Below are 57671 nucleotides of genomic sequence, written 5' to 3'. Positions count from 1 at the left end.
TCAGAAGGCGTTTCTTCTTCCACTTCTTCAACTGGTTCCAATTTTGTAAAGGTAGCAACCTTTGACTCATCTTCAAGACGAATCAAACGAACACCTTGTGTTGCACGACCTGTTTGTGACACGTCAGCAATACCGAAACGAATCATCACACCGAGGTTGGTTGTGACCATGATGTCTTCATCACCGTCAACCGTAACCATTCCAGCAAGTGGACCGTTCTTTTCCGTGATTGTAGCGGTCTTAATTCCTTTACCACCACGACCCTTAACAGGGTATTCTTCCGCAGGCGTCTGCTTTCCGTAACCCTTTTCAGTAATGATAAGAACGTTATGGTCGGCTGCTAGAATATCAGCACCAACGACTTCATCGCCTTCACGAAGGTTAATTCCACGTACACCGGCAGCAGCACGTCCCATGAGACGAACAGCATCTTCCGCAAAGGTAACTGAATAGCCATTATAGGTTGCAATAATAACGTTTTGCTCACCGTTAGTCTGCAAGACCTTCAAGATTTCATCGTCTTCGCGAAGGGTGAGGGCCTTCAATCCAGAAGTACGGATATTAGCAAAGTCCTGCACCTTGGTACGCTTAACAACACCCTTACGAGTAACAAAGAAGAGGTTGTCCTGACTTTCACCAGGATTACCGTGAACCGTTAGAAGACTCTGGATAGCTTCGTCTTGGTCAAAGTTCAAGAGGTTAATGACTGGGATTCCCTTAGCCGAACGGCCATATTCAGGAATCTCGTAACCCTTCATACGATAAACCTTTCCCTTATTCGTAAAGAAGAAGAGGGAATCGTGAGTTGAAAGGTTTGCCAATTGCGCAACGAAGTCTTCGTCATTCAAGTTCATACCTTGAACACCACGGCCTCCACGGTTTTGTGCCTTAAATTCAGAGGCAGCAACACGCTTGATGTAGCCGTTGTTTGTCAAAGTGACAATAACGTCTTCTTGTTCAATCAAGTCTTCGTCTTCGATGCTTGTCACATCACCAACCTGCAATTCGGTACGACGTGGGTCACCGAAGCGGTTTTGGATTTCGAGCAATTCATCGTAGATGACTTGATCAATTCGTTCTTGGTGAGCCAAGATATCCTTCAAATCAGCAATCAAAGCCACAAGCTTTTGATACTCATCCTCAATCTTGTCTCGTTCCAAACCGGTCAAACGAACCAAACGCATGTCCAAGATGGCCTGCGACTGCTTGTCCGACAAATCATAGCCATCAATCAAACGGCCCTTAGCTTCATCTGACGTCTTTGATGAACGAATAATATGGATAATTTCATCGATGTGGTCTAAGGCAATTCGCAATCCTTCGAGGATGTGCGCACGTGCTTCGGCCTTCTTTAAATCAAATTCAGTACGACGACGAACAACTGAACGTTGGTGTTCGAGGTAGGCTTCCAAGATTTCCTTCAAAGAAAGGGTCTTTGGAGCACCATGATCGATGGCCAACATGTTGAATGAGAAACCAGTCTGCAAAAGTGTTTGCTTGTAAAGGTTGTTCAAAATAACAGATGCTGAGGCATCACGACGAACATCGATTGACACTCGCAATCCTTCACGGTCAGACTCATCGCGGATGGCAGTAATCCCATCAATCTTCTTATCACGAACCAATTCAGAAATTCGTTCGATCAAACGGGCCTTGTTAACCGCATAGGGTAGTTCGGTCACGATGATTTGTTCGCGACCAGTCTTCGTTTGTTCGATATCGACTTTGGCACGAAGGGTAATGGTTCCACGACCCGTTTCATAGGCCTTTCGGATTCCAGCCTTACCCATAACAATTCCACCAGTAGGGAAGTCAGGTCCAGGCAGTGCTTCCATCAAATCAGCCGTTGTCGCATCTGGGTTTCCCATCAGGATGTGGAGAGCTGAAATCACTTCACCAAGGTTGTGCGTTGGGATGTTGGTCGTCATTCCAACGGCGATACCGGTTGCACCGTTAACCAAAAGGTTTGGGATACGGGCAGGGAGCACGTCTGGCTCACGTTCTTCACCATCGTAGTTGGGAACAAAGTCAACCGTGTTCTTGTTCAGGTCACGAACCATTTCCATGGCAACTTTAGACAAACGCGCTTCGGTATAACGCATGGCGGCAGCTGAATCACCGTCGACAGAACCGAAGTTACCGTGTCCGTCTACCAACATGTAGCGGTATGAAAAGTCCTGGGCCATACGAACCATTGATTCGTAGATAGCTGAATCACCGTGGGGGTGATACTTACCCATAACGTCACCGACGATACGAGCAGACTTCTTGTGTGGCTTATCTGGTGTGTTTCCCTGTTCAATCATCGAATACAAAATTCGACGGTGGACAGGCTTCATTCCATCGCGGACGTCCGGCAAAGCACGGGCAACGATAACTGACATCGCATACGAAAGGAAGGATGTCTTCATCTGCTCCGCTAGATGGGTATTTTTAATACGACTATCTTGTTCTTCTGGCATTTCTTACTCCGAATCAAGCAGTAGCTTAAATATCTAGGTCTTGGACGTAGACCGCGTTATCCTCAATAAACTGACGACGTGGTGGCACATCGCCACCCATCAGCATATCAATAACGGCGTCCGCCTCTTCAGCATCGTGTGGGTCAACACGCAACAAACGGCGGTTTTGTGGATCCATGGTTGTATCGGCCAACTGGTCGTAATCCATTTCTCCAAGACCCTTATAACGCTGAACCTTTGGCTTAGCATTTGATGGCAACTGCGCAAGGTACTCTGTCAATTCTTCATCAGAATCCAAGTAGGTTAAGTGCTTGGAATTACCAAGTGCGACACCATACAAAGGTGGCTGGGCAATGTAGATGTATCCAGCATCAATCATTGGACGCATGTAACGGTAGAAGAGCGTCAACAACAATGTTCGAATGTGGGCACCATCGACATCGGCATCGGTCATGATGATGATTTTGTGGTAGTGGGCCTTTGAAACGTCAAAGTCCTTACCAAATCCAGCACCAAGGGCAGTGAAAAGGGAACGAATTTCTTCGTTTGCCAAAACACGATCCAATGAGGCCTTTCCAACGTTCAAAATCTTTCCACGAATTGGCAAGATGGCCTGTGTCAAACGGTTACGTCCCTGCTTAGCAGAACCACCGGCTGAGTCACCCTCGACAATGAACAATTCAGAAATCTCAGGTTCCTTTGACGTGTTATCCGCCAACTTACCTGGAAGGTTTGAAATTTCGAGTCCAGACTGCTTACGTGTCATTTCACGGGCACGTTTAGCAGACAAACGGGCCTTTTGGGCTAGGGCGCCCTTGGCAACGATTTGCTTGGCAACCGCTGGGTTTTCCATCATGAAACGGGAGAATGTATCCGAGAACATGCGGTCAACGGCCTGACGAGCATCGGAGTTTCCAAGCTTGGTCTTTGTCTGACCTTCGAACTGTGGATCCGGGTGCTTGATGGATACGATGGCAGTCATTCCTTCACGGACGTCTTCACCCGTCAAAGAATCATCGTTTTCCTTCAAAATCTTCTGCTTACGAGCGTAATCGTTAATCACACGGGTCAAAGCGGTCTTGAAACCAGTTTCGTGGGTTCCACCTTCATAGGTGTTGATGTTGTTTGTAAAAGTCTTCAAGTTTTCTTTGACTTCAGTGGTATATTGCAAGGCAACTTCAACGACGATGTCGTTTTCTTCACCTTCAACGTAAACCGGCTCGTCAAAGAGTACTTGCTTGCCTTCGTCCAAGTAGGAAACGTATTCCTTGATTCCACCTTCGAAGTAGAAGGATTCAGAAACGGGTTCATCAGGACGCTTGTCCGTGATTGAAATACGGAGTCCCTTGTTCAAGAAGGCCAATTCACGAACACGTGAAAGCAGGGTCTGGTAGTTGTAAACCGTTGTTTCCTGGAAAATATCAGGATCTGGCTTGAAGTGAACGATGGTTCCACGTTCGATTGGAAGTGGACCGGACTTCTTAGTCATTGGCGTCTTTACACGGCCTGTTTGAAAGTCCATGTAGTAGAGCTGACCGTCACGGACAACCTGCACATCAAGTGAGGTTGAAAGGGCGTTAACAACAGAGGCTCCAACACCGTGAAGACCACCAGAAACCTTATATCCGCCACCGCCGAACTTTCCACCGGCGTGCAAAATGGTGAAGACCGTTTCCAAGGCGGGCTTTCCTGTCTTTGATTGGATATCAACCGGAATACCACGACCATCATCGGTTACCGTAATGGAGTTATCCTTTTCAATTGTCACCGTAATGTGACTAGCAAAACCTGCTAGGGCTTCATCGATTCCGTTATCGACAATTTCCCAAACCAAGTGGTGCAAACCTTGGGCAGTCGTTGTTCCAATGTACATACCAGGACGCTTACGGACGGCTTCCAAACCTTCCAAAACCTGAATCTGATCGGCGTTATAGTCATCAGCATCGGTCTGCATCTTGCTGGCATTTTCGATATCTTCAGCAGAAACTGAGACTGTTTCGATTTCGTTCTTTTCTTCTTCAGCCATGATTCTCCTCTTGCCTCCTACTTCGTCTCCACCTGAATGGTTCCGTCCTTGACCAAAAAGACTTTCGGTTCTTTGATCAACGACCGAGCGACCTCAGAAAGAGAGGGGGCGGTAATAAAGGTTTGTACCTTGTTTTCAATGCTCATTAAGAGATGGGTCTGCCGTGAGGCATCCAACTCTGATAAAACATCATCTAATAGTAAGACCGGATATTCGCCAGTTTCCTGGTGCATCAGGTCAATTTCTCCCAACTTAAGGGCCAGAGCAGCGGTTCGCTGTTGACCTTGTGACCCAAAGTTCGAAACGTCAACACCATTGACCTCAATGGTAAAGTCGTCCCGGTGGGGGCCAACCAAGGTTGTTCCCTGTTTCTTTTCCCGGTCAGACTGCTTCGAAAAAGCAACCCGTAATGCTTCTAAGAGTTCCTCTTCCGTTGAGACTTGCTGCAAATCCACTGCTGTTTTGTAGTGGAGCGTCAGCTCTTCTGTCTGATTAGCCACTTCACGGTGAATCCGAGCCGCTGCTTTTTCCAACTCTTTTAAAAAGCGTTGCTTCAACAGAATCAACTTGACTGATAGTTCAATCAATTGGTCCGTTAAAACTGATAAAAAGACAGCATCTTTTTTCCCACCAAAGGACCAGGCCTTTAAGTAGGCATTACGGTCTTTTAAAACGCGTTTGTATTGGGAAGACAGTTGTAAATAAGTCCGGTTCATTTGCCCGAATTCAATGTCAATAAATCGTCGTCTGATGGCTGGTGGTCCTTTAACAAGGTCCAAATCCTCAGGGGCAAATAAAATAACATTCAATTGACCAATGTAAGTTGACAGGCGGCTCTGATCTAAATGATTCACTCGGGCCTGTTTTCCTTTGTTGGACCAGGAAAGGGAAAGGGGTGTCTTACCAAATCGGTTTTCAATAATACCCGATATTCTAGCCTGGCTCTGGCCCCACTGAATTAAATCTTTATCGATTTTCGTTCGATGGGAACGGGCCAGGGCCAAAGCGTAGATACTTTCCAGCAGGTTTGTTTTTCCCTGGGCGTTTTGTCCAAGAAAAACATTCACTCCTGGTTGAAAAGTCAGCTTCGCATCATCGTAATTACGAAAGTGACTGAGCGATAATTCGGTTAGCTCCACGAAGAAGGTCCCGTTGGCTTATTCTTTGCAACTTTCTTTGAGCCCTTGTCTTGCGACGCTTGAAAACGGGCTAGAATAGCCGCCTTCTCTTCGCGTTCATTTGCTTCAACATCGGACTCGCTGTCAATTTCAAAGACTTGACCAGCAGTTTCGACAGTGTAGCCAGGGTATAACTTCTTTCCCCGGCGGTTTTCTTCTTCACCGTTTACTAAAACTTCCTGCTCTGCTAAATAGGCTTTTGCCATTCCGCCAGTGCGGATTAGGTCAGCGATTTTTAGCAATTGCTGAAGAGTGATGTAATCGGTTGTAATTGCCACGCGCTCAGCCATAAATATCCCCTAATTTTTTATCAGACTTACCCCATTATTATACCATATTTATCTTTATTTGCCCCTAGGAGCCTTTTTTAGCTAATTTAACTAAAAGCAGTCTCTTTAGATAAAAAAGGCAACAAAGTCGCTTTTCGCTTTTATAATAAAAAAAAGACCCCGCGAGGTCTTTTTTATTTTTTAACTTAGAAGGTACGAACAGGTGTAACCAACTGTAGTTGCTTATTATCTGTTTCCCCTTCAGGAATAATGATAAATGGACGAAGGTTTGTCGTGAACTTCAATTCAACCGTCTTACCTTGCAAGACACGGAGAGCATCTCGTACGTAATCAGGGTTAAATGAAATTTCGAGGTCATCACCGGTAATCTTGTTGGCTGCCAAAGCTTCCTTCACTTGACCAACTTCTTGTGAATTACCAGATAGCTCTGCCTGTTGATCCTTGATTGTCAGCAAAACAACGTTATTACGTGATTCGTGTGACAAAAGGGAGGCACGATTAATAGCCCCTGATAGAACACCGGCATCAATTTCCAATTCAGTATTGGCTTCTGATGGAATCAAACGGTCGGTTTCAGGATAGTTTCCTTCGAGCAATCGTGAGTAGAAAGTGGTGTTACCAAAGATAAAGACAGCCTGGTTAGCTGAAAGTTTCACTTCAACAACGTTTTGTCCTTCTAACAGGGATTGGAGTTCATTAAAGGCCTTGGCTGGAATGATAACAGATGCGTCATCAACTGTTTCTGAGCCAACCAAAGTAATAATGCGTTGTGACAAACGGTGCGAATCCGTTGTAACAGCCTTAATTTGGTTACCAGAAAGAGAAAGGTGAATTCCAGTAAGAATTGGGCGACTCTCTTGTGTAGAGGCAGAAATCTTAGTCTGGGCAATCAATTCGATTAATTGAGCAGCAGAAATCTTCAAAGACTTGGTCTCTGATAATTCAGGCAACTTTGGATAGGCAGAACTTGGTTGCCCATTAATCTTAAAGGAAGCAGAGCCAGATGTAATAAGGGCCTGTAATCCTTCAATTGATAGCGTCATGTCCTTAGCAGGCAAGTGCTTCACAATATTAATAAAGAATGTAGCAGGTAATGTGATACCACCAGTTGATTCAATGACCAATTCATTGGCTGTGTCTTCTGCTGTTAAAGTCATTTGAATTGAAATATCAGCATTAGAACCAGTTAGAACTAATTGGTCTTCTTGTAGGTCCAATTTCATATTAGTCAAAATTGGAATCGTTGTTTTAGATGAAATTGCTCGAGCAACGTCATTCAAAGCTTTGATAAATGCTTGACGATTAATCGTAAATTTCATAGCACATGGCCTCCTTTGTGGCAGGTGCGAATAATAAATAAATATAGTAATAAATAACTAATAATAGTAATAAGGGCTGTGGGTTCCGGGGATTAGCTAATGAGCCCCAGAATCATCAGTTTTTGCCTGTGGAAAACTCTGCCGAAAACAACGGCGTGAAAATGGAAGTTATCCACAGGGCCTTACTGCCCATTTCGGATGGCTTCAGCCAAATCCTGAACCATTGCTTTCATTTGACCTTCTTTTTCAACTTGCTCTTCAATTTTTGTGAAGGCGTGTGAAATTGATGAATGGTCTCGGTCCCCGAAGGCCTGGCCGATTTGAGGTAGTGACATATCTGTCATCGTACGGGTGAGATAAATCGCAACGTGCCTAGCCATGACAATGTCTGACTGTCGTCGACTAGATTTCATGTCCTCAACCGTTTGCATGTAATAGTCTGCGACAACCTTTTGAATGCGGTCAACTGTGATTACCGACTTCTTGTTGGCATTGATTTCTTCCAAAATGGTTTTGGCAGTTTCAATGGTAGCTGGCTTATTCATGTAACGAATTTTCGCTTCAAACTTATGAAAGGCGCCTTCAAGCGTTCGGACGTTGTCGTCCACGGATTCTCCAATTAACTGTAAGACATCGTTTGGAATATCCAAATCATTTTGATCTTGGAGGTTTCGCAAAATTGCCACACGTGTTTGTACGTCGGGCTTTTGAATGTCAGATGTAATACCTTGCTCAAATCGTGATTTCAAACGATCCTGTAAATCAGGAATATCATTTGGATAACGGTCGGAGGTCATCACGATTTGCTTATTAGCCTTGGTTAATGCGTTAAAGGTGTTAAAGAATTCTTCTTGCACTTGCGGCTTACCCGCCCAGAACTGGATATCATCGACAAGCAACATATCAAGCGAACGGTATGTCTTCTTAAAGAGCGCCGTGGCGTTGGTATCCCCACCTTTACGAAGAGAGTTGGTGAAATCATTTAGGAAATCTTCAGCCGTGGCATATTTGATGCGGGCATTTGGATTGTCCTGTGCGTATTGATTACCAATCGCTTGCATTAAGTGGGTCTTTCCTAGCCCAACACCTCCATATATAAGGTAAGGGTTATAGACTTTTCCGGGCCCCTCAGCAACCGCTTGAGCAATTGCCCGGGCGTTTTCGTTACCAGAACCAACAACGAATTTTTCGAAGGTATAGTCAGGGTTTAAACCAGCATCCTGAGAAAAGGGAATGTGTTGTTCTGAGTCAGAAGTTAGTCCTGTTGTAACAGGACTGGTAGCTTGTGGAGCAGCGCTTGCAAGGCTTTCGGTTTTTTGAAATTCTGGACGAATAAATTTACCAGTTTCATTGTTGGCATACTCGACGAATTTCATTGAAATTTCGGTATTCCATTGGTTAATGATTTTATCGGCAAAAGTTTCGGGTACCTTAAAAATGAAGCGGTTGTTTTCAATACCAACAGGGGTCAAGGGATCAACAAAGGTGTCGAATGAGATGGCACCAAGGTTTTGGTATAGTGCGAAACTCACCTTATCCCATAATTCAGTTGATGATAGGGTATCTGACATCAAAATCTCCAATTAAAAAAGATGTTAAAAAGGGATGAATACTAAAAATAGTATAGCAAAAAAAAAGAGGAGAGGATAGTTATCCACAGAAAGATCAAAAGGAATGGATAAATCCCCAATTGTGGGAAAGAAAAAAGGAGCTTGTGGAAATAAAAGGGAACAAAAATTCGCTTTATCCACAAAGACAAGGGTTTATCCACAGGAGAAATGTTGATAACATCGTCTTTTGATTCTTTATCAACGTTTTCCACAGTTAAAAACCAACAACCTGTGGAAAAGTGGATAACTTGTGTAAAAGGGCGGTATAACCTTTTCTTTTTGGCAACTTACGCAAGGGCTTTGGATTTCTTGTTTAAAAGAATGTGGATAAGTTTTTTCCTTTATATATAAAAATATTCCGTATCATCTCTTGCTTTGCTTGTCAGGCCGGCCTATCCGTGGTATGATTAATCCCGAATTGCAAAGAAATTTGCAGACAAATTAGTTTAAATGGAGGAAAATCCTAATGAAGCGTACATTCCAACCAAAGAAGCGTCATCGCGCACGCGTACACGGTTTCCGTAAGCGTATGTTAACGAGCAACGGTCGTAAGGTTTTGGCTCGCCGCCGCGCGAAGGGCCGCAAGGTATTATCTGCCTAAACAGGTCGCTGCTTGCAGTGGCCTTTTTATTTTCAATGATTCATGCAGGTTTCCTGCGTACATAACAATTTAGGTGGATACTTATGCGTAAGTCATTTCGTATTAAAAAGCCTGAGGAATTCCAAAGAGTATTCGATCACCATCATTCAGTGGCGAACAAGTACTTCGTGGTTTACCGATTGCAGAAAAAAGATCAAAAACATTTTCGATTAGGTCTTTCCGTTGGGAAGAAAATTGGAAAGGCGCATGACCGAGTTCATGTTAAAAGAAGAATTCGACAGTCGATGCTGGAGTTAAAACCAGTACTCGATCAGAGAAGCGATATACTTGTTATAGCGCGACCAGCAGTTGCTGGAGCCTCTCAGGCTTTTATCAAACAGCAGTTAGTCCATGTACTGGGCTTAGCAAAACTACTAAAGGATGAGCAAGATGACAAAGATTAATAAGTGGGTAAAGACAGTTGGCTTTCTTCCGCTAATTTTAGCGGCCTTGGCCCTTATCGGAATTATTGCAGCGGATCTTTCATACACTGGCTATGTTGCCGGTTCTGGAATCTGGGGAGGTTTTGTTGCCTTCTTTATCCGTTCAATCCTTGGAGTTTCTTCTTGGTTCTCTTCATCTTACGGGTTAGGGATTGTTATCTTTACAATCTTGATTCGTTTCTTCATTCTACCTTTGATGGTTTACCAAATTGACTCAATGAAGAAGATGCAGGTCTTGCAGCCTCAATTAAAGGTTCTACAAGAAAAGTATGCTGGTCGCGATACAGAAACGCGGACACTTCTTGCTCAGGAACAACAGGCACTTTATAAGGAACATGGTGTTTCGCCATTTGCTTCAATGCTGCCATTGCTTGTTCAGATGCCTGTCTTGATTGCTCTTTATCAGGGTATTCATAATTCTCCTGTTCTCCGTTCCGGTTCATTCCTTTGGTTGAACCTTGGTGATCAGGATCCTTACTTCATTTTGCCAGTGTTGGCTGCCTTGTTTACTTTCGGGTCATCTTGGCTTTCAACACAAGCAAACCCTCAGCAAAATACAATGACGAAGATTTTACCATTTATCTTCCCATTCATTATTTTCTTCACTTCTTTGGCTGTTCCAGCTGCCGTTTCTCTATACTGGGTTGTTGGAAATCTCTTCCAAATGGTTCAAACTTTCTTCTTGCAAAACCCATTTAAATTGAAGCAGGAACGAGAAGAAGCACGCGCTAAAGAGAAGGCAAAAGCCCGTAAAATGCGTAAGGCTAAGCGTTCAAAGAAGCGTTAAGGAAAGCTTGTACTTGATGTTTTAAAAGGTGGTACACCATGATTGAAATGTTAAAACAAAACGCAAACTTTCACTGGTACCATGTCACAAACATGTCAGAGGATGATCGAACGGAGCTCCTTTCGAAACATGGGTTAACTGAGCAGATGCTTGGTTATGCGAATGATCGAAATGAATCTGTTCGAATGGAATTTGATCCAGAAGCTGACGAAGCTTTGATTATTCTGGATGTTATTTCCGCTGAACCTGAACCTGTTTTGACTCGTCCCATTGGAATTGTTTTGGTTCATGGTGATTTATTTACCTTTGCGCATCGGCCAACTGATTATATTAAGAAAGAATTTACAGCAGGGAAGATTGACGGGCACTTGCCTGATGATGATCACCTATCGGTCTTTGAATTCTTGGTCACTGGTATTTACCCCTTAATGACGATGTATGGCGAAGAAATTACTGAGATTAATCGTCAGCGTCGTGCCATTCAGGCACAGTTTGGAAACCGTAAACAGTTAACCAAGCAAACCAATGATTTGTTGCATCTTCAAATTCAAATGATTTACCTGCAGAATTCATTGGCAAATAATTTGATTATGCTTGATCAGATTCGTCGGTCATATAAGAGTCACGTATCAGAAGATGATTTAGATTTAATTGACGCTGTTCGCGTTGAAGTTGAACAAGCACGGGACATGGCAGGTTTGGCCATGGAAGTGATTAACGCCGTGACAAAGGCTACTGGAACGCTTGGTAATCGAGACTTGAACTGGACGATGAAGGTGTTGACGGTTTACTCAATTGTCTTTACAATACCAACTGTTGTTTCTGGTTTTTATGGTGAAAACGTTGAGTATCTTCCATTTGCTAACCATCAATCAGGTTGGTGGGTAACCATCATCATTATGATTGGGTTAATGGTGGCAGCTACTTATATTTTCCATCGTTATGGATTCTTAAAGAAATAAAAAAGACGGCGAGAGCCGTTTTTTTTATACTTGTAATTACCACTAACCTTTTTTCTAATTAAAATCTGACGTATAATAGATGAGAACAAAAAATTACTGGAGGCGCCATGTTATTCAAACCTCGAGAAAAGAAAGAATTTATTTACCAAAAGAACCGGCTTATTCAAAAGTCTTCTGAAGGTATGATATCTTTCCGTCGTTTCCTTTTTGCGCCCAATTTACTGACCTTTGTTATTTCAGTTGTTGTGGGTAACGCTTTTGGATCGACTGTTAAAGAATTAGTAACGACGCTCTTTCATTTCTTCTATGCGCTTTGGCGCTGGATAGTAGGGAAAGGGCATCCCGCTAGTTTTGATTCAACTTGGAATGCTCTTTCCGATTTCTTAACTTCTGCTTTAACTCTGCTTGCCATTGCTTTAGCGGTCTTTTACTTTATCCAATTTATTAACAATTGGTTAATTGGTTCTGAGGAAGAAAAGTGGGGTTATGATGAACCTCATCAAGATTCGTTAAATGAACAAGCTTTGCTAAAGAAGAACAACGAATTAATGAAGGAGAATATCGTCTTACAAAAAGAAATTCTTCAATTATTAAAGGATAGTCAAAAGGAGAAGTAAAAATGAAAGTAACTACTGTATACACGGCAATCATCGCCTTGATTCTATTGTTTATTTCTGTTGTAGCATGGGTCTTTAAGTTTGTTGATTTAGCATTGGTAACATCTGACCTTGCGACGATTATGTTATTGGTTGTCTATCTTTGGGATAACCGTAAAGGAAATGATTAAGAAGTCTTTAAGAATATATACATTTTGCTAAGATGATATTCAGTCTTAGCTTTTTCTTTATCATTGTTTCACGTGGAACGATGATAAATGATGTTTCACGTGAAACACAAGGAGTGTTCAGATGCTATTTAAAGATTTAAATGTGAATTTTAATTCAGTTTCTATCCCAGAATCGGTCGGTGAAGTCATAAAGGATCAAGTTTACGGTAACGAAAAGTGGCAGCGATTCGACTTATACCTACCAAAGAAAAGGAAAGGTTCTACTCCTGTTCTTCTCGATTTACAAGGAGGAGGATTAGTTCGAGGAACAAAGTCGACGGAAAAGTTAGAACCCAATTTACGATTAACTCAAGAGGGGTTCGCCGTCGTATCAATGAACTATGAATTAATATCTGAAGAAAACTATGCTTTTCCCAATCAGGTGGCCGAAGTAAGGGCGGTTTTGATTCAACTTAGTAAGAAAGCCGAAGCATGGGGGCTGAATCCAGATGCTTTCTATTTAGCGGGCGAATCATCTGGTGCTCAGTTAGCGATGTTAACAACTGCTTCAGTTACAGCCGGGGTTAAACTAGGCCATGTTGAAGGGTTAGCCGATGACTTAGCGGATATGCCAATAATACAGAAGGTGATTGCTTCTTATGGGCCTTATGAATTTGACCGCTTTTCTGAGCAATTTAAAGAGCTAGGTGTTCAACCAAAGTATGCTGAGTCAGGTGCACCATACTCATTTGAGGGCTTGGCTATAGCCGGCCATCGAGTTGATGAGAACCCAATTGCGATTTCACAAGGTAACCCGGCTAACTACTTTACAACTGAAATGCCTGAAATTTTTGCGATGGCTGGTTCAGCCGATCAAGTCGTGCCTGAACTACAAAGTAAAGAAATGGTTAAGCGCTTTAATAAAATGGTGGGTAAAACAGCCAAAACGTATTGGCTGCCTGGTGGACACCATGGGGTGCATGATTTTGATACTGATGAGGTATACCGTCTAAAAGTCGACTTCTTGAAGTTATAAGAAAAAGTCCTGATGCTTTTGCATCAGGACTTTTTTAATGGAATATTTCGTGAAAATGAGGATGCTTGGTTAATAAGGCAGCAACTAACAATTTTGATTCTTTAAATATCAAAGTGTTGACATAGGGCCTTGGAATAACCGTGTTGAACCAACGTTCCCCCTCAAGTGGAATGCCGGAAATAAAGAAGCCGAAGACAGGCTGGTTATGTTTATCGATGGCCATAAAGTTCTTTGGATTAACTTTAATCGTGTTAGCAAGTAAATCACTTTGGTCACTATTAGGTGTTTGATCGTTTGGCCGAATTAATCCTTGCTTTGCTAGTGAACGAATAAGAGGTGACTTCGCAATTCGAAAATCAATGGTTGAGAGTCGGGCTTCAATTAGGCAAGTTCCTTTGTAAGAATTGCCAAAGTTATCTGTTGCCGTAAAGTATTGATCGTCGTGGCCAGTTTTGTAACCAGGTCCAGCAATCGTAATCACGTTTGCTTGCAGTAATGCGAGCAGCTGACGCATACGAATGAGGGGAGGACCTGCAGAAAGCTGATTATCGAAGTAACGGAAGGAAGTTAGCATTTTTTTATAACCGTCATCCGTGAAGTACCCGTCATTGTAAAGTGTACGAACAATATCTCTTAAATCACGAAGAAGATCGTAAGAACCGGTTAATGGCGACCAATCATTTCCTAACTGGGCAGAAACGATATCCTTCCTTAGGTGGTCTTCCAGGTTTTGCTTATAGTTTTCTTTTGTCCACTTTAGGGCTGGGAAGATTTTATCATCCCAATTGATGGCTGTTTCAAGGTCTAAATCAAAGACATCGTTTATCAGTGGCCAATGTTTTGGATTCTGAATAAAGTGGATGATGTTGGTTTTGTTTGAATCAAAGGGCAAATCGGTTTGCTGAATCTGATTGAATAGGAACTTGTAAGTTAATTCCTGTTTCAGAATGGTCATGAAGTCGTCAAAGGGCAACTTGCCATCGTGCTCTAGGGCAAGTTCCTTTAGTTTTGGAAGAGTAAAGAAACGGGGTTGATAAAGCTGTGAGGCTTCTTTCTGGTTTACGCCTTTCGAACGAGGAGGAAGACCATTGAATGATCCAGCCACAATTTTCGGTTCATGCCCCGATGGACGATAGGTGAGTGACCCATCGCGATTGGTTATAAAGGTACCACCTTTACCAGCTGTTAGTGATAGTAAGACATCAAAGAAGGAAAGACCAAGCCCTTCAATTAAAACAGAATCGCTTTCCTTGATTTTACTGAAGTCATTTTCTGCCGGATGGGAGGCAGGGAAATAAACCAATCCTTCTTTCTTAGCAAAAGTCATGAGGTCGGATTGCTTTTGATTTAGTTGGTTATCGATATGGCCGGGTGCGAGGACTACTCGGTCGTAGCGGCTGGTGCGTCCATCCGCTGTTTTAAGTTTAAATCGTCGAGGACCCTTATGAAGGTCGACTACTTCCGATTTATGGAAGGAAATGTTGATGTTTTTGGGACAAGCATTCTGTAATTCCTCAAAGTACCAAGCGGCATAAATGCCGAATAAACCTCTAGAAGAAAAGGTATTGGCTGAAATTAAGGAAAGTACTTCATCACGGTAGGCGGATGGGTACTCAGGGTGGTCAGAGAGGTAGTCAAAGGCCTTTGTTTGTGCCCATGTTAAGAGATTAGGGCGGGCAATTGGAACTTCATGGTCAAACAGCTCGTAATCGTCAAAGAGGGTAACCTGATTGGCGTAAGTGTTCATTAAAAAGGTATGGTTGTTTTTTAAAAATGGGTCCCAAACGCGACCGCCAATTGTACTGGGGTCAAAAAGGTCAATTACGACCTCTGTTTTTGAATCTATGGTGAATAATAGCCGACCCAAAATAGCTAAGTTACGTGGGCCAGCTCCAATTAATGCAATTCTCATCGGTGCCATACTCCTATTGAAATTCAATAAAAAAAGCTAACATATTTCGTTAGCAGGGCAAACCGAAAATCAACAATCATTGCTGATTTTGCGATATACAGTGTTAATTCTTACCATTCAATTGTAAGTGAATATGGTAATTATGTCAAAAATAACAGAATATACCAATTTGTAACAAAAGGCTGCATAGCCTTACTATTACTGGTATAATAGGGGTATCATTTGTTGCAGAGCGGAGAAGCACTGGTAGTCAGAAAGCCAACGGTTGCTGTGAGTTGGTCTAACTTCTTCAGGTACACAACAAAACACAATGACGTAAAATGCCGCGTTAAGGCAGTCCAAGTGACCTCGAAGAGGTAATTTAGGTGGTACCGCGGTTCAGTCGCCCTAATCAGAAGAGATTAGGGCGACTTTTTTATATCATATAGGAAGAAAAATATTAAAATAGGAGCGTGTTATGAATTTTATTGAAGATTTGAAGTGGCGTGGTGCCTTGAACCAAGTAACGGATGAAGAGGGCTTGTTGAAGGCCATGGAAGACGGTCAAATTGGTGCTTATGTCGGGACCGATCCAACTGCCGATTCTTTGCACCTGGGCCACTTGATTCCCTTTATGGTCTTGAAGCGCTTCCAAAACGCTGGTGGTAAGGCTGTCATTATTGTTGGTGGCGCAACAGGTTCAATTGGAGATCCACGTCCAACCACAGAACGTAAATTGCTTTCTGAAGAACAGTTGAAGGAAAACGAAAAGGGCATTGCTGCCCAGGTTACGAAGCTGTTTGGCCAAAATGGTACAAAAATTGTCAACAATGCCGACTGGTTGAATGTGATGTCATTGCCAACGTTCTTGCGTGACTACGGAAAGCTCTTTTCAATTAACGTGATGTTGAAGAAGGACGTTGTGGCTTCCCGTTTGGAAACAGGAATTTCTTACACGGAATTTACTTACCAGATTTTGCAGGCCATCGACTTCTTGCACCTCTGGCAGGAAGAAAACGTTCGTTTGCAAATTGGTGGATCAGACCAGTGGGGAAACATCACCTCTGGTGTTGATTTGATTCATACAATTGAGGGACCAGAGGCGCCAGCCTTTGGTTTGACGATTCCTTTGATGACGGACTCAACTGGTAAGAAGTTTGGTAAGTCTGAAGGAAACGCCATCTGGTTGAACGCTGAAAAGACATCACCTTATACTTTCTACCAGTTCTGGTTTAACCAACAGGATGCCGATATTGAAAAGTACTTGAAGTACTTTACCTTCTTGGAACCGGAAGAAATTGAAAAGATTGTCGCAGAATCAGCTGAAAACCCCGGTGCTCGTTACGGACAGAAGCGTTTGGCAGAAGAGGTCACAGCCTTTGTTCACGGCCAAGCAGCTGTTGATGAAGCGGAAGCTTTGTCAAAGGCTTTGTTCTCAGGTGATGTTGCAGAACTAAGCGTCCAACAAATTAAGGACGTTTTCTCTGGTGTTCCGGGATTTGATACGACTGCAAATAAGCAAAATATTGTCGATTTCTTAGTTGATGCTGGAATCGAAAAGTCAAAGCGTCAAGCACGTGAAGACGTCACGAACGGGGCGGTCCGTATTAACGGTGAAAAGGTGACGGATGTTGACGCTGAAGTTGATCCAAGTGCTGCTTACGAAGGTCAATTTGTCCTTGTTCGCCGTGGTAAAAAGAAGTATTTCTTAGGAACGGTTAAGTAAGATTAAAGTTGTTAAATGAACCTTTTTGAATGTTTTTTCAAAAGTTATTCTACTTTAACCTTAGTTTAATCTCATCGGCCCATAATAATAGACATGATATAGCAATATATCAAAGGGTCAGGTACCTAGTTCATTATAAATACTTCTCTCTAAACCTAATTTATACCTTCTCTCCCGTACTAGGTATCTGACATTTTGAAATGCTCCCCGCTAGGGGAGCTTTTTTTATGGATTTGTTAAAGATGGGGGACTTTAATGGTTGGTCTTGCTTGCTTTGTTATAATGGAGGAGACTCAAATAAGTTTAAGTCCTTCAATGTTGATTGAAAGAGACGTTTACAAAAGGAGACACCGCATATGTCATTATTAGAACTGCGTCACGTGTCAAAGAAATTTGGCTCATACCAAGCCTTAGATGACGTATCATTTTCAGTAGAACCTGGTCGTATTGTTGGTTTGATTGGCCCAAACGGGGCCGGAAAGTCCACTGCAATGCGTGCCATGACTGGTTTGATGCGTTTTGATTCAGGGGATATTATTTTTGATGGCCAACCTGTTAAGTTCTCAAAGACAAAGGCTTTGTCTAAGATGGGAAACTTGATTGAATACCCATCAATCTATCCAAACTTTACTGCCGAAGACCACATGAAGTACTATGCAATGGATTCAGATGATCCTGAAAACATTCAAGAACTCATGAAGTTGACCGGAATTGATGGTCCGAACTTCGGTAAGCGGAAAGCCAAGCACTTCTCACTTGGGATGAAGCAACGCCTGGGTATTGCCATCGCTTTGATTCGTAAGCCAAAGTTGGTTATCTTAGATGAACCAATGAACGGATTGGATCCACAATCTGTTCGCGAAATCCGTTCACTCATCCAGGAACTTGCACAGAAGGGCATTGCCTTCTTGATTTCTTCCCACCTTTTGGACGAATTGCAACGTCTTGCTGACGATGTGGTTATCATTAACAAGGGTAAGATTATTCGTCGTGCAACGATGAAAGACTTCCTTTCAGAAGATAAGGCCGAGGTTAAGGTTAAGACTTCTGATAACCAGGCCATGTTGAAGGCAGCGGAAGATGCTGGCTGGCATGCTAAGCTTGGTGACAATGATCAAGTGTTGATTACTGTTGAAGAAGGCGTTAACGCCCAGGCCGTATTGGCAAAGGCGACAGAAGCTAAGTTGGATGTCTTAGATATCCAAACGGGAACCGCTAACTTGGAAGAACACCTCTTAGAAGTGCTGTCCGAAAAGGGCACCCGTGCCTAAGACTTTGTTAAAGGAGAGATTATGATTACCTTATTAAAACAAGAATGGATGAAGGCAGTAAAGCAAAATCGTTTTTATGTCTGGGCCATTATTTCCTTCCTATTGCCAGTTGTAACGTTAATCTGGTTTATCCCAGCTGAGTCACAAACCCTTGGTTATGCTGCACTTGGTGGGGCTGGAATCGTTGTAGCAATTGCTGCGTCAGTTCTTTCTGCTTTGACCTTTACACAGGAATTTAACTTTGGAACTATTCGCCCATTGCTCTCCCGTCAGTACTCACGACTCCAAATCTTTATCTCAAAGATAGTAATGATTGTGATTGAATACGTGATTGTATTGGCTTCAGCTGTTTTGGGAACATTGGCCGGCCGCTTGATTTTCCAAACGCTGAATGGAACGACCGGTACGGAAATCGACTGGCAGCCATTCCTTTTCCACCAAGTCATGGACGTTGTGATGACCTTGTTCTTCTTCGCCATCGTTATCTTGGTTTCAAACCTCGTGAAGTCATCGGCAGCCGCCGTTTCATTGGGAATTGTTCTTTCAATTGCTACCTCAATCATCGCGGCCATTACGACATCCTTGGTTCAATTCTGGGAGCCGTTAAAGTTGAACCCATTGACTGTTGAGTCTTTCTTATCACAGTTTGATGGTACTTCAGCCGTCAACTTTGCCCTACACATGTACTTCGGTGCAGATGTTTGGGTTATCTGGGTTGTCTACGTAGGGTACTTGGTATTGCTATACCTTTTGACCTTCTTGATTTTCCAACGTCGTTCAGTTTAAATAAATAGAAAAGACAGGCACTTACCTGTCTTTTTTTGTTGAAAGGATGATTTTTTTCGTTCTCGTGCTGCTTTTTTTGCTACAATGAGCAAAGGAGTTAGCGATGTCACGAAACAAAAGTGTTTTTAATGATAAACAACGGATTCTGCGTTTATACTCAATTTTGATCTCAAAGCAGGCCATGTCGGTGGACCAGATTGAAGACCTCTTTTTTGTTGGTCAGAAAACCGTGCAGCGTGATATTGCAGCGATTCGCGAGTTCCTTGCAGATTTACAGCAGGGGGAAGAAATCAAGTCTGAGGTTGTCTACGACCGGAAGATGAAGAAGTACAAGATTACCGAGCGAGACCATCTTTTTGAGGTCTTTGATAAAATTAATTCAGAAGAAAATCCCTTTTACTTCTAAAAAAAGACGGACCGTTTCATGTGAAACGGTCCGTCTTTTAAATTGAAAATAATTAATGTACGAAGTACTTGAGTAGGTCAGCCTCTGTTAACGCTGCCTTCTCTTCGTCCTTAACGTCTAGAACGATTTGTCCGGCGTTTAAGACAATCAGACGGTTCCCGTATTGAAGGGCGTCCTTCAAATTATGGGTGATCATCAGAGAAGTTAAGTGGTTGTCTTTTACCTGATGGTTGGTTGCAGCCATGAGCTGGTCTGATGTCTTTGGATCAAGGGCGGCTGTATGCTCGTCTAAGAGCAGCAAACCTGGCTTGACCTGTGTCGCCATTAGGAAGGAGAGCGCTTGGCGCTGCCCTCCTGAAAGGGAACCAGTCGCTGTTTGCAGTCGGTCTTCGAGGTTGTTCCCCATTGTCTTTGTCAATTCGTAGTAATGTTCAAGCTTTTCAGAAGTGAGCTTACGATTCTTCAAAGTCCGGCGAGTTCCACGTTTTTCAGCAAGCAGAAGGTTTTCAGCAACTGTCATACGCGGTGCTGTTCCAAGCTTTGGGTCCTGGAAGACACGAGCTAAGAAGGATGTTCGCTTTACGGCGGGTACTGGCGTAATATCTTCACCATCGTGGAAAACGGAACCAGAAGTTAGAGGAAGGTCACCGGAAATCACATTAAAAAGGGTCGACTTACCGGCCCCGTTGGTTCCAAGAACGGTAATGAAATCTTCAGGGTAAATGTCTAGATTCATCTTATTTAAGATGGTTGTCCCGTTTGGAACGGTGACTGTTGCATCTTTTAGTGAGATTACAGGGTTAGTCATTTGCTTTACCTCCCATGTGTAGGACTTTTTCAAGCTTCAAGAACTTACGAGCTTGAGGAACCATCATTGCCAAGGCAAGAATGATGGATGAAATTAAGTTCAAATCGTTCGTTGAGAATCCAAGCTGTAGAACGGCCAAGAGGACTAAACGGTAGATGATTGAGCCAATAACGACAGCAACCAAACGTTGGTTCAATGACAAATCACCGAAGGCTACTTCTCCAATGATGATGGAAGCCAGGGCGATAACGATGATACCGATACCCATGTTGATGTCAGCAAAACCGTTGTTTTGAGCGATAACAGCACCACCGAAGGCAATCAAGGCGTTTGAAACCATAAGACCCATAATCGTCATACGATCCGTCTTAATACCGAAAGCAGCGGCCATGACTTTGTTATCACCGGTGGCGATGAAAGCCTGACCCAGTTCGGTTTGTAGGAACCAGATGAGGAAACTTAGGATAATGGCAATGACAATTAATCCAAGAACGACGCCGTCGAAGTACTTTGGCAAATCGTTTAGGAAGGAAAGGGAGAAAATGGTTTTTTGATCTAATAGGGAAATGTTAGCAGAACCCATAATGCGTAAGTTGATTGACAGGCAGGCGGTCATGACCAGAATTCCTGCTAATAGGATAGGAATCTTACCCTTCGTGTAGAGCAAACCGGTGATTAGGCCGGCTGCTGCACCAACAACTAGTGAGGCTGCAGTGGCTAAGAATGGGTTGACCCCATCAGCAATCATGGCAACCGCTGTTGAAGCTCCAAGTGGGAAGGAACCTTCAACCGTCATATCCGCAAAGTTCAAAATACGGAAGGTCAGGTAGAGGGCGACTCCTAGAATGGCCCAGAGGATGCCCTGTGAAATTGAAGAAACGATAATGGACATTAGTAGGCCTCCTTGTTAGCTTTAGCGTCTGAAACAATCTTTTCTGGTAGTGTGATGCCGAGGTCTGAAGCCGTTTGTAGGTTCACAGCGTAGTTACCCTTTGTGACGGATTGGACGGCCATTGTTGATGCCTTTTCGCCCTTTAGAACCTTGGCTGCCATTTGACCAGCCTGGTAACCCACTTGGTACTGTGACTGTGAGTAGGTAACCAGTCCACCATCGGCAACCATTGTGTCGTTTGATGGGATAACCGGTACGTTCTTCGCCTTAGCAGCAGATACCAAAGTCTTCATGGCCGTTGCAACGGAGTTATCCTGTGGCGCGTAAATGGCATCGACTTCGCCGGCCATGGTTGTCGCAACCTGCAACATATCATTAGTAGAAGAAATGGTGTAAGACTTCACGGTGTAGCCCGACTTTTGCAAAGTCTTCTTCATCATCTTGGCGTTATAAGTACCACCTGAATCGGAAGTGGTCGAGATGATACCGATGGTCTTGGCCTTTGGCAAAACTTCCTTAAAGACGGCAGCCTGCTTCTCGTAAGGTGAGTCACCAGCAACACCGGTCACATTCTTACCCGGCTTGTCGAGTGAGTTTACTAATTTAGCACCAACTGGGTTGGTGATACCAGCGAGGATAACAGGCGACTTGCCATTAGCTGCCTGTGCCAGTGAGAGAGAAGCTGGCGTGGCAATTCCAACCGTTAGGTCGGTGTCCTTGTTTTCAAAGTCCTGCGCCATGGTCTTTAAGTTGGCTTGGTTGGCCTGTGCGTTTTGATAAGAGATCTTCACGTTCTTACCATCCGTGTAACCGCCGTCCTTCAAACCGGCAACGACACCCTGATGGATTTGATCCAAGGCAGGGTGGGTAACTAATTGAAGAATTCCAACCGTTGGAATCTTATGGTTCTTCTTCGATGTTGATTGACCCTCAGTAAAGAAGGCGACAACAAGGAAGGCTAAAATCAGTGATGTAACCGTTAATAGACGTTTATTCATCTTACTCTCCCAAATAAAATACTTAACCCAAGTCAGTTTTTTTGCATGAAAAAAGCCTGCTTGGGTAATGTGATGTACCCAAACAGACTTTTATACAGTAAAAAGAGACCGGTTGGGACAAACTGTGTCACAGCCTGTCCGTATTCCGTCAAGCTGCTTTCCTACCGGCGCCACCATTGGCGATTCAATTGTGATGAGAATGCAGTCATTTGATTGCTCCTAAAGTATTAAAAGTTGTCTTAAGCATACAAGAGACCATCTTAGCTGTCAAGAAATAATTAGAAAAAATCAATTTTTTCTAAGAAAAGTCAATTAAAATGCATAAAGCGGACCATATCATCTTGATATGTTTTATCTTGGGCAGGGGCCTCGATGGAACCAAATGGCATTTGTCCACGTAGTACCCAACTGTCAGGTAAGTTGAAAGTCTCTTTGACAGCCTGATCAATGAGTGGGTTATAGTGCTGCAAGGATGCTCCCAGTCCAAGATTACTCAAGGTTAACCAAACGGCGTATAGGCTAATACCAATTGCTTCTTCCGCCCAGTCGTCGAAGTTATCAGCATAGGCAGGTGCTTGTTTCTTTAGTCCCTCAACGATGTTTGTATCGGTGAAGTACAGCACGGTACCAAAGCCAGCGGCAAAGGAATGATTTACCTTCGTTTTCGTTGCTGTAAAGGCTTCTTCCGAAGCGGCTACCTTTTTTAATTCGGTTAAGGCAATTTCCCAAAGCTTTTCATGGGCTTGTCCGGTTAGGACAACAGCCTGAACGGATTGCGAATTAAAGGCGGATGGCGTTTCTCGCACGGCCCCCTTAATAATAGAAAAAAGTTCGTCGGGATTTTGTTGAACGTTCTTCCCAAGGTTGTAGATGGAGCGTCGTTGTTCTTGAATCTTAGCAAAGTCAGGCATTTGGCTTCTCCTTATGAGTTGTATTTAATAAAAGTACAAGCAGTATGTTATACTATCTAGGATAAAAAAACAAGGAATATTTATAACATGAAGCCATCTCTAAAACTGACTAATGCGATTCATATTTTGATTTATATTGCTCGGGCCGATAAGCAGTCTTCTTACTCATCCAAGAGTATTGCTGATTCTGTTAATACGAATCCGTCAAGAATTCGTGCTTTGATGTCAGATTTGCAAAATGCTGACATTATTAAACGAGAGGGTGATCATTTTTCACGTCCCATTCTTGCTAAACCGGCGAGTGAGATTACGATGGCGGATGTTTTGATGGCTGTTGACCCGAGTTCGGCCACTTTTCCTCTCGATAATAAGGTGAATGAAGAATGCCCAATTGCTCAACACGTTAACCCAGTCTTATCTTCTTACTACGACTTAATCGATCAGTCACTGATTAAGAAAATGTCTAGTATCGCTTTTTCAGATATTTTAAAGGATGTGAATGAGCGCGCTGGAGAACTACTTTGCCATGTTGATGAGGTAGAAAATGCTTGAGGAAAAACCACAAATTATCACCCTAGTTGTCTTCCTAGGTGGTGCCATTGGGGGCTTGGCCCGCTATGGCCTGAGTTTAGTACCTGTTATGGGTAGCTGGCCATTGATGACGATTTTTATTAACTGTCTTGGAACGGCTGTTTTGGCTACCCTCGGTACTTATATGAAGGGATTTCACGAAAAACCAGCCTATATTCAAGACTTTGTTGGTACGGGGATTTGTGGTGGCTTTACCACGTTTGGTGCACTTATTTTAGAGAGTTACCAGTATTTATGGTCTGGCCAGCTAGTTTATCTTTTCTTGCTCATTGCCGCATCGATTGCCTTTGCTTTATTGTCATTAAAGTTAGGCTTTTGGCTTGGTGATGTCTTAGTGCAACGTGTTTCACAGGAAGAACAGGTGGCAAAAGATGGTAAATAAATTACTCTTAGTCATGTTGGGAACTGGTTTTGGGGCTGTCTTACGCTACTGGTTGATGACCCTTTGGACCAACCGAGGTGCCTATTTAACCGGTGTTTGGTTGGTGAACTTGATTGGTTCCTTTGCCTTGGGTGCGCTGTTTGAATTAAAACTCAATCAGCCCCTTGTTCTTCTATTAGAAACAGGTCTTTTGGGCGGTTTGACAACTTTTTCATCGATGATGACGGAGAGCGCAGGCGAAGCCAGTCGCAAGCAGGCGACACTGTACCTCACGGTCCAAATGGCAACGGGATTTGTAGCCTTTATCATTGGGTACGGCTTATTTACCATGAGTTAAATTTAGCTTTTATGGTATAGTGTTTTAGTATTATTCAGGAGAGAAATCATGGCAAAAATTGCGGTTATTGTTGATTCGTCAGCGGCCCTTCCACAAACTATTCGAAACTCATTTTCAATTACAGAAGTATCAATTCCCATTCTTTTCGGGGAAGAGACTTTCATGGGCGGAAAGGACATCACGTCAGTTGCACAACTCGTGGACATGATGTCTAAGAAGAAGGAACTGCCAACAACTTCACAGCCATCACCCGCACAGTGGGAAAAGGCTTTGAATGAAGCTCGCGATGCAGGTTATGACCAAGCAATCATTGTGACCCTCTCATCAGGAATCTCTGGGGCCTTTCAAACGGCTTCACTTGTGGCATCAAGCTACGAGGGATTGGACCGCGTTGAAGTGGTTGACTCAAAGCTGGTTAACATGGCCCAGGCGGCCCAAGCCTTGCTAGCAGCAAAGTTAGCCAAGGAAGGCGCCGATATGGACGAAATCTTGGCGCAATTAGCTGATTTCCGTACCCACTTGGGTGTCCGTTTTGTTGTGAACGATATCTCCCACTTGAAGCGTACCGGTCGTTTGTCCCGAGGACAGGCATTGGTTGGGGGATTGCTCAACATAAAGCCACTGCTTGACTTTGATATTGCCGGTGACGGTAAGATTGCCGCAGTCGGTAAAGTCCGTAAGATGTCAGGGGCTAAGGATGAAATCCAAAAGGCCTTTGATGAATATCTTTCAAAGGTGGATTTCCCGGTTCGAGCATACATTATTGATGCCAATAACAAAAAGCTTGGTGATAAGTGGTTGAAGGACTTCTCTGCTAAGTATCCTGCCGTGACTTTTGAACGAGCTGAAATGGATCCGGTCATTGTTGTTCATACAGGTGACGGGGCCATGGCGGTTATCTGGTCGCGCGATTACGAATCCTACCAAAAGTAATGAATACTATCTAAAGTAAACCAGTTCAATGAACTGGTTTTTTTGTAAAATTTAAATGAAATTCGACTTAGAATTGACGAGTATAAATTGTTATAAGAACTGATTTTGAGCACTTTTTTTATTTTGCTAAATTGGAATAACTAGTATAGACTTATAGAACAGTAATTTTACCAACTTAATATAAGGAGACAATATGAAAAAAAGGACAAAGGCTTATCAGATTGTCTATGAAGTATTGAATGCTAGTACCCATGGTTTGGGATTCATTCTAGCGGTTATTGCTTCCGTTTTTTTATTAGTGAAAGTATCCAAAGAGTCGCCTAGCGCAATTGAGTTAGCCGCCGTGATTGTCTATGTTTCGTCAATTTCGCTTTTTCTACTGGCATCAACGCTCTTCCACTCGCTCGTCTTTACTCGGGCTGCGAAAGTTTTCCAGTTCATGGACCATGCCGGTATTTACCTCGTGATTTTGGGATCGTATACGCCTTATACTTGGTTAGTTCTGAAGTGGCCGGTGGGATGGGCCATTTGGACGGCCATCTTATTAATGACCATCGCTGGCTTGGTTTACGACATTTTCTTTGTTGGCCGATGGCCCTGGGTGGCGGTGACGATTTACCTGGTGATGGGCTGGCTAATCATTCTGGTAATGCCAATTATTTGGTCCCTTTTGACACCGGCCGCATTCTGGCTTTTGCTGGCCGGGGGTGTGACCTACTCACTCGGTACAATCTTCTATTTGCTGCCTCAAATCCCAATGGGACATGTCTACTGGCACCTCTTTGTTTTGCTCGGGGCAGGACTCATGTACTTTTCAATTTACCAAACAATCTAAAGTCGCTTGACGACCAGAAAGTAAAAAACATTCATGGAAAAATTAAATTACCACTATCAGGACGCCTGGCGCAACACGACCACGGCCACCTGTCAATCACCAATTGATGTAGTGGCTGCCGATTTGGTTAGTGGTTCTCCCTTGAGAATCGACTGGTCCAATTTGCAGACCAGTGCCGTTCGAAAGGATGAACAGGTCATTGGCGACCAGTTCTTCTGTGACGGCCAATTATTAATTAATGAAGAAAGCTATGATTTAGTTCGTTTCCATATTCATGATGGTTATGAGCACCTCTGGGACGGGCAGGATGGCCCGGCAGAACTTCACTTGGTCTTTAATCGCCCAGATGGCGGTACCTTTGTTTTAGGCGTTTTTCTGACCTTGGATGAAAAAGCAAGTGCGCTCTTTGAGCCAGTTTTAAATGAAAAGATAAACCAGGTAAACCTACAGGACTTTCTGCCGGACAATGCGGATGAAGCAGTTTCCTACATCGGAACACTGACGACGCCACCTTTGAAAAAGGATGTGCAATGGTTACTCTTGAAAGAACCGCTGGGGATAAACGCCGATGATTTGGCGACTTTTACCCAAGTTTATCCTGATAATCACAGGGAAGTACAACCGGTTTTGAATCGAGCGGTTAGTTTACATCAAATTGTCACCTTATCTTGACGCTCCATATATTAGAAGCGTACAGTTAATCTAGTTAGAAAAGCAGGACAACCAACGGTTGTCCCTGTTTTCATTTATGAGGGAGTTTTAAATGAATGAAAAGTCTTTAAAGCGTGCAGCATTAGTCGTTGCCGCTGCACTGTTTATGCAGATGTTGGATTCGACGATTGTTACAACGGCTTTGCCACAAATTGCTGACGACCTCTCGGTGAACCAGTCGACTGCTTCTCTTTTAGTTTCAGTCTATATGCTCTTTGCAGCCGTCTTTATTCCGCTGTCGGGCTGGATGGCCAAAAAGATGAATCGAAAGGCGCTCTTTTTGCTTGCTGTTTTGATTTTTACCCTTTCGTCAGTGGCGGTGGGGCTGGTTGATAACCTTGCCTACATCTTGGTGATGCGTGCCCTACAGGGAATTGCCGGAGCCATGATGATTCCGGTTGGAAAGTTAATCATTTTGGAGAACGTAGCTTCTAAAAACCTGCTACAGATTCTTTCTTATCTAATTTGGCCCGCACTCATTGCGCCAGCCATTGCCCCTTTGCTGGGTGGCTACATTATTTCTGCTCTTTCCTGGCATTGGATTTTCTTTTTGAACCTGCCAATTGGTTTAGGAATCTTAATCGCTGGGTACTTCTTGATTCATGATGAGAATGCACCAGAAGACGCGCCTTTCGACATGGTTGGTTTCATTTTGGTCGCATTGGCCGCGGGGTTAATCCTGATTGCAGCCGAAACCTTGTCGCATGGTTTGAAGAGCCTTGCTTTAGGATCAACACTGCTGGTATTAGGATTTATCCTTTCCATCTTGTCCTTTAAACACTTGCAACGAGTTGATCAGCCACTCTTTGCCTTAGACGCTCTAAAGACGAAGACTTTCCGAATCTATACAACTGGGGGATCCATCTTCTGGATCACGATTGGGGCCTTGCCATACTTGTTGACGCTATTGTTGCAGGTCCCATTCCACTGGTCCGCCGTTGAGGCCGGAACCTACGTCATCTTCATCTTCCTTGGTAACTTGGCAATTAAGCCCTTTACCACTTTCATTATCAAGCATACAGGCTATAAGTACGCGCTGGTTATTGCCCTTGGATTGGCCACGATGTCCACCTTCCTGATGGCGGCCTTTGAAATGAATACGGCCAAGGTTTGGATTGCCTTTGTTGCCTTTGTATCTGGTGTCGGTCGCTCATTAGCTCTGACAGCCTACAACTCACTGGCCTTTTCTGAGTTAACAAAGAAGGAAAAGAACGCAGCCAACACCTTGCAGTCGGTTATGCAAATGTTGTCTCAGGCTTTCGGTGTCGGCTTTGCAGCGACCCTAGTGGCACTGTTTTCACAGGCCTTTGCAAGCAGTTTAGCCTACCAGATAACACTCTTTATTATGGGAGTCATTTCCCTTTACCCACTGTTCGAAGTACTCACATTACCAAAGAACGCTGGTGAAAGTACTTTATAAAAGTCTTTTAAGACCGCTTTTGCGGTCTTTTTTATTGCAAAAAGATGAGAAGTTGGGGATAATGGCGGTAAGAATTAGCGAGTCAAAAGGAGGCCTTCATGACAAAAACACGATACCAAGATGACTTTTACCAAGCGGTGAACGGTGAATGGATTGAGCAGGCGAAGATTCCAGCCGATCGACCTGTCACCGGTGGGTTCTACGACCTAGTGGAAGGCATCGAGAAGGAAGAACGCCGGGTACTTGCTGCTATTGAAGCAGGGGACGAGAAGACTCCGGCAGCCCTAGAAGAATTCGTTAAGATGCATCAGCTAACCAAGGATTGGGTTAAGCGTGCAGCAATTGAGAAGGTTGAAGTGAAGAAGTTCTTGCAGCCTTTGTTGGCCCTGCAGTCCTGGCAGGACTTGCAAGAAAAAGAGGCTAACTTGGTAAAAGACGGTTACACGACCGTTTTGGAAGCAACGATTAGTCCGGATTCAAAGAATACCAGTCGAAACGAACTCTGGCTGTCTAGCCCAGATTTGATTTTGCCTGATACGACTTCTTATGAGAATAAGGAACAAAAGGAAGCGCTTCTATCAACTTGGTCTAAGATGGTAACAGAGCTCTTAGATCATTTGGATTTGGCTGATGAAGGCGCTGAATGGGTTAATCAAGCCTTAGCCTTTGACCAACTCTTGGCTGACCGTGAGTCTTCTTCAGAAGAACTATCGGATTCTTGGAAGAACTACCACCCAATGACGGTTGATGAGGCCAATGCTAAGGTACCAGACGTGACTTTGGCAGAAACTTTGGCTGGCTTAGTTGGTGAAGTACCTGAAAAAGTCATCGTCTATGATGGTCCATTCTTCGAGAAGGCCAATGAAGTTTATACGGAAGAAAACTTTGCAATCGTAAAGGGCTGGATGATTATTCAAAACCTTTTGGAAGTTGCTGGCCTACTTGGTAATGATACTCGTGTATTGGCCGGCCAATATGGTCGTGCGCTTTCTGGGACAAAGGAGGCGGTTAAGCCAGAAAAGTCCGCTTTCCGTCAGGCCCGTGCCTTCTTCTCACAGGTAGTCGGAAAGTGGTATGGTGAAACATACTTTGGTCCAAAGGCCAAGGCCGATGTCGAAGAGATGGTTCAAGAGTTGATTAAGGTCTATGAAGGACGTTTTGATCAAATCGACTGGCTCTCAGACGAAACCCGGGCCAAGGCGAAGGTGAAGTTGGCTGCTCTCGCTGTTAAGGTGGGTTACCCAGAAAAGCTACCAGCCTATTTGGAGAATCGTCGGGTGGATGCAAGCGCCTCCCTTGTTGATAACGTCCAACGCTTTTCAAAGGAAGCAGTTGCTGAACACTTTGCCAAGTGGGGCAAGCAACCTGACAAGTCCCGTTGGGGAATGTCAGCCGACACGGTAAATGCTTACTATTCACCGGACTTCAACCAAATTGTTTTCCCAGCGGCCATTTTACAGGCGCCTTTTTATGATTTGAAACAGTCAGCTAGCCAAAACTTTGGTGGCATTGGAACCGTCATTGCCCACGAGATTACTCACGCCTTCGATACAAACGGTGCTCGCTACGATGAAAAGGGTAATTTGAAGGAATGGTGGACCAAAGAAGACTTTGCCCACTTCGAAGAAAAGACGGAAGCTGTTGTAAAAGCCTTTGATGGACTGGATTCAGCAGGTGCTAAAGTCAACGGACATCTCACCGTTTCAGAAAACGTGGCCGACCTCGGTGGGGTTTCAGCTGCCCTTGCTGCCACGAAGGCGAGCGGAGATGCTGATGTGAAGGCATTCTTTGAGAACTTTGCTACGCTCTGGCGTCATAAGGCGGAACCCAAGTACTTAGCATTGCTTGCGACGATTGACGTTCATGCACCCGCTAAGTTGCGTACGAACGTCACAGTGAAGAATTTTGACGACTTTGAAAAGGCCTTCGATGTGCAGGACGGGGACGGTATGTACTTGGCTCCAGAAAAGCGCATCCAAATTTGGTAAAAAAATTTAGTAAAAACCTTGTCAGACAACTTCATTCTTGTTAATATAGAGAAGTTGTTTAAGACATGGGAGTGTAGCGAAGTCTGGCTAAACGCGACGGACTGTAACTCCGTTCCTTCGGGTTCGTAGGTTCGAATCCTACCGCTCCCATTGCCTCGCTTCAGGCAAATTTGAAGCATTGCCCCTTGGCCAAGTGGTAAGGCAGAGGTTTTTGGTACCTCCATGCGCTGGTTCGATCCCAGCAGGGGCAATCAATGTTTAAGAAAAAAGCAGACCTTTGGGTCTGCTTTTTTTGTGTACTTTTTTAAATAATGTGATTTATTGTCATAAATCAGGTGTTGTATAAGTAATTTTGAAAATAAACTTGCAATTTAGAAGAAATATTATTGTAATAGTCCTGAAGAAAGAATGTATACAGTGTTCTTTAAAGGGTCTATGTTCTTACGTGAGACAGCATATTGATTGGAGGGGTTTCGTTATGATGTATAACCATCAACAATTTAGCAAAGAAAACGAAAAGAAAGTGCTCCGTAAAGTCAAAAAGAACTGGGTGGTCATGTCCGTGGCTTCCTTTGCCTTGATTGGAGGCTTAGCCTTTGCATCTGAAAATAATATGCTTGGGCAAGTTTCTGCTGATGATGACAGCCAAACTACTCAAGTCAGCACAAAGCAAAACTTTGCAAACCCAACAACTGTTTTACAAAATGGAAGCAATCGTTCAGCCACTGCTTTAACTAATCAGGTCGGAGCAGCTTCTTCCTATGAATATGCGAACCTAGCGAGCGATGGTTCGGTTCAAACTAATAAAATTTCTTGGCAACATAACGATGGTGACCAACTCGATACAGGAACAATGGACTATGCCCAAGGAAACGGTGGAAAGGCTTCAATCTCTTTCACTATTAATGGTGGTAAGACGCTGAAGGCTGGCGATACCATTCGTATTCCAGTGAAGACCAACTTGGCTAACCAACCAGGAACTCAGACCTTTGGTGTATCAAACTTGAACTCAATCATCAATGATGATGAGGCAAACCAAGGAATTTCAAAGTCTGTTTCGTATGACGGCTCAACGCAAGAAATTGTTATTCCACTTGACGGAAGTAACTTTAACGCTAACCAGACCCACCGTATTACGTTGAACTTTAATACGGCCGGGGGAATGGTATTCCCTAAGTCTGCAAGTAACGGTGCTGATCTATCATTCTCAGAAACGATTGCTGACCAAACTCATAACTACCACTGGGCAGCTAAACCAACGACACCGGACTTTAGTGAAAACAATACCCTTGGCGCCATGCAGGATTTGATTTCTAGTCAATCATCAGAGGGTGTTGAATTGCGTGCTACGCTCTTTAATTCAGATGGCAAACCATTTACTCAACCCGTTTTACTAAACGATGGTAAGGATTATATTCAAACAATTGATGTCAATGCAAGTACAACATCGAATGGTAAAGAAGTTCCAGTTGATATTACTCCTGATACTTTCAGTCACTATGTGACAGTTTCTCAGAATTTCGGACCAGCTACGGAATCAGCTGGATGGACTGATCAGGCGGCTAACAACTGGGGTGGTACGTCAAACGCTGGTGAACGAATTGCGAACTGGTTTAACCAGGATTCAAGCAATAGCGAAACACATGCCGAAAATAGTTATTCGATTATTAAAGTCTCAGATAGCCATTATAAAGTAATCATTAACTACGGTAAGCAACAGACATTGGCCTATAGTAAGGCAGACTTTGAGACGATTATTAAGTCCCAATATGCACACGTGTCTGATGCTGTTATTCAGGAGATGGAGACCCGATACAGTGATGGAAAGGGTAACGTTGTTATCCCATATTCTATCCAAGCAAGCATCCAGTTTAAAAACCCAAATAACAAGGACGGACAGGTTAAGTATTCTGCTAACTTCTCTGATAACAGGGGTGTTTCAGACAATAAACATTCATTTACTACCCCAATGAACGACAACACCACTGAGGGTGAAACAAAAGTACTTGTCCACTATCAAGACGAGCAAGGCAACCAGATTGCCGCCGATTCCAAGCAGCTCGGCTTTGAAAGGGATAAGAATACCTATTCAGCAAAGAGTGTTCAGTTAGATCACTACACCCTGGATACCTCTAAGTTGCCTGATGGTGCCACATCAACTGGTGATGGACAGTACGCAGTAAATGGCGACTTCAAGGCTAACTGGCAGAATGGCGTTTTGAACATTACCTACGTCTATAAGGCTGATCCTGCTTCTGCCGAAGTCCGCTACGTTCTTGATAAAGATGGTGATACCAATACAAACAATGATTGGGAACAGCTAGACGAGAAGAGAATCAATGGCTTCTATGGTGAAGCTTACCACACAACGGCGAATGATTATTCAGCTGATAACCGCTACTTAGTTGAAGTCATTAATGGTCCTGATGGTACTTTCAATGGAACTTCTGACCAGACAATTACCTATGTTTATGCAGAAAACCGTACGTTAACCGTTAACTACCTCGACCAGGATAACAACAATCAGAAGATTGACGGTGACAAGTACACCTATGTTAAAAAGGATGGACATTGCAATGCAACGGATCCATATCGTACAGCTACAACCCTGCAAGAACTAGAAAATAAGGGTTACGAACTAGTCAATGACCCATATCCAGCAGCAGGTTACACATACGGTTCTAATCTTAACCAAACCTATAACGTCGTCTTGAAGCACGCCCACAAGGACGTGACTGACACTAAGACGGTTACCCGTACAATTAACTATATTGATAAGGACAGCAGGCAATCAGTTGCTCCATCTGTAAAGCAGCCTGTTACCTTTACGCGGACCAACACGGTTGATGCGGTGACCGGAAAAGTCATCACAGCAGGCAATTGGACGCAGTCTGGTTCCTGGTCCGAGGTCACATCACCATCTGTTGATGGTTATAACGCGCCAGACAAGGCAAAGGTTGATGCTGAAAACGACCTAAACGCTGATACCTCGACAGATAAAACTGTGAACGTTGAATACAGTCACAAAACAAACGTCTCAACCGAAACCAAGACGATTACTCGTACGATTAAGTACGAAGACGCCACGGATGGGCATGAAATTCATGCTGAAGTAAACCAACCGGTGACCTTCACACGAACCAAGACGGTTGATGAGAAGACCGGCAACGCTACTTACAGTGACTGGACTCAGTCCGGTTCATGGTCAGAGGCGGATTCACCATCCATCGCTGGTTACGATGCCCCAGATAAAGCTAAGGTTGATGCTGTTAATGTAACAGCTGATATGTCTGATACTACTGAGGTTGTTAAGTACAACCAAAAGAAGGATGCCCAGACTGAAACGAAGGTTGTCACACGAACCATCAAGTATGTCGATAAAGTCGATCAGCATGAGATTCATGCCGAAGTCAACCAACCAATTACTTTCACTCGTACCGTTGTAAGGAATGAAGCAACCGGCGCTATTGAATCATATGGTCCTTGGACGCAAAGTGGTTCATGGGATGCCGTTCAATCACCTTCCATTGCTGGTTATACTGCCCCTGACCAGGCTACGGTAGCAGCTGATAGTAGCGTAACGGCGGATACGAAGGATGCTGAAGTAGTTGTTCAGTACGCTCACAGCACATCAGAAAAGACGGAGCAAAAGACCGTTACTCGTACCATCAAGTACGTTGATAAGAGTGATGGGCATGAAGTTGCTAAGACAGTGACGCAACCAGTTACCTTCAAAAAGACTGTAACGGTTGACGATGTAACCGGTGAAGTGACTAAGGATGGCACTTGGACACCAGATAATGGTTCCTGGTCTGAAGTAACCTCACCATCCGTTGACGGTTACGATGCCCCAGATAAGGCAAAAGTCGATGCGGAAACCGTAACGGCGGATACCAAGGATGAGAATGTTACTGTGACCTACCAAAAGAAGGCCTCAGCACCAGTAACGCCAAACACTCCAAATACGCCGAACACCCCAGATTCATCGAATACACCTAGTTCTTCAAATACGCCAAGCAGTTCCGATAACGGTAACTCAAGTTCTAACGCCCACTCTGCAGCAAGCAAGAATCATTCACTTCCTGCAACGGCAAAGCAGCTTGGACATTCTGTTAAGGGACTAGCACTCCTAGGACTAGGTTCCTTGGTAGTGGCACTTGGTTTGAAGAAAAAGGACTAAGTTAGTGACTTTTGAATAAGGTGATATTGGAAGATATTACCAATTGAAAAACCCCCAAGAAGATTTTCTTGGGGGTTTTCTTTTACAAAATAAAAAGTCATTGTAGAAAAAATGACTTTGGATAATGAGAGAACCTGATTTTATTGGAACTGCATTCCGCCATCAACAATCAAGGTTTGGCCAGTCACGTAGTTTGAGTCTGGGCCAGCCAAGAAGGAAACAACGGCTGAAATATCTTCTGGTTCGGCTAAGCGCTTCAAAGCGATATCCTTTGAGAACTGGGCCATTCCCCATTCGTCATCCTTACCGGCGTTAGCCCCGACCTTGTGGGCGATGTCAAACATCATTGGCGTCTTAACGATTCCAGGGGCAAAGGCGTTAACTGTGATACCTTCTTCTGCAAGATCGCGGGCCGTTACCTGGGTGATACCACGAACGGCAAACTTTGTACCACTGTAAAGGGCTAGGTTAGGGTTACCAACAACACCAGCTTGAGAGGTGGCGTTAATAATCTTTCCACCTTTACCAAACTTCTTGAAGTACTTGTGTGCAGCTTGAGTACCCCAAATGACACCTGCAGCGTTAACGTTGTATACCTTGTTAAACTGTTCAGGCGTGATGGTATCGATTGGTGTTGTAGGACCTAATCCGGCGTTATTTACCAAGACGTCAAGGCCACCCAACTTTTCAACCGCTTCATCAACGGCGGCAAAGAAGTTATCACGATCGGCAACGTTAATCTTAATGGCCAATGCTTCGCCATTGGCCTTATTTACTTCGTCAGCAACCTTCGTTGCTTCGTTAATGTTTAGGTCGGCAACGGCAACTGAAAAACCGTCTTTTGCCAATCGTTGTACGATTGCCTTACCAATCCCCTGAGCTCCACCTGTTACAAATGCTACTTTTGCCATTTTGCGGCCTCCATTTATTCTGCAGTCACATCCTTCATCTGTGAATATTGTAACTTGTTATAAGTCGAATAGATAGCCTTTTTAGCCACTTTGGGAAAGATTGCACAAAAGATGGAAAGGGATTGATTTTTTGATAAATTCAAAAAGTCGAATGGATTAGGAAGAAAGTAAAGACACCTCCGTTCAATAATCGATTTTTTACGGATGGGGATGCGACTTTTACAAGTAACAAAATGAACAAAATTAGCAGACTGGGCAGACATTTGCTAGTATTTGCTTTATAATTGGTCTTGTTAAGTAAAGAAATTTTGGAGGCAATCATGGCAAAATTAACTGTTCAAGATTTGAAGAATTTGGCCGGTAAGAAAGTATTGATGCGTGTGGACTTTAACGTCCCTATTAAGGATGGCGTAATTGGTAACGATAACCGTATCGTTGCTGCTTTGCCTACTATCAAGCACGTGATCAAGGAAAACGGCCGCGCCGTTTTGTTCTCACACTTGGGTCGTATTAAGACTGAAGATGACAAGAAGGAATTGTCATTGGCACCAGTTGCAAAGCGCTTGGGTGAATTGTTGGGACAAGAAGTCATCTTCGTTCCTGAAACACGTGGTGCTAAGTTGGAAGCCGCAATCAACGACCTCAAGGATGGTCAAGTATTGATGGTTGAAAACACACGTTTTGAAGACGTTAAGAACGGCGAATACGTGAAGTTGGAATCTGGTAACGACCCTGAATTGGGTAAGTACTGGGCTTCACTTGGTGATGACTTGTTCATCAACGATGCCTTCGGAACTGCTCACCGTTCACACGCTTCAAACGTTGGAATTGCTTCAAACGTTGACCAAGCCGCTGCAGGATACTTGATGGAAAAGGAAATCAAGTTCTTGGGTGACACAGTTGAAAACCCTAAGCGTCCATTCGTTGCAATCATCGGTGGTGCCAAGGTTTCTGACAAGATCGAAGTTGTTCAAGCTTTGTTGAAGAAGGCTGACAAGGTTATCATCGGTGGTGGAATGGCTTACACATTCGACGCTGCTAAGGGTAACAAGATTGGTAAGTCTTTGTTCGAAGCTGACAAGGTTGACTTGGCTAAGTCATTGATGGAAGAAGCCGGCGACCGTTTGGTATTGCCAATCGACGCGGTTGCTGCTGACAACTTTGCAAACGATGCCAAGACTGAAACAGTTGATTCAGCCGCTGGTATTCCTGATGGTTACATGGGCTTGGACATCGGTCCTAAGTCAGTTAAGCTTTTCCAAGACGTTTTGGCAGATGCTAAGACTGTTGTATGGAACGGCCCAATGGGTGTGTTCGAAATGCCTAACTTCGCCAAGGGAACTTTGGCCATCGGAAACGAATTGGTTAAGGTAACTGAAAACGGTGGAACAACAATCGTTGGTGGTGGTGATTCAACTGCTGCCGTTCAAGCCTTGGGTGTTGCTGACAAGTTGTCACACATCTCAACTGGTGGTGGAGCCTCATTGGAATACCTTGAAGGTAAGCCATTGCCTGGTATCACTTCATTGACTAACAAGTAAAATGATTTTTAAAAAGCTGACTTTGGTCGGCTTTTTTTGATGGGCATTCGTAATGGAAAAGTCTTTTTTTCTATTAAATTGTCATTTTTGCTGTCCTATCTTTCTAAATTGGATAGGCGTATAATGGATACAACGTAAATTTAGAAGAGGTGTACTGTGTCAAACGAGCAAAAAGTCCGCGAACAAGAATACCTAAATGCAACTTTAAAGAAGATTGATTTAGCGCAACTCGAAGCCGAAGCTGAGGTCAAGAAGTCTAACGGCTCTCTTTCCGATGTAGCCAAGGGCTGGGATGACGTCCGTGTGAAGACGTCAACCTACTCTGGTATCGTCGAAACAGCCATGTCAATTCGACAACAGCAGCAGGCGATTCAAGAACGTCAGTCCGCGAAGTCTCGCGCTGAAGACCGCTACAAGACTTTGGCAAAGCAGAAGGAAAAGCCTTACTTTGCCCGAATTGATTTCTTGGATAACGCGGAAGAGAACCGCGAAAAGGAGACCGTCTACATTGGACTGGCCTCTTTTGCTGATGACGGACACTTCTGGGTCTATGATTGGCGTACACCGGTTGCTTCTATTTACTATGATGGGGGTCTCGGCCATGTCGATTACATGACACCTGCTGGTAAGCAGACCGCAGACGTTGTGTTGAAACGCCAGTTCGAAATCGAGAAGGGTGTTATTGTGACGCTTTTTGATACGGAAGAAGCGATTGGGGATGCCATGCTGTTGAACGCCTTGTCAGGCGAATCAACAACGAAGATGAAGTCCATCGTGACGACCATTCAAAAGGAACAGAACAAAATCATCCGTAATACGGACGCTGATTTGCTCTTCGTTCAGGGTGCTGCAGGGTCTGGTAAGACGGCCGCTATCATGCAACGTGTGGCTTACTTGCTCTACCGCTACCGCGGTAAGTTGAACTCTGGCCAAGTGGTGATGTTCTCACCCAACCAGCTATTTAACGACTATGTTGATCAAGTTTTGCCGGAATTGGGTGAACAAAACCTTGTTCAATTAACCTTCTATCAATACGCTTCCCACCGCTTGCCTCGTTTTGAAGTGCAGACGCTGGAAGACCGTTTTGAAAAGAATAAAGAAAACGAAAAAATTGACCACTTGCTTGGTTCTTTGGATATGTTCAAGGCCGTTCAGTCCTATGCAAAGGACCTGAACCAGTCCGGTTTGAAGGTTCGTAACTTAAACTTCCGTGGCGAACCTTTGCTCAGCAAGGATAAGATTCGTAGCGTTTACTACCAATATAATGAAAACTACAAGCTTTCTCAGCGCTTGGAAGCAACACAAGAGAGTCTTTTGCGTTCCCTCCGCTCCCAGGTTGGCGTTCAAATGAAGTCCGACTGGGTCGAACTCGCCATCGAAAACTTGTCAAAGCAAGAGTATGACGAATTAGTTGGAGCCGGCCAGGTCCGCTTAGGGGATGACGAAATCAACGATGCTGGGGATATGACTCGTTTGCACCAGTTAGGTGAAGGACCAAAAGAACGGACCTTCTCTTCTGATGCTGCTGAACGTAAGTTCTTAGCCAAGAAGATTGCAACTCAAGCTTTGCGTCCACTTGCTAAGCGCATTCGCCGTGCTGGTTTCATTAACATTAATGCCCAGTTCGTCGACCTCTTGCGTCAACTACCAAAGTACTTGAATTTGGCTGACTATCAGATTAGTCAAACAGAGTGGGAAGACTACATTGAAGCGGTGATTGAAAAGGTTAAGAACCGTCAACTTTCTCTTTCGACGACAACAATCTACCTATATCTATACGATTTGATTACGGGAAAGCACGGGCAGCGTGAAATTCGCTACCTCTTTATCGATGAAATTCAGGATTACACGCCATTCCAGTTGGCCTTCTTGAAGTTCTCCTTCCCAAACGCCAAGTTCACTGTTCTTGGTGATTTGAACCAGGCCATCTTTACCCAGGATTGGGCCTCATCGCTTGAAGAAGACTTTGCCTCACTCTTTAATCCCGATAAAGTCGATTTTGTTGAACTGACGCAAACTTACCGTTCAACAAAGCAAATCACGGACTTCTCGAAGGGCTTGCTTCGTGATGGTAAGACGATTGAAGCCTTTAACCGAAATGGTGAATTACCAACAGTTAAGGTTACGAAGACGGAAGATGAAGCAGTTGCTGCCATTATTAAGCAGTTGCGACAAAACGCTGCCGATAATGAACAGACTGCCATTATCACGCAGACTTTGGCAGAAGCAAAGGCGCTGGCAGAGGCCTTGAAGAGTGAACAAATCACTCTAATCCGCTCTGAAAACCAGCGACTGGCACCGGGTGCCGTTATCCTACCATCATACCTGGCCAAAGGGCTGGAATTTGATGCGGTGATTGTTTGGCAGGCGGATGCTGCTCACTATAGTAGCGATGACGTACGCCGTTTGCTTTACACGGTTACTTCCCGTGCTATGCACCGACTCAGTTTGATTGGCTACGGCGCGATGTCACCAATGATTGAAGAACTGCCATCTTCCTTGTACACTTTGGAGGCTGACAATGCTTAATCAGTTAATTAGCCAAATTAAAAAAGCCCAGAACGGGTCTTTTTTTACGATTGGCCTAACCGGATCAGTGGCGGTTGGTAAGTCGACTTTGGCAGAGCGGTTAGCAGTCGGTTTGCGTGAGTCTGGTTTGAAAGTTGAAGTTCTATCGACAGATGCCTTCTTAAAGGATAATGCAACTCTTCATGAAGAAGGAATCTTCGATGAGAAGGGCTTTCCCAAGAGTTATGACCTAACGGCTTTAGAAGAATTCATTCGATTTTTTCAAGACGGAAAAGATGACCAAAAAGTTGCGGTTTATTCACAAACCCTCGCGGATATTGTTCCGTCAGAAAAAAAGAGGGTGAAGCGACCAGACGTCTTAATTCTAGAAGGGGTTGTCGCCCTGCAACTGCCAGAAGATCTCTTAAACAGTACGATTTTCTTAGAGGCGGACATGGCCCACGTGAAGGACTGGTACTTGGAGCGTAACTTACTTGCAACCGTAAAGTCTGCCAACCATCCTGATTCCTGGCGTGCACAATACGCCAAGTTACCCTTGATTGACTTTTACAACTTGGCCATGTCCATCTGGGAGAAGACCAATCAGAAAAATTACGATGATTATATTTATCCAAGTCAACAGTCCGCGGATTGGATTGTAGCCTTGGATTACTATCATCAGATTACAGAAATCAAAGTCGGGCCACGACAGGCTTAAGACTAGCTTAGCTCTTGTGCATAAAGTGCCTTTGTTGACTTTTGATTTTTTTAGCAGTAGTATACCTATCTGGATTATTTCTTAACAATTTTGGAGGAAGAAATGGCGAAAAATAAAGAAACAGCCGGGCAACCGGTAAATAAAATTGCCATGATGGCCTTGCTGATGATCGGGTCTTTTGTGATCATCTTGATGCAGACCTCATTGGGAACGGCCTTGCCAGCATTGATGACAGCCTTTGACGTTGATTCAGCCACCGTACAGTGGTTGACGACGATTTTCTTGATGGTGAACGGGATTATGATGCCCGTTTCAGCCTATTTAACAACACGAATTCCAACGAAGTACCTCTACTTGTCAGCCTTGGCTGTTTATATTGTAGGAACTTTCATGGCTTGGACAGCACCAACGTCTGAATTCTGGATGATGATGGTAGCCCGTGGCTTGCAAGCCGTTGCGGCTGGTATCGTTATGCCTTTGATGCAGGTTGTTGCATTGACACTTTTCTCAGAAGAATCACGAGGAAAGGCTATGGGTTCAATCGGTTTGGTTATCGGAATGGCACCAGCCATCGGACCTACTTTGACTGGTTGGATCTTGGATGGTAAGCACGAATTCCTTGGTATGAGCATCGGTGGGGACTGGCGTTCAATCTTTGCCATGGTTTTGCCACTTGCCGTCATCGTTTTCTTCCTTTCAATTTTCTACTTTAAGAACGTATTGGAAACGAAGCAGGTTACCCTGGACATTCGTTCATTGATTGAATCAACCCTTGGATTCGGTGCTTTGCTCTATGGTTTCGCCATGGTTTCAAACCACGGATGGGATTCATTTAGCTACGTTATCGCCCCAATCATTGTTGGTGCTTTGATTATTGCCGAATTCACTCGTCACCAGTTCCACATGGAAAAGCCATTCTTGGACATGAAGCTCTTCATGAACAAGCAGTTTGCTTTGACGACAACCCTTGTTTCATTGACTTTCATCGCCATGATTGGTGTCGAAATGGTTTTGCCTTCATACATGCAAATGGTACGCGGATTGTCAGCCCTTGATTCTGGTTTGACTTTGCTACCTGGTGCTATGATGATGGGATTGATCTCACCAATTGCCGGTTCTTTCTACGACAAAATTGGTGCTAAGCGCTTGGCCATCTTCGGATTCGCCTTGGTTGCCATGGCAACCTTGCCTTACTACTACTTGACTGCCGAAACGCCAACCATTTACATCACCGCTTTGTACATGGTTCGTATGGCCGGTGTTGCCTTCACGATGATGCCTTTGACATCTGCAGCCATGAGTGTCTTGCCTCGTACAGATACTGCTCAGGGTACTGCCGTGAACAACACGATTCGTCAGATTGCCGCTTCACTTGGAACGGCCATCTTGGCTTCTGTTATGCAATCAGTTGCAAACAATAACATGCCTAAGGCAGCCTTGAAGACGCAGGACCCATTGTCTTATGCTTCAAAGGCCATTGATGCTACCTTGGACGGTTTCCACATGTCATTCTTCGTGGCAGCCCTCTTTGCCATTGCGGCCTTGGCTTTGTCAGTCTTTATGATTAACGGTAAAGTCGTACGCAAGGAAGAAAAGGAGAACTAAGATGATTATTATTCTATTTATTCTTTTTGTTATTCTGGCCTTCCTATCATTGATGTTGATTAAGAACCGTCCAGTACGTGTGGTATCAACTTTGGTTTCCTTTGCCCTTGTTGCCTTATCCATCGTCTTGATTGTGGCGAACGCTCACGATCACTATGGTATGGACGTGAAGACAAAGACGGCTAAGGTTCAAATTTACTCAGCGCAAGACCAAAACACTTACGGTGTCTTGGCCTACCAGCCTGTTGGTACTTCTGGTCGTGAAAAGGCCTTTGTTTATAAGGCCAAGTCTGATGCCAAGAAGACGACGGTTGCAAAGCCTGATTTGAAGACGTCAACGCAAATCCAAAACGTTGATGGTAACCAGGCCTTCCAAGTAACCACAACCAAGGAATACGTTTACAAGAACGACTTTTACAAGTTCCTCTTTGGTTGGGCTGGTAACAACCACGACGTGAAGTCAAAGGTTGTGACTTACCAAGTGCCAGCTACTTGGATTGCCTTGTCTGCTCAAGATGGTGCTAAGTTGAAGGCGGTTTTGTCTGCTAAGGTTTCTGATCCTGATTTCATTTCATGGATGAAGCAAAATAAGGAAACGGCAGCAACGGACCCTGATCAAGCAGCTCGCGATGCAGTTTCTTATTACAAAAACATTTTATCTAATTCATAATATTCAAAAATCAGCCGTTTAAATTCTGTAATAATTGTAATATTTATAGAATCACTTCGTTGTAAAGTGGGGTTGGCTATGTTATAGTTAACTTGTAAATTAAGTTTGAATTTTGATTTTGATTTGTTTTTTTCGAAAGGCGTCATACCAAAAACATCTTATTTATTTACATGACACAGATGGGATGACCCAAAGGAGAAACAATCATGGAAAAAGGTACAGTAAAGTGGTTTAACAGCGAAAAGGGCTACGGCTTCATCACTCGCGAAAACGGTGAAGATGTCTTTGCACACTTCTCAGCTATCCAAGGCGACGGATTCAAGACTTTGGAAGACGGACAAGACGTTACGTTTGAAGTTGAAAACTCAGACCGCGGATTGCAAGCTGTTAACATCAACAAGGCTTAATTCTTTAATTAAGTTTGAAAAGCTCGGACATTTGTCCGGGCTTTTTCTTTTGCTCGGATACTGCAAAGGGGCACCTGAATGTTGTATAATAAGCAAGAATCATTTCAAGCAAAAAAGGAGCTAGAACATGGCAAAATTAGTTTTGATCCGTCACGGACAAAGTGAATGGAACGCATTGAACTTGTTTAATGGTTGGGTGGACACAAAGTTGTCTGAACAAGGTATCGAACAAGCTAAGCACGCAGGTGAATTGTTGAAGGCAGAAGGCATCGAATTCGACCAAGCCTACACTTCAGTTTTGACTCGTGCCATCACGACTTTGCACTACGCTTTGGAAGAAGCTGGTCAACTTTACGTTCCTGAAGAAAAGTCATGGCGTTTGAATGAACGTCACTACGGTGCTTTGCAGGGTAAGAACAAGGCTGCCGCTGCTGAAAAGTACGGTGAAGACCAAGTTCACATCTGGCGTCGTTCATACGATGTTTTGCCTCCACTTTTGGACAACTATGAAGAAACTGTTGAAGTTGAAGGTAAGACTTACCCTGCCTTTGACGCACGTTACGCTGATGTACCTTACGGTGAATTGCCATTGGGTGAAAACTTGAAGGTTACTTTGGAACGTGTATTGCCTTTCTGGGATGCTAAGATCAAGAAGGATTTGGCAGCTGGTAAGGATGTTGTGATTGCTGCCCACGGTAACTCACTCCGTGCTTTGGTTAAGCACTTGGAAAACATTTCAGATGACGACATCTTGAATGTTGAAATCGCTAACGGACAACCAATCGTTTACGATTTGGCTGCTGATTTGACGATCAATTCAAAGAAGGTTTTGAAGTAATTCGGCCTTTTGAATCACCGATATTGTTTCGGTGATTTTTTTTGAGCAAAAATACGATTTTATAATTCTGGAGAATATGAAATGAAAAAGACTGTCGAGAGCGAACAAGCGGTTTATAACTTGTATGACCGACCACCGCTGCTGCCATTTATCGGTTTATCCTTGCAGCATTTATTCTCAATGTTTGGTGCAACCATCTTAGTACCTCTGTTAGTGGGTCTTGATCCAGCCGTTGCACTCTTTGCTTCTGGTGTTGGAACATTGATTCATTTGCTAACGACCCACGGTCGTGTACCAGCCTACATGGGGTCTTCCTTTGCCTTTATTATTCCAATGGTTTCGATGATGAAGACGGTTGGTTATTCAGCCGTCGGGCAGGGGGTTGTTTCAGTTGGTCTCTGCTACCTTGTCATTGCCTTGATCGTTTCGAAGGCGGGAACGGCTTGGATTGATAAAATCTTCCCACCGGAAGTGGTTGGACCAGTTATTATGGTGATTGGTTTGTCACTCGCTCAGACGGCGGCTGAATCTGGTACGCAGATTAATGGGCAGTATGACATGCGCGCCTTCATCGTTGCCGGAGTGACTTTACTGGTTACGATTTTTTGTAACTTCTATTTAAAAGGTTTTCTGGGATTAATTCCGGTGTTACTCGGAATCATCATCGGTTACATCTGTGCATTACTCTTCGGATTAGTCGACTTTTCCCCAGTGGTACAAGCCGATTGGTTCTCCCTTCCTCATTTTGACTTTTTCTTTGCCGGTTCGGCTAAGCACGCGGCTCACTTCTATCCAATGGCCATGTTAACCATGATGCCCCTGGTTTTGGTGACCCTATCCGAACATCTGGGCCACTTGCTTGTGTTGAAGAAAGTCACTGGGCACGACTTCTTTAAAGATCCTGGTTTGAGTAAGACTTTGGCGGGGGACGGATTAGCCTCTGTCTTTGCTGGATTGGTTGGTGGACCGGCCCTAACTTCTTATGGTGAAAACATCGGTGTCATGCAACTCTCCCGTGTTTTCTCAGTATGGGTAATTGCGGGAGCTGCCTGTTTTGCTTCAATCTTTGCCTTTATCGGGAAGTTAGCTGCTTTAATTCGTTCTGTTCCGGGAGCTGTCACTGGCGGTGTTGGCCTTATGTTGTACGGTGTGATTGCTGCTGCCGGTATTCAGGTAATGGTAGATAACCGCATTGATTACGGTAAGAAGCGAAACCTGTTGATTGCTGGACCGGTCTTGGTTGTTGGAATTGGAAATTTCCACCTGCAGCTTTTATCAGAAGTTGATTTTTCAGGAGTAGCTATTGCAACTGTTCTTGGAATTGTTCTGAATTTAATTCTCCCAAAAGAGAGTAAATAACGAGATAGAAAAGCCATTCGAATGAATGGCTTTTCATTTTTGATTGTACTTTCACAAAATTGCTAAAAAAGTTCATTCTAATTAAGCAATTTTAGTATTTTTTCATACGATTCTTTTTAATAAACACTTTTATAAGACTGTTGGATAGCTATTTATAGGCATTTCCAACACTTTTATTATTTTGTCTCATTTATTTCTTTTTTTAATAAAAATATCTCATTTAGTTGTGAAAATGGCACAAAATCCCTTGTATTTAGAATATAGTGAGCGTATTATTGGGGTATATTTTGAGTGATAAGAATGATGTCTTGCGTCAAAATAGAAAATTGTAGAAAGGAGAAAACCGATGGATGAACCGACATCAACATTTTCTTTCTTAGGGTTGACCTTTACCTGGACAACAGTGCTTTCAACCTTGTTGGCTATGAGCGTTGTTGTCTTGTTGGCTGTCTTCCTTACCCGGAAGGTGTCAATTCGACCAACGCGTGGTCAAAACGTGATTGAATATGTGTTGGACTTTGTTAGGGGAATTCTGGGAGACCAATTGCCAAGCAATTTGGCTCGTCAGTTTGGTCTGTACAGCTTCACGTTATTCCTTTTCTTAGTAGTTTCAAACGAGATGGGATTATTGCTGCAAGTGAAAACAGCATCTGACGTGACTTTGATTAAATCGCCAACGGCGGATCCTTTAATTGCCTTTAGTTTGGCTATCATGTCAATTATGTTAGCCAATGCAACGGGTATTAAGACCCTCGGATTGGGCGGCTATCTCAAGAACATGTTCTTGAAGCCTTACGCAGCACTGTTCCCATTGAACTTCGTTGAGCAGGTGACAAACTTTTTGACACTGGCTTTGCGACTCTTTGGAAATATCTTTGCTGGTGAATTAATGTTGAATTTGCTAGCAAGCATGGCCTTTTCATTACATGGATTTGGCTGGATTATTGCTTTGCCGCTTGAGATGGCCTGGCAGGCCTTCTCATTACTAATCGGTGGCATCCAGGCCTACGTTTTCGTTATGTTAACAGCCGTTTTTACGGCACAGTTATCTGGCGAAGAGTAGTGTGGAACTACTGCTAGTAGCAGACGCGGGGGACCGTTATCATCCAATAGTAGAAGAAAGCTCTTTCGTAACTAAAGGAGAAAGCAAATGGATTTACATAACTTAGGTGTTATTGCAGCTGGAATCGCCTTTGCCGGAGCCGCCATTGGTGGTGGTATCGGTGTTGGTGTGATGTACTCACAGTTTTTGGCCGGAATGTCTCGCCAACCTGAATTGGCTGGGAAGCTTTTGTCACGTGCCTTCCTTGGATTGGCCTTGGCCGAAGCCTTGCCAATTATCGTTGTTGGTATGGCCTTTACTTTGATCAACAAGTAAGAGGAATCCTTAGAGGAGATAAAAGATGGCGCAAACATTATTAATGACAAAGGCGATGCCACTTGGCGATATGGTCTTTATTATTGTTGCCTTCCTCCTACTAATGGTCATTTTGAAGAAGGTGGCCTACGGACCTTTGACACAGGTCTTAGACCAACGTGCGGATAAGATTAACAAGGACTTAGATGACGCTCAACAAAAGAGCAAAGATGCTGCTTCCTTGGTTGAACAACGTCAAAAGGAACTTTCTGAATCAAAGAACCAAGCGAGTCAAATGATTGAGACGGCTAAGAAATCAGCTCAGGCACAATCTGATTCATTGATTCAAGCGGCAAACACGCAGGTTGCTGGCATGCGCCAATCAGCCCAAGAAGATGCTGTTCAGATGAAGAACGATGCGATGAACACGGCCAAGAAGGACGTGGCAGACTTGTCTGTAACCATCGCTTCCAAGTTGATTCAAAAAGAATTATCTGCTGATGACCAGCGCGCCTTAATTGATGCTTACTTAGCAGAATTAGGCGAGCAGTAAGGAGGACAGATGGCTAACAAAAAGGAAAAAGTGGTCGAACAATACGCCGAAGCGCTTTTGGCGTACGGCTCCGATCAAGATTCTTTTGACAGCCTACTGGCTGACTTGAAAGTCGTGAACGATGTGGTAGCAAAGAATCCGAAATTAACGGCTTTGCTATCCGCGCAAACGATTTCAGAAGAAGACCAAGTCTCCTTATTGGATACATTAACCAAGGGTGCTAACCAAGGTGTTGTGAACTTAACAAAGATTTTGTTGAGTCACCACCACTTCGCATTGTTCGGTGCAGTGGTTAATCGATTTTTTGAGCTTTATCAGCAAAGCCAAGGTATTGAAAGTGTTGTAATCACTTCAGCCGTGGCAGTTGATGATAATCAAAAGGAACGATTGGCTAAGGCTTTCCAAAAGCAAAGCGGGGCAAAAAAGGTTGAAGCAACCTATACAGTCGACCCAGAATTGGTCGCTGGTGTGTCCATGCAATCCAAGTCAATTTTAATTGACGGATCGCTGAAGACGAAAATTGCCAAATTGAAGGCAGAGTTACTAGGTTAGTGAGGAAAAGACATGGCGATTCAAGCTGAAGAAATTTCTGCTTTAATTAAGCAGCAGCTCGAAAAGTTCGACACAAAACTGACTGTAGAAGAAATTGGAACAATTACCTACATTGGTGATGGTGTTGCCCGAGCAACAGGCTTGGCTAACGCTCTTTCTGGTGAATTGGTTACCTTTAACAACGGTGCCTACGGTATGGTCCAAAACCTTGAAGAATCTGAAGTTGGAATCATTGTCTTAGGTTCCTCAGAAGGTATTCGTGAAGGGGATACAGTTAAGCGAACAGGACACGTAATGGAAGTTCCTGTTGGTGAAGAATTGATTGGGCGTGTCGTCAACGCTTTGGGACAACCCATTGATGGATTAGGCGACCTAAATACTACAAAGACTCGACCTGTCGAAGCCAAGGCACCAGGTGTCATGGCTCGTAAGTCAGTCTCAGAACCATTGCAAACTGGAATCAAGGCCATTGATGCCCTTGTCCCAATCGGTCGTGGTCAGCGTGAGTTGATCATTGGTGATCGTAAGACAGGTAAAACATCAATTGCCGTTGATACTATCTTGAACCAAAAAGACCAAGACATGATCGTTATTTACGTAGCGGTTGGTCAAAAGGACTCAACGGTTCGTGAACAAGTTGAAACGCTCAAGAAGATGGGCGCAATGGACTACACCATTGTTGTTAATGCAGGGCCTGCTGAAGCAGCTGCTTTGCTTTACCTGGCACCATATGCTGGGGCAGCAATGGGTGAAGAATTCATGTACAACGGTAAGCATGTCTTGATTGTCTTTGATGACCTATCAAAGCAAGCAACGGCATACCGTGAGATATCTTTGATTCTTCGTCGTCCACCTGGTCGTGAAGCCTATCCTGGGGATGTCTTCTACTTGCACTCACGTTTGCTTGAACGTGCGGCCAAGTTGTCAGACGAACTAGGTGGTGGATCAATGACGGCCTTGCCAATTATTGAAACGCAAGCTGGTGATGTGTCTGCATATATCCCAACCAACGTTATTTCAATTACTGATGGACAGATTTTCTTGGATGCCGACCAGTTCTACGCTGGTGTACGTCCTGCCATCGATGCCGGAACTTCTGTTTCTCGTGTTGGTGGAGATGCTCAAATCAAGGCTATGAAGAAGGTTTCCGGAACATTGCGTTTGGACCTTGCTTCATACCGTGAATTGGAATCATTTGCCCAGTTCGGTTCTGATTTGGATGCGGCAACGCAGGCTAAGTTGAACCGTGGTAAGCGAACGGTTGAAGTTTTGAAGCAACCATTGCACAAGCCAATGGCTGTTCAACACCAAGTCTTCGTTTTGTATGCATTGACTCATGGTTACTTGGACGATGTTGCTGTTTCTGACATCCAACACTTCCAAGATGAATTCATCGCTTACTTGGATGCTAGTCAAAAGGATTTGTTGAACGAAATCGTGACAACAAAGCAATTGCCTGACACCGATAAGATGGATGCTGCAGTGAAGACCTTTAAGGATAGCTACACAGGCTCTTCAGCTGACAAATAAAAGGAGGCAAAATGGCTTCTTTACAAGATATTAAGCGGCGAATTGCTTCTACCAAGAAAACTCGTCAGATTACGTCAGCCATGCAGATGGTTTCAACTGCAAAGTTGAGCCAAATTCAACGTTCGACGAAGGGCTACCATGAGTATGCCTACCGTCTAAAAGCCGTTGTTTCACATTTGATTGAAGCACACGTCTTGGATAACGTTGATTCATCCCATTTGCCAATGGTTGCTAAGCGTCCTGTTAAGAAAACGGGAATCTTGCTTGTAACTTCTGATCGTGGTTTGGTAGGGTCATACAACGCCAACATCATCAAGAAAACAAACGCCTTGATGAAGGAACACAACTTAACGCCAGAAAACACTGTGATTTTGGCTATCGGGGGTAACGGTGCCGACTTTTATAAGAAGCGTGGCTTTACCGTTGCCTTGGAACACCGCGGTCTATCGGATGTGCCTACCTTTAACGAGGTTCGTCAGGTTCTAAAGACTGTGATTTCCCTTTATGAAGCCGAAGCCTTTGACTCTTTGCACATGGTCTACAACCACTTCATTAACCGTTTGCAAGCGGACCAACGAAACGTCCAATTGCTTCCGTTGACACGTGAAGTTGTTGAAGAAACCAAGGAACAAGAGGATGAAGACGGGCAGGAACAATCTTTCGATACGATGTCTGCCTACGATTCTGAGCCGGATACAGCGACTGTTTTAAACGTGGTTTTGCCACAGTATATTCAGTCCCTTGTCTTTGAGGCCTTGCTCGATGCTAAAACAACTGAGCACGCCGCTTCATCGACAGCGATGTCTTCTGCAACTGACTCTGCTGATGATTTGATCTCAACACTTAGTTTGCAGTACAACCGTGCTCGTCAGTCACAGATTACGACTGAAATCACCGAAATTACCGGTGGTATGGTCGCTTTGGAATAAGAAATTGAGGGCGGTGTTTAACACCGTTAACACAGAAAGGAAACAAGCATGACTACTGGAAAAGTCGTACAAGTGATCGGTCCAGTCGTTGATGTGGCCTTTGATGAAGGAGTTGAAATTCCTGAAATCAACAATGCTTTGTTGGTTCAATTAGGGGATGACAAGACTTTGACCGTCGAAGTTTCATTGGCCTTGGGAAACGGTGTTGTCCGTACCATTGCCATGGACGGAACGGATGGGTTGCAGCGCGGCATGGCTGTTCAAGACACTGGTAAGCCAATTGAAGTTCCCGTTGGGGAAGCAACTTTGGGTCGTGTCTTCAACGTTTTGGGTCAACCAGTTGATAACGCTGGTGCCATTGACGATTCTGTTGAACGTCACCCAATCCACCGGGCAGCCCCTGAATACGATGAATTGACAACTTCTCGAGAGATTCTCGAAACAGGTATCAAGGTTATCGATTTGTTGGCGCCATACATTCGTGGTGGAAAAGTTGGATTATTCGGTGGTGCCGGTGTTGGTAAAACCGTTTTGATTCAAGAGTTGATTCACAACATCGCCCAGGGTCATAATGGTATTTCTGTCTTTACTGGTGTCGGGGAACGTACCCGTGAAGGTAACGACATGTACCACGAAATGAAGGAATCTGGTGTTTTGAAGCAAACTGCCATGGTTTATGGTCAGATGAACGAACCTCCTGGCGCACGTATGCGTGTTGCCTTGACAGGTTTGACAATGGCCGAATCCTTCCGTGATAACGAAGGAAAAGATGTTTTGCTCTTTATCGACAACATCTATCGTTTCACACAGGCCGGTTCAGAAGTTTCAGCCTTGTTGGGACGTATCCCATCAGCCGTTGGATACCAACCAACATTGGCTTCTGAAATGGGTAAGCTCCAAGAACGAATCACGTCAACGAAGAAGGGGGCCGTTACATCAATCCAGGCCGTTTATGTGCCTGCTGATGATTATACTGACCCTGCTCCTGCCACGACTTTCGCCCACTTGGATGCTACGACTAACTTGGAGCGTTCATTGACGCAACAAGGTATCTACCCAGCCGTTGATCCTTTGGCATCAACGTCTTCAGCCTTGGACCCAGAAGTGGTTGGACAAGAACACTACGAAGTGGCAACTGAAGTTCAACGGACGCTCCAGCGTTACCGTGAATTGCAAGACATCATCGCCATTTTGGGTATGGATGAATTGTCAGACGAAGAAAAGGTTACGGTTAACCGGGCCCGTCGTATTCAATTCTTCCTTTCACAACCATTCGCTGTTGCTGAAACCTTCACTGGCGTGAAGGGTGAATATGTCCAAATCGCTGAGACAGTTCGCTCATTCAAGGAAATTTTGGATGGTAAGTACGATGACCTACCTGAAGATGCCTTCCGTAACGTCGGTCCCATCGAACAAGTGGTGGATAAGGCGAAGTCAATGGCCCAATAAGGGGGTAATCCATGGCTGAACAAGAACAACAACAGACTGGTATTACAGTGAGAATCGTGACGCCAGATGGTCAAGTTTTTGATCAATCTGGATCCGAAATCGCCGTTATTAACACTAAGGGTGGCCAGATGGGAATCATGGCGGGGCACGAGCCAATTTTGGCAGCCTTAGCCATTGATGAAATGATTGTTAAAAAAGATGATCAGAAGCGATCACTTGCCGTTAACGGTGGGGTTGCTGAATTTTCACATAACCTATTGACGGTTATTGCAGATTCAGCTGAAGTTGCTGATGATATTGATGTTGATCGTGCTAAAAGTGCCAAGGAACGTGCGCAAGCACGCTTGGCCGAAGCGCAAAAGGTTAACGATAACCGTGAAATCAAGATGGCTCAAGTCGCATTGATGCGAGCTGTTAACCGTATTCACGTTGCTTCTATTCGCTCAGGCCGATAAGAAGTGAAAAGGACTAGCAAAAGCTAGTCCTTTTTTTATGTTTTTTAAAAGTTTTTTTGGATATTTAATGTGTACTTAAACTTTAGGGGTGTATCATAGGACATAGAGTAAGTTCAGGAAGTGGAAACATCTCTTGAAATGAGTTACAGAAAAGGAGATATTCATCTATGACTATTAAGAATAAGTTGTTAGTTGCTGCAGGACTTGCTGGATCAGTTGCCTTGGGACACCACGCTGCTTCTGCCAATAGCGCAAAGCAGCACACGATTCGCTCAGGCGAAACGTTGACAAGCATCGCTAAAGATTACAACGTCAGCGTTGATCAATTAGCTAAGGAAAATAACATCAAGAACGTTCACCAGATTTACACTGGTGAGAACTTGGTTATTGACCAAACCGACTCAGATAATTCAAATCAAACGACTACCGATTCAAATGACAACACTGGAAGCTACACGGTTCAATCAGGTGATAACCTTTGGACTTTGGCACAACGCTTCAACACAACGGTTGATAACTTGGCATCATTGAACAACATTCAAGATGCAAGTAAGTTGTCAGTTGGACAGGTTTTGAAGACAACGGGAACTGCCGCTGCTACACAAAACACGCAAACAAATACCGACAGTCAAAGTCAAGCCGACTCACAAGCACAAGCTGATTCAGCAACTGCTCAGAGCCAAGCTGACTCACAGGCACAAGCTTCACAAGCTGCCGCTGCGCAAGCACAGGCACAAGCTGCTTCAGCTTCATCATCAGCTACTGTTGTTAATACTTCAACTGCAAGCACTGATTCATCAGAAGAAGCTGCCTTGCAAGCAATTATTAACAAGGAATCTGGTGGTAATGTAAATGCTACGAACGGTATTTACTATGGTATCGGACAGTTGTCACCATCATTGCGTGCTCGCTATGGTGGAAACACGGCGGATTACCAAGACCAGTTGCAAGCCATGAAGGCTTACATCGCCGACCGTTATGGTTCAGCGCAAGCTGCTTTGGCACACCACAACCAATACAATTGGTACTAAAATAAAAAAAATTTAGATTTCCTATTGACGAGGGTAGCGTCTACTTGCTATACTAACATAGTTGTTTGATAGCGATATCGAGCAACAACTGACCATGGCCCGTTGGTCAAGTGGCTAAGACGCTGCCCTTTCACGGCGGAATCGAGAGTTCGATTCTCTCACGGGCTACTAAAGAGTCGCAAGCATTTGCTTGTGGCTTTTTTGTTTGCATTTTTAATAGTCGATTGCTTGATTTATAAATTATAGGCAAAAGAAAAAGCCCCTTTATAGGGGCTTTTTTAATGGATTACTTTACTTCCAACTGGTTAACAGGTGGATTGAATTCACGCATGGCTTCGGCCAAGTGAACCAATCCAGTGATGAAACGTTGTGTTGGCGCGGCAACACCGTGTTCTTCAGCTAAGTCTGCAATCCAACCGTTGATGTAATCAACTTCTGTTGGACGATTCTTAACGAAGTCTTGGTACATGGAAGGGAAGTGCAATGGCACAACTTCACGGGCCACGTAGTCAACTTGAACCAACATTTCTTCACGGGTTTCAAGCAAGGTAATGCCGGCTGCGGCTGCAGCATCGTAGGCTTCGTCAACTAATGGCTTGGCGATGGTTGGAACGAACTGGTCGTATGACAACAAGTTTCCCATACGAGCTTGGAACATCGTCGCAATTGAGTTTTCAACCGCGTTGAAGAATACCTTGGTCAACAACGTTCCCATAAAGTTGTTTGAGTAGGTAGGGTTCAAATTGGCTGCTTGGAAGTCTTCCATGACCTCTTGAGTTTCAGCGGTTTTAACACCAGACAAGTTTGAGTAGGCAGAAGCCCCTGAGTTAGCCTTACCGATGAAGTCAACGTCACCGTAATCAGACAAGATAGTGGCAATCATGGCTGTTCCACCGATAATCTTGTCATCCTTGAAGTAGGATTGGAGCTTTTCGATGTGGCCCATACCATTCATCGCGCCCACGGCCACTTGGTGGTCCTTGAAGTGGGGTGCCATTCGCTTCAAAGTTTCTTCCATCTGCATTTGCTTCATGAAGAAAATCCAAACGTCTGGATCACCTTCGTATTCTTCAGGTGAGAAGATCTTTACTGGGACCGGATGTCGGTCCTCATGATCTCGTGATTGGTAAACAACGTTTCCTTGAGCCTTGATCTTGTCAACTGATTCCTGGGTTGGTTCAACGAACTCAACCTCTTTTCCAGCAACTTCTTGGAGTAAAAGACCGTAGCGCAAGCCCATGGCACCTGCCCCAACAACTGCATATTTCATAGTACCGACCTCGCTTTCATTAGATAGTTTTAATTTATTCTTAATAATATACCAATAACAAAGCAATCCTGCAAGACTTTATACAATTCGATATAATAGAGTGGTTAGAAAATAAAGGGAAATAAAAGCAACCATGGAAAAAGAAATCTATTTAACTGGCGATCGACCAACTGGGAAATTGCACATTGGGCACTACATCGGATCATTGAAGAATCGTGTGGCCATGCAAAACGAGGGAATTTATGATCCTTACATCATGATTGCCGACACACAGGCTTTCACTGATAACGCTCGTGACCCAGAAAAAATTCAAAAGTCATTGACGGAAGTGGCTCTGGATTACTTGGCTGTTGGCATTGATCCAACGAAGTCAACGATTTTTGTGCAGTCACAAATTCCAGCTTTGGCCGAATTGACCATGTTCTACATGAACTTAGTTTCATTGGGTCGTTTGGAACGAAACCCAACGGTTAAAACCGAAATCCAGCAAAAGGGATTTGGTGATGGTATTCCAGCTGGTTTCTTGACTTATCCTGTTTCCCAGGCTGCTGATATCACACTCTTCAAGGCAACAAAGGTGCCAGTTGGGGATGACCAGAAGCCAATGATTGAACAAACACGTGAGCTGGTTCGCTCATTCAACAACGCTTATCACACCGACATCTTGGTTGAGCCCGAAGGGGTCTTCCCGCCAAAGGGACAGGGACGTTTGCCTGGTATCGATGGTAACGCGAAGATGTCCAAGTCTTTGAACAACGGTATTTACTTGTCCGATGACTACGAGACTTTGGCCAAAAAAGTCAAGTCCATGTACACGGACCCAACACACATTCGTGTTGAAGATCCTGGCCACGTGGAAGGTAACGTTGTCTTCACCTACCTTGATATCTTTGATCCTGACAAGAAGCGTGTTCAGGAATTGAAGGATCACTACCAACGTGGTGGCCTTGGAGATATGAAGTTGAAGAAGCACTTGCTCGACGTGATGGACGCCGAACTCGCACCAATCCGCGAACGCCGTTTGGAGCTTGCTAAGGACATGGACGCTGTTTTGAAGATGCTGAAAGACGGTTCTGAAAAGGCTAACACTAAGGCTGAAGAAACGATGAAGCAGGTTCGTGCAGCAATGGGTATTAACTACTTTGGTTAAGAAGCCTTAGTGAACGGATGCAACATTTAGACGAAAGGTCGCAAATTCATTGATTTATCCACTGAAAAAGAGACGTTTCTTACCACTCTTTGCTTTATTGATTTTTATTATCTTATCGGGGATGCTCCGGTTTAATTCGTCCCTTTTAAACTTATTGGACGCGGTTGGCGCCATTGCCATTCAGACTTTGGCAAACTCAAAGCTGGGCTTTCTGATTGTTCCTGCCTACCTGTTAAAGAATTTTTGGATGGCCTGGTTACTAACCATTGTTTGGGCAGCTTTTCTACGTGCCTTAGATTTCAAAGTCGGTTTCTGGTGGTCCTTAGCCTGCTCATCAATTTTGATTATTATGTGTTGGGCCTGGTCAATTCTGACCTTCTTCTACTGGGATGAGGGCCCAGTTTTGCTGCAGATGATGCCCGCTTTGTCGAATGCGCTCTGGGCTTTCTTGCTCTTCCAGATTCAGCAGGTGCTGATTGTTCGCTTGCCACTGGCACACTGGGTGAAGACAACACTGGCCGGCATCATGATTTTCTTCTGGTTGATTTTGGCTGCCGCATCCATCGTTGATTACGATGTGTCGGTAACGACTTTGATTGGTTCCGCTCTCTTCGGTTACTGGTTCTTCCGCACGTCAGCGGGGGTTTACTGTCGACAAGCTAAGCACTGGCAACAGTTCTTCGGAGTTGACGGTAAAATTTAGTTATGCTATTCTAAAAATACAAACAAAGAGGTTGCGACCAAAATGAGTCCTGCCGGTGAGTCTACCCAAGACGCAGACCCGGTACAAAAGGTGCGGTCGCCGAAAGTTCTTTGCTCGGGGGAGTAAAGGCTTGGGACATGGAAAAAGATTCCATGGACTGTCGTTTTTTAAACGGTGCGCTTTGCTATCATGCTTAAAAAATGTGATGACGCCTACTTTTGTTTTGATACAAGAGTAGGTTTTTTGTTTGAAAAAAACAAATGGAGGTTTTTGCTCATGGCAGAAACGAACGAAAATACAATTCAACATGAATTGAAGACACGACACGTGTCCATGATTGCCCTTGGTGGTTCAATTGGAACCGGGCTCTTCTTAACGTCTGGTGCTTCGGTTTCACAGGCCGGACCTTTTGGGGCTATTTTAGCCTACCTAATCATTGGAATCATGGTTTACTTCTTGATGACTTCCCTTGGTGAGATGGCGACTTTTGCACCCACTTCTGGATCTTTTGCGGAATACGGAAACCGCTTTGTTGACCCAGCCTTTGGATTTGCCTTAGGGTGGAACTATTGGTTCAACTGGGCCATTACTTTAGCCGTTGATACGGTGACGGTTGGTTTGGTTGCCCAGTTCTGGTTGCCAGATGTTCCTTCTTGGATCTTCTCAGCGATTGCGCTCTGCTTAATCTTCTTGATTAACCTCTTCTCTGTTAGCACCTTCGGTGAAACAGAATTCTGGTTGTCCTTGATTAAGGTTGTGACCATCTGTTTCTTCCTCTTCATTGGGGTTTTGGCCATCTTTGGTATTATCCACTCCAACACGGATGTTGTCCGCAACTTGACTGTCGGTCAACACGGATTCGTTGGCGGATGGCAGGGTGTCCTTTCCGTCTTCGTTGTTGCTGGATTCTCATTCCAGGGAACAGAATTGATTGGAATCACGGCTGGTGAAGCCAAGGACCCACGCAAGTCCGTGCCAAAGGCCATTCACTCCGTCTTCTGGCGAATCTTGCTCTTCTACATCGGGGCTATCTTTGTGATTTCTGCCCTGGTTTACTACCAAGATCCACGTTTGATGTCTGCTGCCGACTCCGGTAACGTTATGATGTCACCCTTTACCATCGTCTTTAAAAACGCTGGTATCGCCTTTGCTGCTTCATTGATGAACGCAGTTATCTTGACTTCTGTTTTGTCAGCCGCCAACTCAGGAACTTACGCGTCAACCCGTACTCTTTACTCCCTTGCTCGCAAGGGTCAGGCGCCAAAGATTTTCGGTCGCCTAACAAAGCACGGTGTGCCTTGGGCATCCCTCTTGTTGACGATGTGTGTCGGCCTTGTGGCCTTTACTTCAGAAATGAAGGGCGGAAACGTTGTTTATGGTTGGTTGGTTGCCGCTTCTGGTTTGACCGGATTCTTGGCTTGGATGGGAATTGCCATCGCTCACTTGCGTTTCCGTAAGGCCTACGTGGCACAGGGAAACGATGTCAACGACTTGCCATACAAGGCAAAGTGGTTCCCATTCGGTCCAATCTTTGCACTCTTCATGTCTTT

The 57671-nt window shown here is 44.2% G+C and carries 53 protein-coding genes, 3 tRNA genes and 1 riboswitch (2 of these 57 running past the window's edge); of the genes, 43 read left to right on the top strand and 13 right to left on the bottom strand.

Annotated features, from left to right (window positions below):
• The 6 genes from gyrA to dnaA all read right to left on the bottom strand — a co-directional run.
• Window positions 1-2462 carry the 5' portion of a DNA gyrase subunit A gene (gene gyrA / locus H7198_RS00905; protein ID WP_274457902.1) on the bottom strand. The gene continues 16 nt to the left of window position 1, outside the view, so the window shows 2462 of its 2478 coding nt (coding positions 1-2462); it begins with the start codon at window positions 2460-2462; its stop codon lies beyond the left edge, outside the window.
• Window positions 2463-2487: 25 nt separating this feature from the next.
• Window positions 2488-4416 (bottom strand): DNA topoisomerase (ATP-hydrolyzing) subunit B, encoded by a 1929-nt coding sequence (gene gyrB / locus H7198_RS00900; protein WP_274457910.1) that lies wholly within the window; start codon window positions 4414-4416, stop codon window positions 2488-2490.
• Window positions 4417-4505: 89 nt separating this feature from the next.
• The gene (recF, locus tag H7198_RS00895; RefSeq protein ID WP_274457899.1) at window positions 4506-5627 is read right to left on the bottom strand and encodes a DNA replication/repair protein RecF; all 1122 of its coding nucleotides are present in this window, start codon (window positions 5625-5627) and stop codon (window positions 4506-4508) included.
• On the bottom strand, window positions 5618-5956 hold the full coding sequence (yaaA, locus tag H7198_RS00890; protein ID WP_274457895.1) for a S4 domain-containing protein YaaA: 339 nt from the start codon (window positions 5954-5956) through the stop codon (window positions 5618-5620). The genes recF and yaaA overlap by 10 nt, the downstream gene beginning before the upstream one ends.
• A 185-nt stretch (window positions 5957-6141) precedes the next feature.
• Window positions 6142-7275 carry a DNA polymerase III subunit beta gene (gene dnaN, locus H7198_RS00885; protein WP_274457893.1) on the bottom strand — a complete coding sequence of 378 codons (1134 nt, stop codon included), beginning with the start codon at window positions 7273-7275 and terminating at the stop codon, window positions 6142-6144.
• A 182-nt stretch (window positions 7276-7457) separates the two neighbouring features.
• Window positions 7458-8846, bottom strand: coding sequence for a chromosomal replication initiator protein DnaA (gene dnaA, locus H7198_RS00880; RefSeq protein WP_274457891.1), 1389 nt, complete (start codon window positions 8844-8846; stop codon window positions 7458-7460).
• A gap of 499 nt (window positions 8847-9345) precedes the next feature.
• Here dnaA and rpmH point away from each other — a divergent pair, with 499 nt between their 5' ends.
• The 7 genes from rpmH (at window position 9346) to H7198_RS00845 (ending at window position 13519) form a co-directional block, all read left to right on the top strand.
• Entirely contained in the window at window positions 9346-9486 is a 141-nt protein-coding gene (gene rpmH, locus H7198_RS00875) for a 50S ribosomal protein L34 (protein ID WP_213793221.1), read from the top strand.
• An 83-nt stretch (window positions 9487-9569) separates the two neighbouring features.
• Window positions 9570-9929: a ribonuclease P protein component gene (gene rnpA, locus H7198_RS00870; protein WP_091503181.1), complete on the top strand. Its 360-nt coding sequence runs from the start codon at window positions 9570-9572 to the stop codon at window positions 9927-9929.
• Complete coding sequence (locus tag H7198_RS00865) at window positions 9916-10755, top strand: membrane protein insertase YidC (protein ID WP_274457887.1); 840 nt, start codon at window positions 9916-9918, stop codon at window positions 10753-10755. Before rnpA ends, H7198_RS00865 begins: the two co-directional genes overlap by 14 nt.
• 38 nt (window positions 10756-10793) lie before the next feature.
• On the top strand, window positions 10794-11717 hold the full coding sequence (locus H7198_RS00860) for a magnesium transporter CorA family protein (protein ID WP_274457885.1): 924 nt from the start codon (window positions 10794-10796) through the stop codon (window positions 11715-11717).
• A 107-nt stretch (window positions 11718-11824) separates the two neighbouring features.
• Window positions 11825-12334, top strand: coding sequence for an MscL family protein (locus H7198_RS00855; protein WP_274457883.1), 510 nt, complete (start codon window positions 11825-11827; stop codon window positions 12332-12334).
• A gap of 2 nt (window positions 12335-12336) precedes the next feature.
• Complete coding sequence (locus H7198_RS00850; protein ID WP_274457880.1) at window positions 12337-12504, top strand: hypothetical protein; 168 nt, start codon at window positions 12337-12339, stop codon at window positions 12502-12504.
• 121 nt (window positions 12505-12625) lie between these two features.
• The gene (locus H7198_RS00845) at window positions 12626-13519 is read left to right on the top strand and encodes an alpha/beta hydrolase (RefSeq protein WP_274457878.1); all 894 of its coding nucleotides are present in this window, start codon (window positions 12626-12628) and stop codon (window positions 13517-13519) included.
• Between the two features lie 34 nt (window positions 13520-13553).
• On the opposite strand, the gene H7198_RS00840 is transcribed toward H7198_RS00845, so the two are convergent.
• Window positions 13554-15431 carry an FAD/NAD(P)-binding protein gene (locus H7198_RS00840; protein WP_274457876.1) on the bottom strand — a complete coding sequence of 626 codons (1878 nt, stop codon included), beginning with the start codon at window positions 15429-15431 and terminating at the stop codon, window positions 13554-13556.
• Window positions 15432-15888: 457 nt separating this feature from the next.
• Between H7198_RS00840 and tyrS the strand changes: the two genes are divergently transcribed.
• From tyrS to H7198_RS00820, 4 genes are all read left to right on the top strand, one after another.
• Window positions 15889-17136, top strand: a complete 1248-nt coding sequence (gene tyrS / locus H7198_RS00835) for a tyrosine--tRNA ligase (protein WP_274457874.1) — start codon at window positions 15889-15891, stop codon at window positions 17134-17136.
• A 356-nt stretch (window positions 17137-17492) separates the two neighbouring features.
• Window positions 17493-18407 carry an ABC transporter ATP-binding protein gene (locus H7198_RS00830; RefSeq protein ID WP_274457871.1) on the top strand — a complete coding sequence of 305 codons (915 nt, stop codon included), beginning with the start codon at window positions 17493-17495 and terminating at the stop codon, window positions 18405-18407.
• Between the two features lie 21 nt (window positions 18408-18428).
• Window positions 18429-19193 carry an ABC transporter permease gene (locus tag H7198_RS00825; protein ID WP_274457870.1) on the top strand — a complete coding sequence of 255 codons (765 nt, stop codon included), beginning with the start codon at window positions 18429-18431 and terminating at the stop codon, window positions 19191-19193.
• 103 nt (window positions 19194-19296) lie between these two features.
• A complete protein-coding gene (locus tag H7198_RS00820) occupies window positions 19297-19599 on the top strand; it encodes a kinase (protein ID WP_091503199.1) in 303 nt (100 codons plus the stop codon).
• A gap of 52 nt (window positions 19600-19651) precedes the next feature.
• Here H7198_RS00820 and H7198_RS00815 read toward each other — a convergent pair whose 3' ends face one another.
• From H7198_RS00815 to H7198_RS00800, 4 genes are all read right to left on the bottom strand, one after another.
• Window positions 19652-20407, bottom strand: a complete 756-nt coding sequence (locus tag H7198_RS00815) for an ABC transporter ATP-binding protein (RefSeq protein ID WP_274457867.1) — start codon at window positions 20405-20407, stop codon at window positions 19652-19654.
• Window positions 20400-21299 (bottom strand): ABC transporter permease, encoded by a 900-nt coding sequence (locus H7198_RS00810; RefSeq protein ID WP_274457865.1) that lies wholly within the window; start codon window positions 21297-21299, stop codon window positions 20400-20402. The genes H7198_RS00815 and H7198_RS00810 overlap by 8 nt, the downstream gene beginning before the upstream one ends.
• On the bottom strand, window positions 21299-22297 hold the full coding sequence (trpX, locus tag H7198_RS00805; RefSeq protein ID WP_274457863.1) for a tryptophan ABC transporter substrate-binding protein: 999 nt from the start codon (window positions 22295-22297) through the stop codon (window positions 21299-21301). The genes H7198_RS00810 and trpX overlap by 1 nt, the downstream gene beginning before the upstream one ends.
• 308 nt (window positions 22298-22605) lie before the next feature.
• Entirely contained in the window at window positions 22606-23208 is a 603-nt protein-coding gene (locus H7198_RS00800; protein WP_274457860.1) for a nitroreductase family protein, read from the bottom strand.
• 87 nt (window positions 23209-23295) lie between these two features.
• Here H7198_RS00800 and H7198_RS00795 point away from each other — a divergent pair, with 87 nt between their 5' ends.
• The 11 genes from H7198_RS00795 (at window position 23296) to H7198_RS00745 (ending at window position 34585) form a co-directional block, all read left to right on the top strand.
• Window positions 23296-23760 (top strand): Rrf2 family transcriptional regulator, encoded by a 465-nt coding sequence (locus H7198_RS00795; RefSeq protein WP_274457858.1) that lies wholly within the window; start codon window positions 23296-23298, stop codon window positions 23758-23760.
• The gene (locus tag H7198_RS00790; RefSeq protein WP_274457856.1) at window positions 23753-24181 is read left to right on the top strand and encodes a fluoride efflux transporter FluC; all 429 of its coding nucleotides are present in this window, start codon (window positions 23753-23755) and stop codon (window positions 24179-24181) included. The genes H7198_RS00795 and H7198_RS00790 overlap by 8 nt, the downstream gene beginning before the upstream one ends.
• Window positions 24171-24518: a CrcB family protein gene (locus tag H7198_RS00785; RefSeq protein ID WP_274457854.1), complete on the top strand. Its 348-nt coding sequence runs from the start codon at window positions 24171-24173 to the stop codon at window positions 24516-24518. The genes H7198_RS00790 and H7198_RS00785 overlap by 11 nt, the downstream gene beginning before the upstream one ends.
• A 48-nt stretch (window positions 24519-24566) precedes the next feature.
• A complete protein-coding gene (locus H7198_RS00780; RefSeq protein ID WP_274457852.1) occupies window positions 24567-25451 on the top strand; it encodes a DegV family protein in 885 nt (294 codons plus the stop codon).
• 193 nt (window positions 25452-25644) lie between these two features.
• A complete protein-coding gene (gene trhA / locus H7198_RS00775; RefSeq protein WP_274457850.1) occupies window positions 25645-26286 on the top strand; it encodes a PAQR family membrane homeostasis protein TrhA in 642 nt (213 codons plus the stop codon).
• A gap of 33 nt (window positions 26287-26319) precedes the next feature.
• Window positions 26320-26958 (top strand): carbonic anhydrase family protein, encoded by a 639-nt coding sequence (locus H7198_RS00770; protein WP_274457848.1) that lies wholly within the window; start codon window positions 26320-26322, stop codon window positions 26956-26958.
• 91 nt (window positions 26959-27049) lie between these two features.
• Entirely contained in the window at window positions 27050-28417 is a 1368-nt protein-coding gene (locus H7198_RS00765) for an MFS transporter (protein ID WP_274457846.1), read from the top strand.
• Between the two features lie 98 nt (window positions 28418-28515).
• The gene (locus H7198_RS00760) at window positions 28516-30405 is read left to right on the top strand and encodes a M13-type metalloendopeptidase (RefSeq protein ID WP_274457844.1); all 1890 of its coding nucleotides are present in this window, start codon (window positions 28516-28518) and stop codon (window positions 30403-30405) included.
• Between the two features lie 67 nt (window positions 30406-30472).
• Window positions 30473-30555, top strand: a tRNA-Tyr gene (locus H7198_RS00755).
• A gap of 29 nt (window positions 30556-30584) precedes the next feature.
• Window positions 30585-30656: transfer RNA gene (locus H7198_RS00750), tRNA-Gln, on the top strand.
• A gap of 227 nt (window positions 30657-30883) precedes the next feature.
• Window positions 30884-34585: a mucin-binding protein gene (locus H7198_RS00745; protein ID WP_274457842.1), complete on the top strand. Its 3702-nt coding sequence runs from the start codon at window positions 30884-30886 to the stop codon at window positions 34583-34585.
• Between the two features lie 140 nt (window positions 34586-34725).
• On the opposite strand, the gene H7198_RS00740 is transcribed toward H7198_RS00745, so the two are convergent.
• Window positions 34726-35496 (bottom strand): (S)-acetoin forming diacetyl reductase, encoded by a 771-nt coding sequence (locus tag H7198_RS00740; RefSeq protein ID WP_274457840.1) that lies wholly within the window; start codon window positions 35494-35496, stop codon window positions 34726-34728.
• 320 nt (window positions 35497-35816) lie between these two features.
• On the opposite strand from H7198_RS00740, the gene H7198_RS00735 reads away from it, so the two are divergent.
• From H7198_RS00735 to H7198_RS00650, 18 genes are all read left to right on the top strand, one after another.
• Window positions 35817-37037, top strand: coding sequence for a phosphoglycerate kinase (locus H7198_RS00735; RefSeq protein WP_091503160.1), 1221 nt, complete (start codon window positions 35817-35819; stop codon window positions 37035-37037).
• Window positions 37038-37193: 156 nt separating this feature from the next.
• Window positions 37194-39566 carry an RNA polymerase recycling motor HelD gene (gene helD, locus H7198_RS00730; RefSeq protein ID WP_274457838.1) on the top strand — a complete coding sequence of 791 codons (2373 nt, stop codon included), beginning with the start codon at window positions 37194-37196 and terminating at the stop codon, window positions 39564-39566.
• Window positions 39559-40263, top strand: a complete 705-nt coding sequence (locus H7198_RS00725) for a type I pantothenate kinase (RefSeq protein ID WP_274457836.1) — start codon at window positions 39559-39561, stop codon at window positions 40261-40263. The genes helD and H7198_RS00725 overlap by 8 nt, the downstream gene beginning before the upstream one ends.
• Before the next feature lie 102 nt (window positions 40264-40365).
• On the top strand, window positions 40366-41868 hold the full coding sequence (locus H7198_RS00720; protein WP_274457834.1) for an MDR family MFS transporter: 1503 nt from the start codon (window positions 40366-40368) through the stop codon (window positions 41866-41868).
• 1 nt (window position 41869) lies between these two features.
• Window positions 41870-42538 carry a DUF4811 domain-containing protein gene (locus tag H7198_RS00715; protein WP_274457832.1) on the top strand — a complete coding sequence of 223 codons (669 nt, stop codon included), beginning with the start codon at window positions 41870-41872 and terminating at the stop codon, window positions 42536-42538.
• A 206-nt stretch (window positions 42539-42744) separates the two neighbouring features.
• Entirely contained in the window at window positions 42745-42945 is a 201-nt protein-coding gene (locus tag H7198_RS00710; RefSeq protein WP_091503150.1) for a cold-shock protein, read from the top strand.
• A 127-nt stretch (window positions 42946-43072) separates the two neighbouring features.
• Window positions 43073-43783, top strand: coding sequence for a 2,3-diphosphoglycerate-dependent phosphoglycerate mutase (gene gpmA, locus H7198_RS00705; protein ID WP_274457828.1), 711 nt, complete (start codon window positions 43073-43075; stop codon window positions 43781-43783).
• A gap of 81 nt (window positions 43784-43864) precedes the next feature.
• Window positions 43865-45142 carry a solute carrier family 23 protein gene (locus H7198_RS00700; RefSeq protein ID WP_274457826.1) on the top strand — a complete coding sequence of 426 codons (1278 nt, stop codon included), beginning with the start codon at window positions 43865-43867 and terminating at the stop codon, window positions 45140-45142.
• A 346-nt stretch (window positions 45143-45488) separates the two neighbouring features.
• On the top strand, window positions 45489-46205 hold the full coding sequence (gene atpB / locus H7198_RS00695) for a F0F1 ATP synthase subunit A (RefSeq protein ID WP_274457824.1): 717 nt from the start codon (window positions 45489-45491) through the stop codon (window positions 46203-46205).
• An 87-nt stretch (window positions 46206-46292) separates the two neighbouring features.
• Window positions 46293-46520, top strand: coding sequence for an ATP synthase F0 subunit C (atpE, locus tag H7198_RS00690; RefSeq protein ID WP_274457822.1), 228 nt, complete (start codon window positions 46293-46295; stop codon window positions 46518-46520).
• Window positions 46521-46545: 25 nt separating this feature from the next.
• The gene (atpF, locus tag H7198_RS00685) at window positions 46546-47052 is read left to right on the top strand and encodes a F0F1 ATP synthase subunit B (RefSeq protein WP_274457820.1); all 507 of its coding nucleotides are present in this window, start codon (window positions 46546-46548) and stop codon (window positions 47050-47052) included.
• Window positions 47053-47061: 9 nt separating this feature from the next.
• A complete protein-coding gene (gene atpH / locus H7198_RS00680; RefSeq protein ID WP_274457818.1) occupies window positions 47062-47604 on the top strand; it encodes an ATP synthase F1 subunit delta in 543 nt (180 codons plus the stop codon).
• A 12-nt stretch (window positions 47605-47616) separates the two neighbouring features.
• Window positions 47617-49134, top strand: a complete 1518-nt coding sequence (gene atpA / locus H7198_RS00675) for a F0F1 ATP synthase subunit alpha (protein WP_091503137.1) — start codon at window positions 47617-47619, stop codon at window positions 49132-49134.
• Between the two features lie 11 nt (window positions 49135-49145).
• Entirely contained in the window at window positions 49146-50063 is a 918-nt protein-coding gene (locus tag H7198_RS00670) for a F0F1 ATP synthase subunit gamma (protein ID WP_274457815.1), read from the top strand.
• Window positions 50064-50111: 48 nt separating this feature from the next.
• Window positions 50112-51512, top strand: coding sequence for a F0F1 ATP synthase subunit beta (atpD, locus tag H7198_RS00665; RefSeq protein WP_274457814.1), 1401 nt, complete (start codon window positions 50112-50114; stop codon window positions 51510-51512).
• Between the two features lie 11 nt (window positions 51513-51523).
• On the top strand, window positions 51524-51967 hold the full coding sequence (locus H7198_RS00660) for a F0F1 ATP synthase subunit epsilon (protein ID WP_274457812.1): 444 nt from the start codon (window positions 51524-51526) through the stop codon (window positions 51965-51967).
• Window positions 51968-52134: 167 nt separating this feature from the next.
• The gene (locus tag H7198_RS00655; RefSeq protein ID WP_274457810.1) at window positions 52135-52998 is read left to right on the top strand and encodes a LysM peptidoglycan-binding domain-containing protein; all 864 of its coding nucleotides are present in this window, start codon (window positions 52135-52137) and stop codon (window positions 52996-52998) included.
• 96 nt (window positions 52999-53094) lie between these two features.
• A tRNA-Glu gene (locus H7198_RS00650) sits at window positions 53095-53166 on the top strand.
• Window positions 53167-53284: 118 nt separating this feature from the next.
• Here the strand turns inward: H7198_RS00650 and H7198_RS00645 are convergent.
• Window positions 53285-54268, bottom strand: coding sequence for a ketopantoate reductase family protein (locus H7198_RS00645; RefSeq protein WP_274457807.1), 984 nt, complete (start codon window positions 54266-54268; stop codon window positions 53285-53287).
• 133 nt (window positions 54269-54401) lie between these two features.
• Between H7198_RS00645 and trpS the strand changes: the two genes are divergently transcribed.
• The 3 genes from trpS to H7198_RS00630 form a co-directional block, all read left to right on the top strand.
• Window positions 54402-55418, top strand: coding sequence for a tryptophan--tRNA ligase (gene trpS / locus H7198_RS00640; RefSeq protein ID WP_274457805.1), 1017 nt, complete (start codon window positions 54402-54404; stop codon window positions 55416-55418).
• Window positions 55419-55515: 97 nt separating this feature from the next.
• Entirely contained in the window at window positions 55516-56121 is a 606-nt protein-coding gene (locus H7198_RS00635; protein WP_274457803.1) for a hypothetical protein, read from the top strand.
• A gap of 17 nt (window positions 56122-56138) precedes the next feature.
• A riboswitch (Lysine riboswitch) is annotated at window positions 56139-56311 on the top strand.
• 86 nt (window positions 56312-56397) lie between these two features.
• A protein-coding gene (locus tag H7198_RS00630) for an amino acid permease (RefSeq protein ID WP_274457801.1) crosses the window boundary here: on the top strand, window positions 56398-57671 show its 5' portion. Its footprint extends 172 nt past the window's final position; the window shows 1274 of its 1446 coding nt (coding positions 1-1274); it begins with the start codon at window positions 56398-56400; its stop codon lies off the right edge, out of view.

This window comes from Fructobacillus sp. CRL 2054, from assembly GCF_028764065.1.
Classification (GTDB): Bacteria; Bacillota; Bacilli; order Lactobacillales; family Lactobacillaceae; genus Fructobacillus.
The sequence above is the reverse complement of the archived record's forward strand: the minus strand, read 5'-3'. Positions and strand labels throughout refer to the sequence as shown.

Coding starts and splice junctions, on each gene's coding strand:
- gyrB (WP_274457910.1), bottom strand. CDS start 4,416: ATGCAGACCGATGCTGATGACTATAACGCCGATCAGATTCAGGTTTTG.
- yaaA (WP_274457895.1), bottom strand. CDS start 5,956: ATGGCTGAGCGCGTGGCAATTACAACCGATTACATCACTCTTCAGCAA.
- dnaN (WP_274457893.1), bottom strand. CDS start 7,275: ATGAAATTTACGATTAATCGTCAAGCATTTATCAAAGCTTTGAATGAC.
- dnaA (WP_274457891.1), bottom strand. CDS start 8,846: ATGTCAGATACCCTATCATCAACTGAATTATGGGATAAGGTGAGTTTC.
- rnpA (WP_091503181.1), top strand. CDS start 9,570: ATGCGTAAGTCATTTCGTATTAAAAAGCCTGAGGAATTCCAAAGAGTA.
- H7198_RS00865 (WP_274457887.1), top strand. CDS start 9,916: ATGACAAAGATTAATAAGTGGGTAAAGACAGTTGGCTTTCTTCCGCTA.
- H7198_RS00860 (WP_274457885.1), top strand. CDS start 10,794: ATGATTGAAATGTTAAAACAAAACGCAAACTTTCACTGGTACCATGTC.
- H7198_RS00855 (WP_274457883.1), top strand. CDS start 11,825: ATGTTATTCAAACCTCGAGAAAAGAAAGAATTTATTTACCAAAAGAAC.
- H7198_RS00850 (WP_274457880.1), top strand. CDS start 12,337: ATGAAAGTAACTACTGTATACACGGCAATCATCGCCTTGATTCTATTG.
- H7198_RS00845 (WP_274457878.1), top strand. CDS start 12,626: ATGCTATTTAAAGATTTAAATGTGAATTTTAATTCAGTTTCTATCCCA.
- H7198_RS00840 (WP_274457876.1), bottom strand. CDS start 15,431: ATGAGAATTGCATTAATTGGAGCTGGCCCACGTAACTTAGCTATTTTG.
- tyrS (WP_274457874.1), top strand. CDS start 15,889: ATGAATTTTATTGAAGATTTGAAGTGGCGTGGTGCCTTGAACCAAGTA.
- H7198_RS00830 (WP_274457871.1), top strand. CDS start 17,493: ATGTCATTATTAGAACTGCGTCACGTGTCAAAGAAATTTGGCTCATAC.
- H7198_RS00825 (WP_274457870.1), top strand. CDS start 18,429: ATGATTACCTTATTAAAACAAGAATGGATGAAGGCAGTAAAGCAAAAT.
- H7198_RS00820 (WP_091503199.1), top strand. CDS start 19,297: ATGTCACGAAACAAAAGTGTTTTTAATGATAAACAACGGATTCTGCGT.
- H7198_RS00815 (WP_274457867.1), bottom strand. CDS start 20,407: ATGACTAACCCTGTAATCTCACTAAAAGATGCAACAGTCACCGTTCCA.
- H7198_RS00810 (WP_274457865.1), bottom strand. CDS start 21,299: ATGTCCATTATCGTTTCTTCAATTTCACAGGGCATCCTCTGGGCCATT.
- trpX (WP_274457863.1), bottom strand. CDS start 22,297: ATGAATAAACGTCTATTAACGGTTACATCACTGATTTTAGCCTTCCTT.
- H7198_RS00800 (WP_274457860.1), bottom strand. CDS start 23,208: ATGCCTGACTTTGCTAAGATTCAAGAACAACGACGCTCCATCTACAAC.
- H7198_RS00795 (WP_274457858.1), top strand. CDS start 23,296: ATGAAGCCATCTCTAAAACTGACTAATGCGATTCATATTTTGATTTAT.
- H7198_RS00790 (WP_274457856.1), top strand. CDS start 23,753: ATGCTTGAGGAAAAACCACAAATTATCACCCTAGTTGTCTTCCTAGGT.
- H7198_RS00785 (WP_274457854.1), top strand. CDS start 24,171: ATGGTAAATAAATTACTCTTAGTCATGTTGGGAACTGGTTTTGGGGCT.
- H7198_RS00780 (WP_274457852.1), top strand. CDS start 24,567: ATGGCAAAAATTGCGGTTATTGTTGATTCGTCAGCGGCCCTTCCACAA.
- trhA (WP_274457850.1), top strand. CDS start 25,645: ATGAAAAAAAGGACAAAGGCTTATCAGATTGTCTATGAAGTATTGAAT.
- H7198_RS00770 (WP_274457848.1), top strand. CDS start 26,320: ATGGAAAAATTAAATTACCACTATCAGGACGCCTGGCGCAACACGACC.
- H7198_RS00765 (WP_274457846.1), top strand. CDS start 27,050: ATGAATGAAAAGTCTTTAAAGCGTGCAGCATTAGTCGTTGCCGCTGCA.
- H7198_RS00760 (WP_274457844.1), top strand. CDS start 28,516: ATGACAAAAACACGATACCAAGATGACTTTTACCAAGCGGTGAACGGT.
- H7198_RS00745 (WP_274457842.1), top strand. CDS start 30,884: ATGATGTATAACCATCAACAATTTAGCAAAGAAAACGAAAAGAAAGTG.
- H7198_RS00740 (WP_274457840.1), bottom strand. CDS start 35,496: ATGGCAAAAGTAGCATTTGTAACAGGTGGAGCTCAGGGGATTGGTAAG.
- H7198_RS00735 (WP_091503160.1), top strand. CDS start 35,817: ATGGCAAAATTAACTGTTCAAGATTTGAAGAATTTGGCCGGTAAGAAA.
- H7198_RS00725 (WP_274457836.1), top strand. CDS start 39,559: ATGCTTAATCAGTTAATTAGCCAAATTAAAAAAGCCCAGAACGGGTCT.
- H7198_RS00720 (WP_274457834.1), top strand. CDS start 40,366: ATGGCGAAAAATAAAGAAACAGCCGGGCAACCGGTAAATAAAATTGCC.
- H7198_RS00715 (WP_274457832.1), top strand. CDS start 41,870: ATGATTATTATTCTATTTATTCTTTTTGTTATTCTGGCCTTCCTATCA.
- H7198_RS00710 (WP_091503150.1), top strand. CDS start 42,745: ATGGAAAAAGGTACAGTAAAGTGGTTTAACAGCGAAAAGGGCTACGGC.
- gpmA (WP_274457828.1), top strand. CDS start 43,073: ATGGCAAAATTAGTTTTGATCCGTCACGGACAAAGTGAATGGAACGCA.
- H7198_RS00700 (WP_274457826.1), top strand. CDS start 43,865: ATGAAAAAGACTGTCGAGAGCGAACAAGCGGTTTATAACTTGTATGAC.
- atpB (WP_274457824.1), top strand. CDS start 45,489: ATGGATGAACCGACATCAACATTTTCTTTCTTAGGGTTGACCTTTACC.
- atpE (WP_274457822.1), top strand. CDS start 46,293: ATGGATTTACATAACTTAGGTGTTATTGCAGCTGGAATCGCCTTTGCC.
- atpF (WP_274457820.1), top strand. CDS start 46,546: ATGGCGCAAACATTATTAATGACAAAGGCGATGCCACTTGGCGATATG.
- atpH (WP_274457818.1), top strand. CDS start 47,062: ATGGCTAACAAAAAGGAAAAAGTGGTCGAACAATACGCCGAAGCGCTT.
- atpA (WP_091503137.1), top strand. CDS start 47,617: ATGGCGATTCAAGCTGAAGAAATTTCTGCTTTAATTAAGCAGCAGCTC.
- H7198_RS00670 (WP_274457815.1), top strand. CDS start 49,146: ATGGCTTCTTTACAAGATATTAAGCGGCGAATTGCTTCTACCAAGAAA.
- atpD (WP_274457814.1), top strand. CDS start 50,112: ATGACTACTGGAAAAGTCGTACAAGTGATCGGTCCAGTCGTTGATGTG.
- H7198_RS00660 (WP_274457812.1), top strand. CDS start 51,524: ATGGCTGAACAAGAACAACAACAGACTGGTATTACAGTGAGAATCGTG.
- H7198_RS00655 (WP_274457810.1), top strand. CDS start 52,135: ATGACTATTAAGAATAAGTTGTTAGTTGCTGCAGGACTTGCTGGATCA.
- H7198_RS00645 (WP_274457807.1), bottom strand. CDS start 54,268: ATGAAATATGCAGTTGTTGGGGCAGGTGCCATGGGCTTGCGCTACGGT.
- trpS (WP_274457805.1), top strand. CDS start 54,402: ATGGAAAAAGAAATCTATTTAACTGGCGATCGACCAACTGGGAAATTG.